General features: G+C 67.0%; 53 protein-coding genes and 1 tRNA gene (2 of these 54 only partly in view). 25 read left to right on the top strand and 29 right to left on the bottom strand.

From position 1 onward, the window contains the following. Window positions 1-738: the 3' portion of an NCS1 family nucleobase:cation symporter-1 gene (locus DRW48_RS02575; protein ID WP_114075040.1), read on the top strand. It extends 699 nt beyond the left edge of the window; 738 of the gene's 1,437 nt are visible here — the last part of the coding sequence; the start codon falls outside the window, past its left edge; it ends in the stop codon at window positions 736-738. An 80-nt stretch (window positions 739-818) separates the two neighbouring features. Here the strand turns inward: DRW48_RS02575 and DRW48_RS02570 are convergent, their stop codons facing one another. Then, window positions 819-2,318 (bottom strand): CoA-acylating methylmalonate-semialdehyde dehydrogenase, encoded by a 1,500-nt coding sequence (locus DRW48_RS02570; RefSeq protein ID WP_114075039.1) that lies wholly within the window; start codon window positions 2,316-2,318, stop codon window positions 819-821. 174 nt (window positions 2,319-2,492) lie between these two features. Here DRW48_RS02570 and DRW48_RS02565 point away from each other — a divergent pair, with 174 nt between their 5' ends. Further along, window positions 2,493-2,942, top strand: coding sequence for a CBS domain-containing protein (locus DRW48_RS02565; RefSeq protein ID WP_114075038.1), 450 nt, complete (start codon window positions 2,493-2,495; stop codon window positions 2,940-2,942). Window positions 2,943-3,038: 96 nt separating this feature from the next. Beyond that, window positions 3,039-3,545 (top strand): pantetheine-phosphate adenylyltransferase, encoded by a 507-nt coding sequence (gene coaD, locus DRW48_RS02560; protein WP_114075037.1) that lies wholly within the window; start codon window positions 3,039-3,041, stop codon window positions 3,543-3,545. A 352-nt stretch (window positions 3,546-3,897) separates the two neighbouring features. Here coaD and aroC read toward each other — a convergent pair whose 3' ends face one another. After that, a complete protein-coding gene (gene aroC / locus DRW48_RS02555; protein ID WP_114075036.1) occupies window positions 3,898-5,001 on the bottom strand; it encodes a chorismate synthase in 1,104 nt (367 codons plus the stop codon). Window positions 5,002-5,071: 70 nt separating this feature from the next. Continuing rightward, entirely contained in the window at window positions 5,072-5,893 is an 822-nt protein-coding gene (locus DRW48_RS02550) for an ABC transporter permease (protein WP_114075035.1), read from the bottom strand. A 177-nt stretch (window positions 5,894-6,070) separates the two neighbouring features. Between DRW48_RS02550 and cysQ the strand changes: the two genes are divergently transcribed. The 9 genes from cysQ (at window position 6,071) to DRW48_RS02505 (ending at window position 16,443) form a co-directional block, all read left to right on the top strand. Then, complete coding sequence (cysQ, locus tag DRW48_RS02545) at window positions 6,071-6,871, top strand: 3'(2'),5'-bisphosphate nucleotidase CysQ (protein ID WP_114075034.1); 801 nt, start codon at window positions 6,071-6,073, stop codon at window positions 6,869-6,871. A gap of 4 nt (window positions 6,872-6,875) precedes the next feature. Next, window positions 6,876-7,676 carry a 3-deoxy-manno-octulosonate cytidylyltransferase gene (locus tag DRW48_RS02540; RefSeq protein ID WP_114077314.1) on the top strand — a complete coding sequence of 267 codons (801 nt, stop codon included), beginning with the start codon at window positions 6,876-6,878 and terminating at the stop codon, window positions 7,674-7,676. A gap of 9 nt (window positions 7,677-7,685) precedes the next feature. Next, complete coding sequence (locus DRW48_RS02535) at window positions 7,686-8,978, top strand: glycosyltransferase family 2 protein (RefSeq protein ID WP_114075033.1); 1,293 nt, start codon at window positions 7,686-7,688, stop codon at window positions 8,976-8,978. Window positions 8,979-9,040: 62 nt separating this feature from the next. Further along, on the top strand, window positions 9,041-9,934 hold the full coding sequence (locus tag DRW48_RS02530) for a UTP--glucose-1-phosphate uridylyltransferase (RefSeq protein ID WP_114075032.1): 894 nt from the start codon (window positions 9,041-9,043) through the stop codon (window positions 9,932-9,934). 3 nt (window positions 9,935-9,937) lie between these two features. Beyond that, window positions 9,938-10,933: a UDP-glucose 4-epimerase GalE gene (galE, locus tag DRW48_RS02525; protein ID WP_114075031.1), complete on the top strand. Its 996-nt coding sequence runs from the start codon at window positions 9,938-9,940 to the stop codon at window positions 10,931-10,933. A 19-nt stretch (window positions 10,934-10,952) separates the two neighbouring features. Continuing rightward, window positions 10,953-12,191 (top strand): glycosyltransferase family 4 protein, encoded by a 1,239-nt coding sequence (locus DRW48_RS02520; RefSeq protein WP_241963349.1) that lies wholly within the window; start codon window positions 10,953-10,955, stop codon window positions 12,189-12,191. A gap of 109 nt (window positions 12,192-12,300) precedes the next feature. Then, window positions 12,301-13,233, top strand: a complete 933-nt coding sequence (locus DRW48_RS02515) for a glycosyltransferase family 2 protein (RefSeq protein WP_114075029.1) — start codon at window positions 12,301-12,303, stop codon at window positions 13,231-13,233. A 149-nt stretch (window positions 13,234-13,382) separates the two neighbouring features. Beyond that, window positions 13,383-15,059 (top strand): DUF5927 domain-containing protein, encoded by a 1,677-nt coding sequence (locus tag DRW48_RS02510; RefSeq protein ID WP_114077313.1) that lies wholly within the window; start codon window positions 13,383-13,385, stop codon window positions 15,057-15,059. Beyond that, window positions 15,052-16,443 carry a hypothetical protein gene (locus tag DRW48_RS02505; RefSeq protein WP_114075028.1) on the top strand — a complete coding sequence of 464 codons (1,392 nt, stop codon included), beginning with the start codon at window positions 15,052-15,054 and terminating at the stop codon, window positions 16,441-16,443. The genes DRW48_RS02510 and DRW48_RS02505 overlap by 8 nt, the downstream gene beginning before the upstream one ends. Before the next feature lie 5 nt (window positions 16,444-16,448). Here the strand turns inward: DRW48_RS02505 and DRW48_RS02500 are convergent, their stop codons facing one another. The 5 genes from DRW48_RS02500 to DRW48_RS02480 form a co-directional block, all read right to left on the bottom strand. Then, a complete protein-coding gene (locus DRW48_RS02500; RefSeq protein ID WP_114075027.1) occupies window positions 16,449-17,396 on the bottom strand; it encodes a DMT family transporter in 948 nt (315 codons plus the stop codon). A gap of 3 nt (window positions 17,397-17,399) precedes the next feature. Next, window positions 17,400-18,434: a tRNA epoxyqueuosine(34) reductase QueG gene (gene queG / locus DRW48_RS02495; protein ID WP_277870809.1), complete on the bottom strand. Its 1,035-nt coding sequence runs from the start codon at window positions 18,432-18,434 to the stop codon at window positions 17,400-17,402. A gap of 61 nt (window positions 18,435-18,495) precedes the next feature. Then, window positions 18,496-19,173, bottom strand: coding sequence for an FtsZ-binding protein FzlA (gene fzlA / locus DRW48_RS02490; RefSeq protein ID WP_114075025.1), 678 nt, complete (start codon window positions 19,171-19,173; stop codon window positions 18,496-18,498). A 74-nt stretch (window positions 19,174-19,247) separates the two neighbouring features. After that, window positions 19,248-19,967: a biosynthetic peptidoglycan transglycosylase gene (locus DRW48_RS02485; RefSeq protein WP_114077312.1), complete on the bottom strand. Its 720-nt coding sequence runs from the start codon at window positions 19,965-19,967 to the stop codon at window positions 19,248-19,250. Between the two features lie 173 nt (window positions 19,968-20,140). Continuing rightward, window positions 20,141-20,217, bottom strand: a tRNA-Lys gene (locus DRW48_RS02480). A gap of 87 nt (window positions 20,218-20,304) precedes the next feature. Here DRW48_RS02480 and dapF point away from each other — a divergent pair. Then, a complete protein-coding gene (gene dapF, locus DRW48_RS02475) occupies window positions 20,305-21,144 on the top strand; it encodes a diaminopimelate epimerase (protein WP_114075024.1) in 840 nt (279 codons plus the stop codon). Beyond that, window positions 21,144-22,403: a tRNA (N(6)-L-threonylcarbamoyladenosine(37)-C(2))-methylthiotransferase MtaB gene (gene mtaB / locus DRW48_RS02470; protein WP_114075023.1), complete on the top strand. Its 1,260-nt coding sequence runs from the start codon at window positions 21,144-21,146 to the stop codon at window positions 22,401-22,403. The genes dapF and mtaB overlap by 1 nt, the downstream gene beginning before the upstream one ends. Here the strand turns inward: mtaB and DRW48_RS02465 are convergent. The 5 genes from DRW48_RS02465 to leuC form a co-directional block, all read right to left on the bottom strand. Then, window positions 22,400-23,377 (bottom strand): endonuclease/exonuclease/phosphatase family protein, encoded by a 978-nt coding sequence (locus tag DRW48_RS02465; protein ID WP_114075022.1) that lies wholly within the window; start codon window positions 23,375-23,377, stop codon window positions 22,400-22,402. The genes mtaB and DRW48_RS02465 overlap by 4 nt on opposite strands. Window positions 23,378-23,448: 71 nt before the next feature. Next, window positions 23,449-23,973, bottom strand: a complete 525-nt coding sequence (locus DRW48_RS02460; protein WP_114075021.1) for an HdeD family acid-resistance protein — start codon at window positions 23,971-23,973, stop codon at window positions 23,449-23,451. 129 nt (window positions 23,974-24,102) lie between these two features. Beyond that, window positions 24,103-24,708, bottom strand: a complete 606-nt coding sequence (gene leuD / locus DRW48_RS02455; RefSeq protein ID WP_114075020.1) for a 3-isopropylmalate dehydratase small subunit — start codon at window positions 24,706-24,708, stop codon at window positions 24,103-24,105. Continuing rightward, window positions 24,701-25,210: a barstar family protein gene (locus tag DRW48_RS02450; protein ID WP_114075019.1), complete on the bottom strand. Its 510-nt coding sequence runs from the start codon at window positions 25,208-25,210 to the stop codon at window positions 24,701-24,703. The genes leuD and DRW48_RS02450 overlap by 8 nt, the downstream gene beginning before the upstream one ends. Window positions 25,211-25,215: 5 nt before the next feature. Beyond that, a complete protein-coding gene (leuC, locus tag DRW48_RS02445) occupies window positions 25,216-26,664 on the bottom strand; it encodes a 3-isopropylmalate dehydratase large subunit (RefSeq protein ID WP_114075018.1) in 1,449 nt (482 codons plus the stop codon). Window positions 26,665-26,961: 297 nt separating this feature from the next. On the opposite strand from leuC, the gene DRW48_RS02440 reads away from it, so the two are divergent. The 3 genes from DRW48_RS02440 (at window position 26,962) to rlmH (ending at window position 29,386) form a co-directional block, all read left to right on the top strand. Continuing rightward, the gene (locus tag DRW48_RS02440; RefSeq protein WP_114075017.1) at window positions 26,962-28,353 is read left to right on the top strand and encodes a mechanosensitive ion channel family protein; all 1,392 of its coding nucleotides are present in this window, start codon (window positions 26,962-26,964) and stop codon (window positions 28,351-28,353) included. A 135-nt stretch (window positions 28,354-28,488) separates the two neighbouring features. Next, on the top strand, window positions 28,489-28,908 hold the full coding sequence (rsfS, locus tag DRW48_RS02435) for a ribosome silencing factor (protein ID WP_114075016.1): 420 nt from the start codon (window positions 28,489-28,491) through the stop codon (window positions 28,906-28,908). Between the two features lie 13 nt (window positions 28,909-28,921). Then, a complete protein-coding gene (gene rlmH, locus DRW48_RS02430; protein ID WP_114075015.1) occupies window positions 28,922-29,386 on the top strand; it encodes a 23S rRNA (pseudouridine(1915)-N(3))-methyltransferase RlmH in 465 nt (154 codons plus the stop codon). Between the two features lie 6 nt (window positions 29,387-29,392). On the opposite strand, the gene kynU is transcribed toward rlmH, so the two are convergent. After that, entirely contained in the window at window positions 29,393-30,580 is a 1,188-nt protein-coding gene (gene kynU, locus DRW48_RS02425) for a kynureninase (RefSeq protein WP_114075014.1), read from the bottom strand. Between the two features lie 40 nt (window positions 30,581-30,620). Between kynU and DRW48_RS02420 the strand changes: the two genes are divergently transcribed. The 5 genes from DRW48_RS02420 (at window position 30,621) to DRW48_RS02400 (ending at window position 40,650) form a co-directional block, all read left to right on the top strand. Then, entirely contained in the window at window positions 30,621-31,409 is a 789-nt protein-coding gene (locus DRW48_RS02420) for an alpha/beta hydrolase (protein WP_114075013.1), read from the top strand. Window positions 31,410-31,463: 54 nt separating this feature from the next. Further along, complete coding sequence (gene truB, locus DRW48_RS02415; protein WP_114075012.1) at window positions 31,464-32,372, top strand: tRNA pseudouridine(55) synthase TruB; 909 nt, start codon at window positions 31,464-31,466, stop codon at window positions 32,370-32,372. 99 nt (window positions 32,373-32,471) lie between these two features. Continuing rightward, complete coding sequence (gene wecB / locus DRW48_RS02410) at window positions 32,472-33,605, top strand: non-hydrolyzing UDP-N-acetylglucosamine 2-epimerase (RefSeq protein ID WP_199286142.1); 1,134 nt, start codon at window positions 32,472-32,474, stop codon at window positions 33,603-33,605. Beyond that, complete coding sequence (wecC, locus tag DRW48_RS02405) at window positions 33,602-34,882, top strand: UDP-N-acetyl-D-mannosamine dehydrogenase (RefSeq protein WP_114075011.1); 1,281 nt, start codon at window positions 33,602-33,604, stop codon at window positions 34,880-34,882. Before wecB ends, wecC begins: the two co-directional genes overlap by 4 nt. Next, window positions 34,879-40,650 (top strand): FkbM family methyltransferase, encoded by a 5,772-nt coding sequence (locus DRW48_RS02400; RefSeq protein WP_162784660.1) that lies wholly within the window; start codon window positions 34,879-34,881, stop codon window positions 40,648-40,650. The genes wecC and DRW48_RS02400 overlap by 4 nt, the downstream gene beginning before the upstream one ends. 11 nt (window positions 40,651-40,661) lie before the next feature. Here DRW48_RS02400 and DRW48_RS02395 read toward each other — a convergent pair whose 3' ends face one another. The 3 genes from DRW48_RS02395 to DRW48_RS02385 all read right to left on the bottom strand — a co-directional run bounded on the left by DRW48_RS02395 (window position 40,662) and on the right by DRW48_RS02385 (window position 43,487). Beyond that, window positions 40,662-41,483: a C40 family peptidase gene (locus tag DRW48_RS02395; RefSeq protein ID WP_114075009.1), complete on the bottom strand. Its 822-nt coding sequence runs from the start codon at window positions 41,481-41,483 to the stop codon at window positions 40,662-40,664. Next, window positions 41,480-42,919, bottom strand: coding sequence for a leucyl aminopeptidase family protein (locus DRW48_RS02390; protein ID WP_114075008.1), 1,440 nt, complete (start codon window positions 42,917-42,919; stop codon window positions 41,480-41,482). Before DRW48_RS02390 ends, DRW48_RS02395 begins: the two co-directional genes overlap by 4 nt. Before the next feature lie 91 nt (window positions 42,920-43,010). Continuing rightward, complete coding sequence (locus tag DRW48_RS02385) at window positions 43,011-43,487, bottom strand: hypothetical protein (RefSeq protein ID WP_162784659.1); 477 nt, start codon at window positions 43,485-43,487, stop codon at window positions 43,011-43,013. 100 nt (window positions 43,488-43,587) lie between these two features. Here DRW48_RS02385 and DRW48_RS02380 point away from each other — a divergent pair, with 100 nt between their 5' ends. Beyond that, the gene (locus tag DRW48_RS02380) at window positions 43,588-44,229 is read left to right on the top strand and encodes a carbonic anhydrase (RefSeq protein WP_114075006.1); all 642 of its coding nucleotides are present in this window, start codon (window positions 43,588-43,590) and stop codon (window positions 44,227-44,229) included. 22 nt (window positions 44,230-44,251) lie between these two features. Here the strand turns inward: DRW48_RS02380 and DRW48_RS02375 are convergent, their stop codons facing one another. The 3 genes from DRW48_RS02375 to DRW48_RS02365 all read right to left on the bottom strand — a co-directional run bounded on the left by DRW48_RS02375 (window position 44,252) and on the right by DRW48_RS02365 (window position 47,721). After that, entirely contained in the window at window positions 44,252-45,193 is a 942-nt protein-coding gene (locus DRW48_RS02375) for a calcium-binding protein (protein WP_114075005.1), read from the bottom strand. 243 nt (window positions 45,194-45,436) lie between these two features. Continuing rightward, complete coding sequence (locus tag DRW48_RS02370) at window positions 45,437-46,459, bottom strand: aspartate-semialdehyde dehydrogenase (RefSeq protein WP_114075004.1); 1,023 nt, start codon at window positions 46,457-46,459, stop codon at window positions 45,437-45,439. Window positions 46,460-46,572: 113 nt separating this feature from the next. Beyond that, complete coding sequence (locus DRW48_RS02365; protein WP_114077310.1) at window positions 46,573-47,721, bottom strand: alpha-D-ribose 1-methylphosphonate 5-triphosphate diphosphatase; 1,149 nt, start codon at window positions 47,719-47,721, stop codon at window positions 46,573-46,575. An 80-nt stretch (window positions 47,722-47,801) separates the two neighbouring features. On the opposite strand from DRW48_RS02365, the gene DRW48_RS02360 reads away from it, so the two are divergent. Continuing rightward, entirely contained in the window at window positions 47,802-48,482 is a 681-nt protein-coding gene (locus DRW48_RS02360; RefSeq protein WP_114075003.1) for a DUF1045 domain-containing protein, read from the top strand. 2 nt (window positions 48,483-48,484) lie between these two features. Here DRW48_RS02360 and phnN read toward each other — a convergent pair whose 3' ends face one another. The 9 genes from phnN to phnG form a co-directional block, all read right to left on the bottom strand. Then, a complete protein-coding gene (phnN, locus tag DRW48_RS02355; protein ID WP_114075002.1) occupies window positions 48,485-49,033 on the bottom strand; it encodes a phosphonate metabolism protein/1,5-bisphosphokinase (PRPP-forming) PhnN in 549 nt (182 codons plus the stop codon). An 8-nt stretch (window positions 49,034-49,041) separates the two neighbouring features. Then, window positions 49,042-49,728, bottom strand: coding sequence for a phosphonate C-P lyase system protein PhnL (phnL, locus tag DRW48_RS02350; RefSeq protein ID WP_114075001.1), 687 nt, complete (start codon window positions 49,726-49,728; stop codon window positions 49,042-49,044). Beyond that, window positions 49,725-50,684 (bottom strand): magnesium transporter CorA family protein, encoded by a 960-nt coding sequence (locus DRW48_RS02345; RefSeq protein ID WP_114075000.1) that lies wholly within the window; start codon window positions 50,682-50,684, stop codon window positions 49,725-49,727. Before DRW48_RS02345 ends, phnL begins: the two co-directional genes overlap by 4 nt. 3 nt (window positions 50,685-50,687) lie before the next feature. Further along, the gene (phnK, locus tag DRW48_RS02340) at window positions 50,688-51,509 is read right to left on the bottom strand and encodes a phosphonate C-P lyase system protein PhnK (protein ID WP_114074999.1); all 822 of its coding nucleotides are present in this window, start codon (window positions 51,507-51,509) and stop codon (window positions 50,688-50,690) included. Further along, a complete protein-coding gene (locus DRW48_RS02335) occupies window positions 51,506-52,345 on the bottom strand; it encodes an alpha-D-ribose 1-methylphosphonate 5-phosphate C-P-lyase PhnJ (RefSeq protein WP_114074998.1) in 840 nt (279 codons plus the stop codon). Before DRW48_RS02335 ends, phnK begins: the two co-directional genes overlap by 4 nt. Window positions 52,346-52,406: 61 nt before the next feature. Then, on the bottom strand, window positions 52,407-53,003 hold the full coding sequence (locus tag DRW48_RS02330; RefSeq protein WP_114074997.1) for an HAD-IA family hydrolase: 597 nt from the start codon (window positions 53,001-53,003) through the stop codon (window positions 52,407-52,409). Further along, window positions 53,000-54,088 carry a carbon-phosphorus lyase complex subunit gene (locus DRW48_RS02325; RefSeq protein ID WP_114074996.1) on the bottom strand — a complete coding sequence of 363 codons (1,089 nt, stop codon included), beginning with the start codon at window positions 54,086-54,088 and terminating at the stop codon, window positions 53,000-53,002. Before DRW48_RS02325 ends, DRW48_RS02330 begins: the two co-directional genes overlap by 4 nt. Beyond that, window positions 54,088-54,642 carry a phosphonate C-P lyase system protein PhnH gene (gene phnH / locus DRW48_RS02320; protein WP_114074995.1) on the bottom strand — a complete coding sequence of 185 codons (555 nt, stop codon included), beginning with the start codon at window positions 54,640-54,642 and terminating at the stop codon, window positions 54,088-54,090. Before phnH ends, DRW48_RS02325 begins: the two co-directional genes overlap by 1 nt. Then, window positions 54,639-55,070 carry a phosphonate C-P lyase system protein PhnG gene (gene phnG / locus DRW48_RS02315; protein ID WP_114074994.1) on the bottom strand — a complete coding sequence of 144 codons (432 nt, stop codon included), beginning with the start codon at window positions 55,068-55,070 and terminating at the stop codon, window positions 54,639-54,641. The genes phnH and phnG overlap by 4 nt, the downstream gene beginning before the upstream one ends. Window positions 55,071-55,167: 97 nt before the next feature. On the opposite strand from phnG, the gene phnF reads away from it, so the two are divergent. Then, on the top strand, window positions 55,168-55,196 hold the 5' end (the start) of the coding sequence (phnF, locus tag DRW48_RS02310; protein ID WP_241963347.1) for a phosphonate metabolism transcriptional regulator PhnF. 736 nt of this gene lie beyond the right edge of the window; 29 of the gene's 765 nt are visible here — the first part of the coding sequence; its start codon is at window positions 55,168-55,170; the stop codon falls past the right edge of the window.

The following is a 55,196-nucleotide window of genomic DNA, read 5'->3' as shown; positions in this document are numbered from 1 at the left end:
CTTATGGCCGTGGCCGCGACCTGGATCACCTATTTCGCTGCGCTCTACCTGAACTTCTGCGACTTCTCGCGTTATGCCACGTCGGAGCGCGCGGTCCGGGTCGGCAACATGTGGGGTCTGCCGGTGAACCTGCTGGCCTTCTGCCTGGTCGCGGGCGTCACCACGACCGCCGCCTATTCGGTCTATGGCGAGGTGCTGCTGCACCCTGACCAGATCAGCGCCAAGTTCGATTCGTGGTTCCTCGCGGCGCTGGCCGCGCTGACCTTTGTCGTCGCGACCCTGGGCATCAACGTGGTTGCGAACTTCGTGTCGGCCTCGTTCGACTTCTCGAACGCGGCGCCGCGTCTAATCGACTTCAAGCGGGGCGGGCTGATCGCCGCGGCCATCGCCCTGATCCTCTACCCCTGGGCGCCATGGGAGACAGGGGCGACGCATTTCGTGAACTTCATCGGCTCGACGATGGGGCCGATCTTCGGGATCATGATGGTCGATTATTACCTGCTGCGGCAGGGCCGGCTGAATGTCGCCGACCTCTATCGCGAGAATGGCGAGTTCCGGTTCAACAATGGCTGGCACGGCAAGGCGTTTATCGCGCTGTTCATCGGCATGGTCTTCAGCTCCATCCTGCCGACCTTCACATCGATCCTGCCGTCCTGGTGGGGGATGTACGGCTGGTTCTTCGGCGTCGCCATCGGCGGCGGCACCTACTGGCTGCTGCGCAGCGGGGACATGCGCTGAGATGCAAAAGGGGCGCCGCCGGGCGCCCCTTTTTTTGATGGATATCCAACGCGCGCTTCAGCCAGAGGCCTTGGCCCTCGTCAGTCGATCGCGCGGAAGTGGAATTCGCCGCCTTCCTTGATGCCGCTGGGCCAGCGAGAGGTGACGGTCTTGGTCCGGGTATAAAACCGGAAGGCGTCGGGGCCGTGCTGGTTCAGATCGCCAAAGCCCGAGCGCTTCCAGCCGCCGAAGGTGTGATAGGCCAGGGGCACCGGGATCGGCACGTTGACGCCGACCATGCCGATATTGCAACGGCTGGCAAAGTCGCGGGCGGTGTCGCCGTCGCGGGTAAAGATTGCCGTGCCGTTGCCGTATTCGTGGTCCAGCGTCATCTGCAGCGCATCCTCATAGGTCTGCGCACGGACCATGGTCAGGACCGGGCCGAAGATCTCGGTCTTGTAGATGTCCATGTCGGTGGTCACGCGGTCGAACAGATGCGGGCCGACGAAGAACCCGTCCTCATAGCCCTGCAGTGCAAAGTCGCGGCCGTCGACGACCAGCTCGGCGCCTTGCTCGATACCGCTGTTGACCAGCCGCAGGATGTTTTCCTTGGCGGCCTTGGTCACGACCGGGCCGTAATCCACGTCCTTGCCGGCGGTGTAGGGGCCGACCTTCAGCTTTTCAATCCGCGGCACCAGCCGCTCGACCAGCGCATCGGCGGTCTTGTCGCCGACCGGCACGGCGACCGAGATGGCCATGCAACGCTCGCCCGCGGCGCCGTAGCCGGCCCCGACCAGCGCGTCGGCCGCCTGGTCCAGGTCGGCGTCCGGCATGATGATCATGTGGTTCTTGGCGCCGCCAAAGCACTGCGCGCGCTTGCCGGTCCGGGCGGCATTCTCATAGATGTACTGGGCAATCGGCGTCGAGCCGACAAAGCCGACTGCCTGGATCACCGGGCTTTCCAGCAGCGCGTCCACCGCCTCCTTGTCGCCATTGACGACCTGCAGCACGCCGTCGGGCAGGCCGGCCTCCTTGAAGAGTGCGGCCAGCATCATCGGCACGGTGGGATCACGTTCGGAGGGCTTCAGGATCACTGCGTTGCCGCTGGCCAGTGCCGGACCCAGCTTCCACAGCGGGATCATGGCCGGAAAGTTGAACGGGGTAATGGCCGCGACCACGCCCAGCGGCTGGCGCATGGAATACATGTCGATGCCGGGGCCGGCGTTGTCGGTGAACTCGCCCTTCAGCAGATGCGGTGCGCCGATGGCGAACTCGATCACCTCCAGCCCGCGCTGCACGTCGCCCTTGGCGTCGGGGATGGTCTTGCCATGCTCGGCGGACAGCGCCTCGGCCAGCTTGTCCATGTCGCGGTTGATCAAGCGGACCATCTCCATCATCACGCGACCGCGCTTTTGCGGGTTGGTTGCGCCCCAGGCGCGCTGCGCGACGCTGGCCGCCTCGATGGCGGCGTCGATCTCGGCGCGGCTGGCCAGGGCGACCTCGGCCTGAACCTCGCCCGTGGCCGGGTTATAGACGTCCGCCTTCCGGCCAGACGCGCCCTGCACCTCGGTGCCGCCGACCCAGTGTCCGATCTGTCGCATTGCAGTGCCCCCTGTGCTTGATGATGGCGGCACGATAGGGGCGCGGACGCTCATGGCAAGACCCCGCCATGGGGCAGGCGGCCGGGTGCCTCGGGCCTGAGGCGGATTGACGCAGCGCCGGGGGCAGTTCACCCTTTGATTGCGCGACGTCAATCCAAGGGGGAGGGGACGCTTATGCTGGTCAACCAGATACTTGTGATGAAGACAGCCCCGCAGGGCGGCAACCCGGTCGTCACGATTGCCCCCGATGCCAGGGTCGAGGACGCGGCCCGCACCATGGCCGAGCTGCGGATCGGCGCGCTGGTCGTCTCCGAGGATGGCCAGCGGCCGGTCGGCATCCTGTCCGAGCGGGATATCGTGCGCGAGATCGGGCGCCGCGGCGGCGGCATCCTGAACGAGCCGGTGCAGGCGATCATGACCGGACGCATCATGACCTGCCATTCCGGCGATGACGCACTGGCAGTGCTGGAGCGCATGACCGAGGGGCGTTTCCGCCATCTGCCGGTGGTGGACGAGGATGGGATCATGCTGGGGCTGGTGTCGATCGGCGACGCCGTCAGCGGCCGCCTGAAAGAACTTGCGGCCGAAAAGGATGCCCTGACCGGCATGATCATGGGCGTTTGAGGGAGGGCCCGTCGGGGGTCGTTTCCGCGGGGGCAGCTTGCAATGGCGCGCCGCTTGCCGTCCTGTGCGCCGAGGGCGCATAGCAGCGAGGGCAGGATGCGGATCGGCTTTTACCCCGGAACGTTCGACCCGATCACGCTGGGCCATGTCGATATCATCGAGCGGGCCATGGCCCTCGTCGACCGGCTGGTGATCGGCGTCGCCATCAACCGGGACAAGGGGCCGCTGTTCTCGCTGGACGAGCGCGTGGCCATGGTTGATGCGGAATGCGCCAACATCACCCGCCGGACGGGTGGCGAAATCCTGGTGCGGCCGTTCGAGAACCTGCTGATCGACATCGCCCGCGATGTGGGCGCAACGGTCATCGTGCGCGGGTTGCGGGCCGTCGCGGACTTTGAATATGAGTTCCAGATGGTCGGCATGAACCGCGCACTCGACAGCTCGATCGAGACGGTATTTCTGATGGCGGACGCCCGCCGGCAGGCGATCGCCAGCAAGCTGGTCAAGGAAATTGCCCGCCTCGGCGGCGATGTCAGCAAGTTCGTGACGCCCGCCGTGAACGAGGCGCTGCGCGCGCGGTTCGACCATGGAGGCGGCAAATGAGCGATCCGCGACCCACCGATCCCACCGACCCGTTTCCCGATCCTATCCCGGACCCGATTCCCGCGCCCCATCCCCTGCCTGGCCCGTCACCGGATAGGCGCTCGGACTAGGCGGGGAATTCCTAGAGTGTTACGCCGACTGCACCCGCTGCCGTCCCTCGCTTAGGACCAGCCCGGCGGTCCTTGAAAATCGGGCTGTGCTCCCCTCTCGCTGCCCGAAACCTCGATCGGCAGCCCATGGCTATTAGGCCGATACCTAATTGCCTGTTTCGCGCCGCTACCGCTTCCCCAGACTGCTAACGAGCAGTCGTCTTCATTAGGCGGGCGTCTCCAGGGCTTTCGAAGCTGGCGCCTCAGTTCCCGATCTTGCCCCGCACGCCGCCTGTCTGGCCGCGGTCCATCAACAGGTGGTCCAGTACCACGCAGGCGGCCATCGCCTCGCCCACCGGCACCGCGCGAATCCCCACGCAGGGATCGTGGCGGCCCTTGGTCACCAGATCCACCTCGCCACCCGACTTGGTCACACTGCGCCTCGGTGTCAGGATCGAACTGGTCGGCTTGACTGCAAAGCGCACGACGATGTCCTGGCCACTGGAAATCCCGCCTAGGATGCCGCCGGCGTGGTTCGACAGGTACGCGGGGACGCCATCCACCATGCGCATCTCGTCCGCGTTCTGGGTGCCCCGCAGGGCGGCGGCGGCCATGCCCTCGCCGATCTCGACGCCCTTGACGGCGTTGATCGACATCATCGCCGCGGCCAGGTCGGTGTCGAGTTTGGCATAGATCGGCGCGCCCAGGCCGGGCGGGCAATTCTGGATGAGCACCTCGACCATGGCGCCGACCGAATCATGGTCCATCCGGATAGCATCGAGGTAGGCGGCCCAGTCATCGGCGACGCTGGCGTCGGGACAGAACAGCGGGTTGCGCGTCACCTCGGCCAGATCGATACGGGCGCGGTCGATATGACGCTCTCCGATCTGGACCATGTAGCCGGTGATCGCGACCTCCGGTGCCAGTTGGCCCAGCACGGCGCGGGCCACACCGCCGGCCGCGACCCGCGCCGCGGTCTCGCGCGCCGACGAGCGGCCGCCGCCGCGATAATCGCGCAGCCCGTACTTGAGGTGATAGGTCAGGTCCGCATGGCCCGGCCGAAAGGCCTGCGCGATCTCGCCATAGTCCTTCGATCGCTGGTCGGTATTCTCGATCATCAACTGGATCGGCGTGCCGGTCGTCAGACCCTCGAAGGTGCCCGACAGGATGCAGACCGCATCCGCCTCCTTGCGCTGGGTTGTCAGGCGCGACTGGCCGGGACGGCGTCGGTCCAGCCAGGGCTGGATGTCGGCCTCGGTCAGGGGAATGCCCGGGGGCGTGCCGTCGACCGTGCAGCCGAGGGCCGGGCCGTGGCTCTCGCCCCAGGTGGTCACGCGGAACAGGTGGCCGAAAGTGTTGTAGCTCATGCATGCGCCCCTGATGGATCGTGACCGACCGCTTAAGCCAGCCCCGCCGGGCGGTCCACCGCCGCGGCGGTCAGCGCGCCGCCGCCCAGCTGACCGATTCCGCGCGCCGGGTCACGAACTCGGCCATCAGACCGATCATCAGCACTGCAAGGCTGAAATACACCGGATAGGTGACCGAGCTGTGGTGCGGCGTGTAGTTGATGAAGGCATAACCGCGGGCCTGGTCGATGACGTGGAACAGCGGGTTCCAGTCGAAATAATGGATCATGAAGCCCGGCAACGCATTGGCCAGGAACATCTTGCCCGAGGCGACCATCTGCACACGCGAATAGACGTTCGTACCGATGCTGGCGATCTGAGGTGCCCAAGGCTTGATCGCCAGGAAGATCATGCCGATCGCCGCCCCGGAGAACCAGGCGAGCAGCATCATCCACACGGCGCCAACCGGGTCTTCCAGCGTGAAGGGTTTCACGAGGTAATAGATCCCGAGGATCGCGAGAGCCGCGAAGGTCGTCCGATAGAGCGAGGACAGCGCCCCCGCCGAGATGACCACGGCGGTTGTCATCGGCCCGTGTTTCATGATCGCCTGGCTGCTTCCCCCCGCCCCGGCCACCGCCTGCACCGCCATCGTATGGGCTTGGTAGAGAAAAACCCCACTCATCACGTAAACCAGAAAATCGCCCCGCACGGGCGACGTGCGCACGCCGAGCAGGTAATACATGGACATGAAACCGGCGATCATCACGACCGAGCGCACTGCCGTCATCAGCAGCCCGATGATCGGGTTGCGGTCGGTCGCGCGAAGGTTGTGCACCGTGACCGTATAGATCAGCGACAAGGTCGACGTCGCTGCGTCGAGCATTGTGCGATTGCGAGTGGTCGGCACGAACATCGGGGCGATCCTCGGGGGACAGGGCGGGCTTCTGGGCGGACGGGCAGGTCAGGAACACCGGCAACAAGGCTGCGCGGAGCGTGCCTTGCTCATCATTCTGGCCCGGACCATAAGGACTGGGCGTGTGCGTATCAATCCGTGCCGCTGCCGTTCCCCTGTCCGCCCGAGGTTATTTCAATGGATTTTGAACGACTGACTACCGAGATGCGGCGCCTCGCGCTCGAAGCCGGGGCGCGGATCATGGAAATCTACGAGGGGCCGGACTTTGATGTCCGCGCCAAATCCGACGCCTCGCCCGTCACCGCCGCGGACGAGGCGGCCGACGCCCTGATCTCAGCCGGGCTGCGCGCGGCGTTTCCGGATGTCGCGTTGGTGACCGAGGAGCAGGCCGCGACCCATGCGCTGACGGGCGCGACCTTCCTGATCGTCGATCCTCTCGACGGCACCAAGGAGTTTGTCCAGCGCCGCGGCGATTTCACCGTCAACATCGCATATGTCGAGAACGGCGTGCCCGTGCGCGGCGTAGTCTATGCACCGGCCAAAGGGCGGCTCTTCTACACCACTGCCGGCGGCCGCTCTGTCGAGGAGACCGGGCCCTTTGGGGCGGCGGCGGGTGCGACCCGCCCGATTGGCGTCAATCCGACGCCCGACAACCGTGCGCTGATGGTGGTTGCCTCGAAGTCGCATCGGGATCAGGCGACCGACGATTACATTGGGGGCTACGGGGTGCGTGACATGACCTCGGCCGGCTCCAGCCTCAAGTTCTGCCTGGTCGCGACCGGCGAGGCGGACCTTTACCCGCGCCTCGGACGGACCATGGAATGGGACACCGCGGCGGGCGATGCCGTGCTGCGCGGGGCGGGCGGCAATGTCGTGCGTTTTGACGATCACACCCCGCTGGCCTACGGCAAGCCGGGATTCGAGAACCCGTTCTTCATCGCCTATGCGCCCGGCGTGCTGCTGCAACCGGCGGGCTGAGGCGATGCGCAAGCTGATCGTCATTCCCGCGCGCCATGCCTCGACTCGCTACCCAGGCAAGCCGCTGGTCCATCTGCGCGGCGCCAGTGGCGCGGCGCAGACCCTGATCCGGCGCAGTTGGGACGCGGCGATGGCGGTCAATGGCGTTGACCGGGTGGTGGTTGCCACCGATGACGAGCGCATCCGCGATCACGCCGAAGGCTTTGGCGCAGAGGTGGTGATGACCTCGACCACTTGCCGCAATGGCACCGAGCGTTGCGCCGAGGCGGTTGCCGCGCTGCGCGTCACGCCCGAGATTGTCGTCAACCTGCAGGGCGATGCGCCGCTGACCCCGCCGTGGTTCGTCGAGGAGTTGATTTCCGCGCTCGCCGCGGCGCCCGCGGTCGATGTCGCGACCCCGGTGCTGAACTGCACCGGCGCGATGCGCGCCGATCTGTTGGCCGACCGTGCTGCAGGCCGGGTCGGCGGCACCACGGCAGTTTTTGGTGCCGGCCGCGAGGCGCTCTATTTCAGCAAGGAAGTCATTCCCTTCGTGCCCGGCAACCCGGCGCCTGACGCGCCCTCGCCGGTGTTTCACCATGTGGGCGCCTACGCCTATCGTCCAGCCGCCCTGGAAGCCTATGCCGGCTGGCCGGAAGGTCGCCTCGAACTGCTCGAGGGGCTCGAGCAGTTGCGGTTCCTCGAACACGGTCGGCGCGTGCTCTGCGTCGAGGTCGAGTCCCGCGGCCGCCAGTTCTGGGAATTGAACAACCCCGAGGACGTTCCCCGGCTGGAGGCGATGATGGCGGCAATGGGCCTCGACTGAGGCAGCGTCGTGGGCCTGCCGCCGACCAGCGTTATCATCGTCTCGCGCCACCGGCCCGATTCGCTCGCGCTGTGCCTTCTTGCGATGACAATGCAGGACCACCCGCTGCTGGAGGTCGTGCTCGTCGCCGATCCCGCATCGCTGGCGGTGCGCCCGGACCTGCGTCTCAAGCGGGTCGCCTGTGATGTCGCCAATATCTCGGTTGCGCGCAACCGGGGGATCGCGGCGGCGTCGGGGGAGGTGCTGGCCTTCATCGACGATGACGCGGTGGCCGAGCCGACCTGGGCCGCACGCCTCGCCGCCGCCTTTGCCGACCCGAAGGTAATTGCCGCGGGGGGTTATACCCGCGGCCCGCATGGCCGCAGCTGGCAGGTCCGGGCCGAGGCGATCACGCCAAACGGTCCGCAGGCGCTGCCCACCCCGCCCCCGCAGGTGCGGGGCGCGGTGCATCTGTTTAGTCCCGCTGACGGCATCACTCTGGGATTGCTTGGCACAAATTGTGCGTTTCGCGCGGGTCCCCTGCGCGAGGTCGGTGGGTTCGATTCGGCCTTTCCCTACCACCTCGACGAAAGCGATCTGGTCATGCGTCTCGCGGCCCGCTTTCCGCGGGCGGCGACCGCTCTTGTGCCGGCGGCCGAGGTGATTCACGGCACCGCCCCCAGCGACCGGCGAGATGCCGCCCGGGTGCCGCGCGATCTGACGTGCATCGGTCGGTCCGAGGCGATCTTCACCCTGCGCCACGGTGGCGATTCGGCCCTGATCGAGCCGCGCCAGCGCCGCCGGCTGGTGCGGCACATGCTGGCCGGGCGCCTTGATCCGCTGGGGGTCGGGCCACGCCTCGCCAGCTTGCGGATTGGTATGGCGGATGGATTCGCCCTCCGCCGGCCGCCCCCCGAGGCACTCTCGACACCGGAGGCCAGCGAGTTGCAGCCGATGAGCCGCCGCGCAGCCAGCGGGACTCTGCCGGCGATGGTACTGTCAGGACCTTGGCGTCGTCGCCGCGCGTTGCGACGAAAGGCCGCGCGAGTGCTTGCCGAGGCTGGCGCTGACAAACCCGCGGTCACCGTGCTGCTGCTGATGCCGGGTATCCTGCCACACCGTATTTGTCTGACTCCGGGCGGTTGGTGGGAGCAGTCGGGCGGCACGCAGGGCCCCTCGTTGCCGGATGATCCGGTGGCCCTGTGGCTGGCGTATTCGGCCCGAATCCGCCGGGAGGCGGGCCTTATTGTCATGAGACGCAACCAGAACCATCATATGACCGTTGCTTGCCCAACGGATGAATTGCAGGCATATCTGCCGTGAGGATCAGGCCCCAAACGGCACGTGTGCCGGGTGCCTGCATTGATATTCGAGGAGCCGCCTTAATGCGTCACAAGGTTACGAAGGCTATTTTTCCGGTAGCAGGGCTCGGAACTCGCTTTCTCCCAGCTACCAAAAGTATTCCCAAAGAAATCATGACTCTGGTCGATCGACCCTTGATCCAATACGCGATCGACGAGGCACGTGCGGCTGGCATCAAGGAATTCATTTTCGTTACCTCGCGCGGCAAGGGCGCGCTTGAAGATTATTTCGACCATGCGCACGAACTTGAAGCGACGCTGAAAAAATCCGGCAAGACGCAACTGCTGGAAATATTGCGTCAGACGAACATGGAGTCGGGCGCAATCGCCTATCTGCGCCAGCACAAGGCACTCGGCCTCGGCCATGCCGTCTGGTGCGCCCGCCGCCTGATTGCCGACGAGCCTTTTGCCGTCCTCCTGACCGACGACGTCATCCAGGGTGAGCCGCCCTGCCTGCAGCAGATGATCGAGGCCCATGCCGAGACAGGTGGCAGCATGGTCGCAACCATGGAAGTCGCTCCGGAAAAGACCTCGTCCTACGGGGTGCTGGAGCTTGAGGAGGACATGGGCGCCATCGTCCGCGCCAAGGGCATGGTCGAGAAGCCTCCGGCGGGTACCGCGCCATCGAACCTGGCTGTCATTGGCCGCTATATTCTGGCGCCAAGCGTCATGACCAACCTCAACAAGCTGCGCCAAGGCTCGGGCGGCGAGATCCAATTGACCGATGCCATCGCCGACGAGATCGAGGCCGGCCGCGGCGTCTATGGCCTTCGCTTTCGCGGCCAACGTTATGATTGCGGCAGCAAGGCGGGCTTTTTGCAGGCGACTGTTGCGTTTGGCCTCGCGCGGGACGAGTTGCGCGCCGAGTTCATGGACTTTCTCTCAGACTACCTAGCCATCAGCAAGGCGGCCGAATAATCCATGGCAGACAAGGTTCTGGTCACCGGCGGTGCCGGCTACATCGGCTCGCATGCCTGCAAGGCCCTGGCCGCTGCGGGCTATATTCCGCTCACCTATGACAACCTCTGGACCGGCTGGCGCGAGGCGGTAAAGTTCGGCCCTTTCGAGGAGGGCGATCTGCATGATCGCGCCCGCCTTGATGCGGTCTTTGCCGAGCACAAGCCGGTGGCAGTGATGCATTTCGCCGCCCTCAGCCAGGTTGGTGAGGCGATGCGCGAGCCGGGGAAATACTGGCGCGGCAATGTCTGCGCCTCGCTGACGCTGATCGAGGCGGCGGTCGCGGCCGGCTGCCTCGACTTTGTCTTCAGTTCGACCTGCGCTACCTATGGCGATCATGATGGCGTGGTGCTCGACGAGAACACGCCACAGACGCCGCTGAACAGCTATGGCGCCAGCAAGCGCGCGATCGAGGACATGCTGCGCGATTTCGGCGCGGCCCACGGCCTGCGCAGCGTGGTGTTCCGTTATTTTAACGTCGCCGGCGCTGATCCAGAGGCCGAGGTGGGTGAGTTTCACCAGCCCGAGACCCATCTGATTCCGCTGATCCTCGACGCGATCGATGGCAAAAGGCCGGCACTGACGGTCTTTGGCACCGACTACCCGACCGCTGACGGCACGTGCATCCGCGATTATGTCCATGTGATGGATCTGGTTGATGCGCATGTCCTTGGCCTCAACTGGCTGCGCAAGACCCGACCCGCGCCGGGAATCGAGGTGTTCTGCCTGGGGACCGGCAGTGGATTTTCGGTCCGTGAAGTGATCGAGCATGCCCGGCGCACCACCAACCGCGAGGTGCCGGTCAACGACGGCCCGCGCCGCGAGGGCGATGCGGTGCAGTTGGTGTCCGGTAGCCGGCGGGCCGGCGAGGTGCTGGGTTGGCAAGCGGAACGCTCGACCCTGCCGCAGATGATTGGCGATGCCTGGCGCTGGCATCAGTCGGGCGGTTATGGCGGCTGAGCCGCCGAATTCCACCAAGGTGTCGTCGCAGGAACCCGCCCCGCAGCCGCCGGCGATTCTGCTGGACGTCTCGCGGCTGATCTCGCGCGTGGGTCTGGGCCCGCTGACCGGGATCGACCGGGTCGAGGCAGCGTGGCTAGAACATTTGCAGGGCCGCCCGCATTCTCTGATTGCCCGCATTGCCCGGCGGCAATTGCTGCTGGATCCCCCCGCCGGCGCCGAACTGCTGCGCTGGCTGGCCGAGCCGCAGTCGGTTCCGCCCCCCACCAGCCTCATTGCCCGCCTGCGTCGCGCTCGCTCGGCGCGCGCCCGTGCCGAGGAGGCGCTGGCCGCCCGCGCGGTCGCCACGGGCACGGGTCGCGGCCTGGGCCTTCGCCGGACGCTGGCTCGCGCCATGCCGCAGGGAGGCACCTGGCTCGCGCTGGGCCATGCCAACCTTGCCCCCGGGCCTTGGGCGGCCTTGGGCGGTCTGCGGCGCGTGGTCATGATCCACGACACGATCCCGCTGGATCACCCCCAATTCACCCGGCCCGACCAGGTGGAGGCGTTCGAGCGCCGCCTGATCGCCGCGCTGGGCGGGGCTGACCTGGTGCTGACAGTCTCGCAGGCGACACGCGCCGACGTGCTGCGATGGGCCGATGCGCTGGGCCTGCGCCGACCGCAGGTTGTCGCCGCGCCCATCGGCACCACGCTGGCCGCGCCGACTGAAGTGCCAGCGGACATCCCGCTGGACCGACCCCTGTTCCTCGCCCTCGGCACCATCGAGCCGCGCAAGAACCATGCCGTCCTGCTGGAGGCCTGGGCCCGGCTGGCGCAACGCATGCCAGCGGGTCAGGTGCCTCGGCTCGTCATCGCCGGGCGTCGCGGCTGGCTGAACGCGGATGTCTTCGCCCGCCTCGACGCGCTGCCACCCGGCGGCCCGGTAATAGAGCGGGCCGACCTGACCGATGGCGAGATCGCAGCCTTGATGGAGCGGGCGCATGCCCTGCTGATGCCCTCGCGCGCCGAAGGGTTTGGCCTGCCCCTGACCGAGGCGGCCGGTCGGGGCGTTCCCGTCCTAGCTGCGCCCGGCCCGGCCGCGCGCGAGGTCTTGGGCGGCGCCGCGCAATGGCTGGGGCCCGATGACGCAGCCGCCTGGGCAGCGGCGATCGGCGATATTGCGCGCGCTCCGCTGGCGCGCCGCAAGCCGCTTGCGATCCGTGGTTGGAGCGATCATTTTTCGACGGTAGAGGCGTTGCTCGCCACTACCGGGACGTAAGGAGCCTCGTCGAGTGCCCCGCTGGATCAGACAGTTGCGTGCAGCCCTGCGCCTGCGCGTACGACGTCAGTATTATCTCGCCCGTGCTATCCGACGAAATCGCCGGCACATGTCCGCGGTGCGCGACCGCACCGCCAACATTGCGCGCGGCAGCATCCTCGTATTCGTCACGCTTCGCAACGAGCGGGTGCGGCTGCCATATTTCCTCGATTACTATCGTCGCATGGGGGTCGCGCATTTCCTCTGCGTGGACAACGCCTCGAACGACGGCAGCGCCGAATACCTCGCCCAGCAGCGGGATGTGTCACTGTGGACCACCAAGGCCAGCTACAAGGCGGCCCGGTTCGGCATGGACTGGATCAATGGCCTGCTGCTCCGCCACGGCATCGGTCACTGGTGCCTGACGGTCGACCCGGATGAGTTCCTGATCTACCCGCATTGCGATACCCGGCCGCTGCGGGCGCTGACTGACTGGCTCGACGCCTCGGGTATCCGCTCGTTCTCGGCCATGCTGATCGACGCGTACCCGCGCGGCTTCATCGGCGAGCAGACTTACCGCGAAGGCGATGATCCTTTTGAAATCGCGCGCTGGTTCGATCCAGCGAATTACACCATCCAGAAAAACGCCGAATACGGCAACCTGTGGATTCAGGGCGGCCCGCGCGGTCGCGCCTTTTTCGCGCAAGAGCCGTGGAAGGGACCGGCGCTGAACAAGATCCCGCTGGTGAAATGGTCGCGCCAGTATGTCTATGTCAGTTCGACCCACATGCTGCTGCCGCGCTCGCTGAACCTCGTCTATGACGAGGATGGCGGCGAAAAAGCCTCGGGTTGCCTGTTGCACGCCAAGTTCCTGTCAACCTTTGCCGACAAGGCGAAAGAGGAACTTGATCGCGGCCAACACTATTCCGACAGTCATGAGTACCGCGCCTATCATGCTGGCTTGCAGGACGATCCCAATCTGTGGACGCCGCATTCCAGGGAACTGGGCGACTGGCGCCAACTCGAGGAGTTGGGGCTGATATCGAAGGGCAACTGGGCATGAGCGCCGCGCCAGATTTGCACGCCGCCCCTGCGGCATTGAGGTCCGAGCGTCGACGTCCGGGACAGTCCGGCGCCGTGGCCCTGCCAATCCCTAGCCCGGTCCAGCCGCCGACCGCGGTGCCCGCGCCTGAAGTCCGGCTGGGCGTAGTCATGCTCTGCCATGAAAAGATGCCCGTCGCCGCGCGCATGGCCCGCCGCTGGCATCAGGGCGGCGCGGCCGTCGCGATCCACACCGACCGCAAGATCGGCCCGCAGATCATGGCCGAGTTTCGCGCCCATCTGGTCGACCTGCCGAACATCCACCATGTCGAGCATCGGCGCGATTGCGAGTGGGGAATGTTCAGCCTGGTCGAGGCGACGCTGGACGCCGCCGCGCAGTTGCTGGCGCTGCACCCGGACGTGACCCATGTGCTGCTGGCCTCAGGCTCGTGCCTGCCGCTGCGCCCGATTGCGGACCTGCGCGCCTACCTCGCCCTCGACCCGAGGCGTGACTATATCGAGAGTGTGACGGCCCATGACGTTGGCTGGACCGTCGGCGGTCTAAACGAGGAACGCTTTACGCTGCGGTTCCCGTTCTCGTGGCGCAAGCGGCGGTGGCTGTTTGACCGCTTTGTTGACCTGCAGCGCCGCTACAAGCTGCACCGGCACATTCCAGACGGGTTGGTGCCGCATCTTGGCTCGCAATGGTGGTGCCTGACGCGGCGCACCCTTGAGGCGATCCTGAACGATCCCCGCCGGGACGAGATCGACCACTATTTCCGCTATGTCTGGGTGCCGGACGAAAGCTATTTCCAGACGCTGGTGCGCCGCCATTCGACAACCATCGAAAGCCGCTCACTGACGCTGTCCAAGTTCGACAGCCAGGGCAAGCCCTACACCTTTTACGACGACCACCTGCAGATGCTGGAGGATTCGGGCTGCTTCGTCGCGCGCAAGATCTGGCCGCGGGCCCGGGCGCTGCTGTCGCATTTCCCGCGGCCTGTGGGCGAGGTTCCGTCGACTGCCGAGCCGCAGCCGGCGCATATCGACCGGCTGATCAACCGCGCCGTCGCCCGACGCGACCTCGGGCGGCCGGGCCTCTACATGCAAAGCCGCTTTCCGCGCAAGGATAAGGAAAACGGCAAGACGGCCGCGGCCTATGCTCTATTCCAAGGCTTCAACGACATCTTCCCGGATTTCGAGGACTGGTTGGCCGAGCGGGTGGATGCCGATGTCCATGGCCATCTGTTCGGCCGCGAGGCGGCAGAGTTTGCCGGCCGCACTGAGATCGGTCCCGGGGGTCTCTCGTGGCAGCCGGCACTGCGCGATCACGATCCGCAGGGCTTTCTCGCCTCGTTGATCCGCATGAGCCGGCGGCGGCAGGTGTTCATGCAATCGCCGCGCGATCACCAGACGCTCGATTGGTTCATGGCGACCGATCCCAACTGCAGCATGTACATCATCACGGGCGCCTGGATGATCCCGCTGATGGGCTCGGAGATGCCGTTCGACGATGTGCGCCGCATCGCCGCCCACCTGCAGCGGCGCGAGTCGCATCAGATCGAGGTGCTGCGATCCGTCTGGACCAAGGCGCGGGTGAGACGCTGGGACTTGGCAGACTTCCTCGCGCGCCCGGGCGCGATTCTGGACACCGTTGTGGCCGAACTCGGTAGGGGTCCCGTCGGCACAGACGACATTCCCGCCATGCGCCCGGTTGACGGCATGCCGCACTTCCTGCAGGCGCTGCGCAACGCCGGGCTGCAACCGCAGCTGACCGGCGATTTCCCGACACCCGCGCCCAAGCCGCGCATCCCAAAATCGCCCCCGGAGGCCCCCGCCGATGCCTGATCCGTTCCGCAGTTTCGTGATCTTTGCGGGGATGCGCACCGGCTCGAACCTGCTCGAGGCAACGCTCAACGCGATCAAATACGTCACCTGCTTTGGCGAGGCGTTCAATCCCTACATGCTAGGCTGGCCCGACAAGGCCGAACTGAAGGGCTTCACCGCCGAGCAGCGTGACGCCGACCCGCACGCGCTGCTGAACGCCATCCTGGGCGCGTCGAACCTGAACGGCTTTCGCTATTTCTTCGATCACGATCCGCGCGTTTTCGATGCGATCATGGATGATCCCAGCTGCGGCAAGATCATCCTGACGCGCAATCCGGTCGACAGCTATGTCTCGACCCAACTGGCGCGCGAGACGAACCAGTGGAAGCTGAACGAGACCGAGACCCCGATACCCGCCAGGATCACATTCGATCCGGCCGAGTTTCGTGAGACGCTGGATGCCAACATTGCCTTCCTGACCCGCATCCAACGACGCCTGCAGACCAGCGGCCAGGCGGGTTTCTGGCTGTCATACGACGATCTGCGCGACCCCGAGGTCATGACCGGCATGATGCACTGGCTCGGGCGCACGGACCTCGCCGAAGTGCGCCCGGCGTCCGATCAGGTTCCACAGAACCCGCGGCTGATGGCCCACAAGGTGGAGAACTTTGAGCAGATGCAGGCCGAGCTGGCGCGGATCGACCCGTTCCAGCTGCACAAGCTGCCCAATTTCGAAGTACCGCGCAGCGCTGACGTTTCGACCTTCAGCGTCGTCGATGGCGGCCGGGGGCTGCTGTTCCAGCCGATCTTCGGTGGCCCGACCCGGCGTGTCGAGCGCTGGCTGGGCAGTCTTGGCCCCGTGCGCAACGGCCTGTCACAGGCCGAGCTGGCGGCCTGGAAGCGTGATCACCCCGGCCATCGCAGTTTTACCTCGCTCGCCCATCCGACCCGCCGGGCGTGGACGGCGCTGTGCGTGTTCATCGACGGTCCCAAACAGCGCTGGGTCCGCGATCTGCTGCGCGAGCGCCAGCGTGTTCCTGTCCCGCCCGAGGGCACCAAGATGGCGGATCTGGATGCGGGCACCCAGCGCGCGTTGTTTCTGGCCTTCCTCGATTTCGTTGGTCGCAATCTGAACGGCCAGACCACGATGCCGACCCATCGCCTGTGGGCCAGCCAGTCCGAGATCGTCGCCGGCTTTGTCGACGCCGCAGTCCCGCACGTCATGCTTCGCGACGATGCCCTGCCCGAAGGGCTGGCGTGGCTCTGCGACGCCGTCGGCGTGGATGATCCGCCCGAGCTATCGCCGCCGGCCGGGATGCCGGATTTCCTGACCGCGCCAGAGGTTCGGGCCGCAGCGCATGAGGCCTACCTGCGCGATTACGTGGCCTTCGGCTTCGATCCCTGAGACCGTCAGCCGTGCGGCGTCATCGCCTTGCGTTGACGCGCCCGCGCAAGGCCCAATTGCCGCTCGCGCCAGATGATCAGAACGCCGGCCGCAATGATGATCGCAGCGCCGGTCAGCATGACCAGCGTCGGTGCCTCGCCAAAGACGAAATAGCCGATCAGCAGCGCGAACAGCATCGAGGCGTATTCGAACGGCGCGACCAGCGAGGCATCCGCATGGCGGTAGGCCGAGGTCAGCAGGATCTGCGCCGCGCCGCCCAGCAGGCCGATCGCCACCAGCTGCACGGCGGTCAGCGGGTCGGGCCACACCCAGCCATAGGGCAGTGTCACCAGTGCCAGCACCGTCGAGGTGATCGAGAACCAGAATACGATGGTCGAGGCGGGCTCTTCCTGCACCAGCCGGCGCACAAATATCTGCGCCAATGCCGCGAACACCGCGCTCATCAGCACTAGCATCGCGCCGAGCGTCTCGCGCGCCGTCAACCCGCCGGCCGAGGCGACGCTAAGCCGGGGCGACAGGACGATCATCACCCCGACCAGCCCCAGCGCCACTGCCGTCATGCGAAAGGCCCGTACTTCCTCGCCCAGGAACATCGCCGCAAAGATGACGGTCAGCAGGGGCGCCGCATAGCCGATGGCGGTCACCTCCGGCAGGGGCAGCATGCCGGTCGCCGCAAAGCCGAGGCCCATCGCTGCCGTGCCCACCAGGCCGCGATAGAAATGCCCCATCGGCCGCGGGGTTCGCAGCACGCGCGCGCCTTCGCCGCGCAGCATCAGCCAGCCAAAGATCACCGGGATCGCGAAGAGCGAGCGAAAAAACACTTGCTCGCCGGCCGGGACAAGCGGCGCAGTCTCCTTGATGAGTGAGGTCATGATGATGAACACCATAACGCTGACAATCTTCAGCGTGATACCGCGGGTCGGGCTGACGGGTGAGGGTCGCAGGATCGCCATGTTCTATCCAAGCCGTGCTGCGGCCCAGCGCGCCGCATCGGCAACGCCAGGATCGGGGTCGTCCACCAGCCGCTGGGCGGCCGCGCGCAAATGCGGCATGCCGCTGTTGCCGATCGCATAAAGCACGTTGCGCACCATCCGGTCGCGGCCGATGCGCTTGATCGGGCTGCCGGCAAAGCGCGCGCGAAAGCCGGCATCGTCCAGCGCGGCCAGTTCCGCCAGCGGCGGTGCCTCGGCCTCGCGCGGGCGATAGCGCATCTCGGTCGCGGCCTGGGCAAACTTGTTCCAGGGGCAGACAGCGAGGCAATCGTCGCAGCCGTAGATGCGGTTGCCCATCAGGCCGCGCAATTCGGGATCGACCGGCCCGCGATGCTCGATCGTCAGGTAGCTGATGCAGCGCCGCGCATCCAGCTGGAAGGGCGCGGGAAAAGCCCGCGTCGGGCAAGCGTCGAGGCAGGCGGTGCAGCGGCCGCAGTGATCCGTCTCGGGCGCGTCCGGGGGCAGGGGCGCGGTGGTAAAGATCGCCCCCAGAAAGAACCACAGCCCCAACTCGCGCGACAGGACGTTGGTATGCTTGCCCTGCCAGCCGAGGCCGGCGGCCTGCGCCAGCGGCTTTTCCATCACTGGCGCGGTATCGACGAACACCTTGATCTGCTCGCCCCGGCCAGCGTCCTCCAGAAACCAGCGGCCCAGCCGCTTGAGGCGCTTTTTTACCAGATCATGATAATCCGCGCCCTGGGCATAGACGCTGATCGCGCCGCGCTCGGGCTGGGCCAGCACTGCGAGCGGATCATGCTCGGGCGTGTACATCTCGGCCAGCATGATGACCGACCGTGCTTCGGCCCACAGCGCTGCCGGATCGCCGCGCCAGTTGATGCGCTCGGCCATCCAGTCCATCTGTCCGTGCCGCCCCTTGGCCAGATAGGCCGCCAGGCGGCCCGCCGCTTCCGGGACCGCATCCGGGGTCGTGATGCGCATCTGCGCAAATCCTTCGGCCCGGGCCTGTGCGGCCAGCCGGCTCTTTGCGTTGATCCAAATATCCTGGGGGGAGGCCGGGCCAGGCCCGGTCGGGGGGCAAAGCCCCCCTGCGGCGCTCGCCTCAGAAATCGAGGACGGCATAATGCGGCGCCGGCGGGATGCCCGGCACCTGATCGGCCAGCACCGCGCGGAAACAGGGCCGCGACTTGATCGTCGCATACCAGTCGCGCAGCACACCCGAGCGGTCCCAGTCCACGTCCGAGATGTAGTCGAGGCACGACAGATGCGCTGCCGCCGTAAAGTCGGCCAGCGTCAGCTGGTTTCCGGCCAGCCACTTGCGCCCTTCCAGCAGCGAGGCGAGGTAGTCCATGTGGTCCTTGATCGCCTTCAGGCCCGACTTGATCTCGCGCGAGTCGGGATAGCCGGTCTTCATGACCTTCTTCCAGACCCGCTCCGTCATCACCGGGCGCGTGACCTCGGCGTTGAACTTGTCGTCGAACCAGGCGCAGAGGCGCCGCACCTCGTAACGCTCAAGCGCGGTCGTCGGCATCAGCGGAGGGTTCGGCACGGTCTCGTCCAGGTATTCGACGATGGCCTGGCTCTCGGCCATCAGCCGGCCCTCGTGGCGCAGGACGGGTACGCGACCTGCTGGGTTGCGGCGCGCGATCTCCGAGCCGGCCTCCCAGAAGCGTTCCTCGACCAGTTCGACCTCGATCTTCTTTTCGCCAAGCACCAGCCGGACCTTTCGGCAGTAGGGTGACAGGGCGAGGTGATAGAGGCGGGTCGCAGGGGTGTTCATGCAGAGTCTCGGCAAGGCGCGTTCGGTCGCGGATCAGGGGGACCTGTCCCTGTTACGCGCCGCGGGCCTGCGGTTCAACCGCCGGCAGCTGCCGGGACGGGGTCCTGAAAGCAGGCGGCGCGCCCGTCGCGCTGGATGGTGGCGGCGCCGTCGATGATCGCGGCCGCCCGGCGGGCCACCGCAGGCCCTGTGGGATCACGCTCTTTCGGGGCCGGCAGGATGGCGGCCAGGCGCGCGGCCTGCGCCGAGGTCAGCTTGTCGGGCGTGGTGGCGAAATGCCGCTCGGCCGCCTGGGCGATGCCAAAGATGCCGGGGCCGAACTCGGCGACGTTCAGGTAGACCTCGAGGATGCGGCGCTTGGACCACAGTGCCTCGACCAGCGGCGTCAACCCCGCCTCCATTGCCTTTCGCGGCCAGCTGCGCCCCTGCCACAGGAACACGTTCTTGGTCACCTGCTGGCTGATGGTTGACGCGCCCCGGTTCGAGCCGGAGGCGATGACGCGCCGGATCTCGGACATGTCAAAACCCCAGTGGCGGCAGAAATTGGCGTCCTCGGCCGCAACCACGCTGCGCGCCATGACCGGGGCGATCGCGCGCAGCGGCGTCCAGTGCCGCCCGGCGCTGCCCTCGGTCATGATGGTCCAGGTGGTCGGCGGGTTGATCATAGCGCAGGACCCGACGACCAGTGTCACCAACGCGAACGCGCGCAGCAGCAGGGTGCGCAGGCGGCGGCGCAGGGGCCGACGTGCGTGCGGGGCCGGCGAGGCGGCCTCGACCGGTTCCTGGGACGACATATCGGCAGTCGCGCGGCGGGCCATGGCGGGCTGTTGTCATGTCCCAAGGTGTTACGTCAAGCGCGGCGACGGCAGCCCTCGCAGGACGCCCTACCGGGCGTGTCGCACAATCCCCGCGCAAGGCAGGGCGGGGGCACCATTTCCCCGAAGGGTATTCCAGAAGAAGGGAAGAATGGTGAGCCGGGAGAGATTCGAACTCTCGACCTACTGATTAAAAGTCAGCCGCTCTAACCAACTGAGCTACCGGCCCGCCGACGCGCCGATTACGGGCACCTGCCGGGGGGGTCAAGTCGAAAAGCGTGGCGGCAGCCCGTTTGCGGCGTTATAGGCGCGGGCGATGGAACAGCATACGACACCCGGCCTGCCGTTCACCAAGATGCACGGCCTCGGCAATGATTTCGTCACCCTCGACCTGCGGGCGGGGGGTGATCTGCCTTCGGCGGCGCTGACCCGCGCCATTGCCGACCGGCACCGCGGCGTCGGCTTTGACCAGCTGGCAGCGGTGCTGCCGGGCGACGCCGGTTGCGACGCCCGGCTGGTGTTCCTCAACGCGGATGGCACGCGCAGCGCGGCCTGCGGCAATGCGACGCGCTGCATCGCCCGGTGGTTGATGGACCAGACCGGCGCCACCGGGCTGCAACTGGCGACCGACCACGCCGTCCTGCTGGCCGAGGACGCCGGCGGCGGTCTGACCCGCGTCAACATGGGCCCACCCGTGCTGGACTGGCGCGACATCCCGCTGGCCGAGGATGTCGACCTGTTGCACCTGCCGATCCCCGGCGATCCGGTCGCGACGGGCATGGGCAACCCGCATATCACCTTTTTCGTCCCCGACCTCGCCGCCGTGGACCTGCCGGCCTTCGGGGCCCCCCACGAGCATCACCCGCTTTATCCGCAGCGCACCAATGTCGAGGTGGTACAGGTCCTCGCCGCAGATCACATCCGCGTCGGCGTGTGGGAGCGTGGGACCGGCATCACCCTCGCCTCCGGCTCTTGCTCCTGCGCGGCGGCGGTGGCCGCGGCGCGGCGCGGGCTGACCGGACGGCGCGTCCGGGTCGAGTTGCCCGGCGGCACGCTGCTGATCGACTGGCGCGAGGACGGCGTCTGGATGGAGGGGCCGACCGCGGCCCCATTCACCGGCGTGCTGTCGCCCGACTGGCTGGCCGGGGTCGCGTGATGGACGCCCGCGCGCCGATCCTTTCGACCCATGGCTGTCGCCTGAACGCCTATGAGTCCGAGGCGATGCGCGAACTTGCCGGCGCCGCAGGCATGGGCGAGGCGGTGATCATCAACACATGCGCCGTGACCGCTGAGGCCGTGCGCAAGGCTCGCCAGGACATCCGTCGCCTCGCCCGCGACAATCCCGGCCGGCCGATCCTGGTGACCGGCTGCGCTGCCCAGACCGAGCCCGAGACCTTCGCCGCCATGCCCGAGGTCACGCGCGTCATCGGCAATGCCGAAAAGATGCTGCCGCAGACCTGGGCCGCCCTGGCCGCGCCAGATTTCGGGACCGAAAGGGTGCTGGTCGACGACATCATGGCAGTGCGCGAGACCGCCGGCCATCTGATCGACGGCTTTGGCCGGCACCGCGCCTATGTGCAGGTCCAGAACGGCTGCGATCACCGCTGCACCTTCTGCATCATCCCCTACGGGCGCGGCAATTCCCGCAGCGTGCCGGCCGGCGTCGTGGTCGACCAGATCAACCGGCTGGTCGAACGCGGCTTTGCCGAAGTGGTGCTGACCGGAGTGGACCTGACCAGCTGGGGCGCCGATCTGCCCGGCACGCCGCGCCTCGGCGATCTGGTGCGCCGCATCCTGCGGCTGACGGACGTCGCCCGGTTGCGCATCAGCAGCATCGACTCGATCGAGGCCGACCCGGCCTTGATGGAGGCGATCGCAACCGAGCCGCGGCTGATGCCGCATCTGCACCTGTCGCTGCAACATGGCGATGACCTGATCCTCAAGCGGATGAAGCGCCGCCATTTGCGCGACGACGCCATCCGCTTTTGCGACGAGGCGCGTCGCCTGCGGCCCGACATCGCCTTTGGCGCCGACCTGATCGCCGGCTTCCCGACCGAGACCGAGGCGCATTTCCAGCAGTCGCTGGCCCTGGTCGAGGACTGCGGACTCAGCTTCCTGCACGTCTTTCCCTACAGCCCGCGCAAGGGCACGCCTGCGGCCCGGATGCCGCAGGTGCGGGGCGAGGTGATCCGCGCCCGCGCCGCCCGGCTGCGGGCCGCAGGCGATGTCGCGCTGCGGCGGCATCTGGCCGCCCAAGTCGGCCAGACCACAGGTGTGCTGACCGAGGGCCCGCGCGTCGGGCGCACCCCGCAGTTCGCCGAGGTCGCGTTCGAGCGGGACATGCCCGAGGGGCAGGTGGTGCATGTGCGGCTCAAGGCTCATGACGGCGCGCGCCTGCTGGCCGGGGACGCCTAGGGCAGCGCCAGGTTGACCCAGACAAGGCGGTGACGCGAGGCAGTCATCACAGTCTCGGCCAGCGGCCCATCGGCTGGCCATAGCACGCCCGATCCCGTGACCTTCAAACCCTTGTCTGGCAGCACGTAATCAACCCGCAGGTTGCCGGGCCCGTCGGCATCCGGCCAATCGGCCGTGTCGAGGGCCGGATCGCCCTTTTGCCTGGCGTTGCTGCCGGTCTGCGGGGCTGCTGCGCCGCCCTCTGACCGGGGCTCAGGGTCCTGCAGGCGCGCGATCAGGGCGCGGATCGCCTCGCCCTCGCCATCGCCATCCACCGGGTCCAGGTTGGCGCTGCCCATGACCACCATCGGCCCGGCGGCTTGATAGGCCGTCCAGAAGGCCGTCTCGTCATGATTGCGGCGCAGATTGCGGGTGCCGGTGCCAAAGACCGGGGGGCTGGCGGCATAGACCAGCAGGTGCAGCGTGGTCGGCCCAGCGGGCAAGGCGACGTCCCAATGCCCCGTGGTGCTGAGGCGCTGGATGGCGGCGGCATCTGGCGGGGCCGGGGGCATTGTGTTGCCGGGCACGTCGCGCCACAGCGTGGCGCTAAGGTCGCGCACCTCGCCAAGCGGGCGGCGCGAGAGCAGAACCATCCCCGATTGCCCGGTGAACAGACCAAAGCCTTGCGCGTCGTCTCCGGTGCCGGTCCGGCCGTCCCCGTCCAGGTCGATCCCCGTCGCCATGCCGCTGTTCGGCCGCAGGGCGAGGCGGTGCGGATAACTCATCCCCGCCTTTGCGAGCAGGTCGGAAAAGGCCTGCAATGCGCGGCCCTCGTGGTCCCAGTCGAACGCGGTCAGCAGCAGCACGTCGGCATTCGCGGCGCGGATGACCCCCACCGCCGCCGCGATTTGCGGGTCCTTTCCGGACTGGATGTCGCGCAGCAGCAAGCCCGGCCCGTCGCGGGTCAGGTCCGGCGCCCAGGTGGCGAGGCGCACTGTATCCGCCGCCGCCCCGCCAGCCCATGCGGCGGCGAGCCAGATCGCCCCGACCGCGAGCGCCTGTCGGATCAGAGCGTGCGGGTCCGGCGCAGGGTGATGCCGGCCGAAGTCAGCGTCACGCCGACGACGATCAACTCGATCGCGACCAGGATGCCGAGGGTGACGATGCTGGAAACCGGCAGCGCGGCGATGATGTAAATTCCCAGCGCGACCGAGATGATGCCGGACAGCACCATCATCCACTGCATCTGCGTCCCCTTGTAGGGCCCGAAGCCACCGACAATCCGCGCGACGCCGGAGGCGAGCAGCATGGCCCCGACCACCACCGTCAGCGAAATCATCCCGGCCAGCGGATTGGCCAGCATCCAGACGCCGACCACCATGTTCAGAACGCCGATCGCCCCAACCCAGCCGCGATGCTGCAAGGTCTCGTTCGAGAAGGCGGCCCAAAGGCCGAGGACACCGCTGATCAGGAAGGCCCAGCCGGTCAGCACGGTGACCGCCAGCGACGCCGGCAAGGGGAAAACCAGCGCGACCAGTCCGGCCAGAAGTGAGAGGACGCCGGCGACGATCATCAGGGTGCTGCTACGCATGGTGCGGCCTTGCCAGTTGGGAATTGCCGCAACCCTAGCACGAGGCACCTGTTCTCACAATCATGTGACGGTTGCCGCCGGCCGAAAAAGCCGGGCGTGACGGGGATGCCGCCGCGCCCGGCAGTCGCTTTAGACCCAGGGCTGGGCCTGGGCCATGCGCGCCTCGTAGCTGTCGATCGCCGCGCCCTTTTCCATGGTCAGGCCGATGTCATCGAGCCCGTTCAGCAGGCAATGCTTCTTGTGCGCGTCAATCTCGAAGTCATACACCTCGCCGTCCGAGGCGGTGACCGTCTGCGCCTCCAGGTCCACGGTCAGGCGTGCGTTGGCGCCGCGATTGGCGTCCTCCATCAGCGCCTCGACCGCTTCGGCCGGCAGGGTGATCGGCAGGATGCCGTTCTTGAAGCAGTTGTTGTAGAAGATGTCGGCGAAGCTGGTCGAGATCACGCAGCGGATGCCGTAATCCAGCAGCGCCCAAGGCGCATGCTCGCGCGAGCTGCCGCAGCCGAAGTTGTCGCCCGCGACGATGATCTCGGCGCTGCGCCATGCGGGCTGGTTCAGCACGAAATCCTGGTTCTCGGTCCCGTCGGCCAGAAAGCGCATCTCGTCGAACAGGTTCTTGCCGAGGCCCGTGCGATGGATCGTCTTCAGGAACTGCTTGGGGATGATCATGTCGGTGTCGATGTTGACCAGCGGCATGGGCGCCGCGATACCGGTCAGGGTAGTGAACTTATCCATGGCGTAGCCACTCCTCTGCGGGGTCATGGTCGATCTGATCGCCATCCTCCGCGCTGTCTGAATCGTCGAAATCGTCGTCGTCGGGATCGGTGCAGATGAAGGCGAGCAGGCGGCGGTTCACCTCGAGATGGTCGGCGGCCGCGTCGCGGATCGCCTCGACAATGCCTTCGGCCGCGGCTGCGTCGCGCGCCTCGAAGCTGCGAAAACGCTCCAGCACCAGCAGCACGCGACTGTCCTCGTCCGAGGGGACGCCACGCAGGGCGTCGGCGAAGGCGTCGAGGTTCAGCCGCCGAAGCGGGCGTCCGAACTGCGCCTGCCAGTCGAGTGCGCGGGCGATGCCCCCTAGCATCACCGCATCATCCTCGCAGACGATGCGGCGGGTGCTGAACCCCTCGGCCTCGAGCGCGGCGATGGCCGCGTCCATGTCGTCGCGATCATCGAACTGGCTGACCGCGTCCTGCGGATCGAAGGGCAGGCCGGTGTACTCGCTCTCGTCGTCCATGGCCGTCAGGCCGTGGCGGGCGCGGGCGCGTCCATGACCTCGCGGACATCGACCAGATGGCCGGCGATGCCGGCAGCTGCGGCCATGACCGGCGACATCAGGTGGGTACGCCCGCCGCGGCCCATCCGCCCCTCGAAGTTGCGGTTCGAGGTCGCGGCGCAACGCTCGCCCGGGGCCAACTGGTCCGGGTTCATGCCAAGGCACATCGAGCAACCAGCGAGGCGCCATTCAAAGCCGGCGTCGCGGAAGATGACGTCGAGGCCTTCTTCCTCAGCCTGCAGGCGAACGAGCCCGCTGCCGGGCACGACCATGCCGCGCACCGTCGGCGCCAAGTGCTTGCCCTTCAGGATGCCGGCGGCAGCGCGCAGGTCCTCGATCCGGCCATTGGTGCAGCTGCCGATGAACACTGCGTCGATTGCGATCTCGGCCAGCGGGGTGCCGGGGGTAAGGCCCATGTAGTCGAGGCTGCGGCGCGCTGCCTCGACCTTGCCGCCCTCGAAATCCTCGGCCGCGGGGACCGAGGCGGTGATCGGCAGCACATCCTCGGGTGAGGTGCCCCAGGTCACGACCGGGGCGATGTCCTCGCCGCGGATTGTCACCACCTTGTCCCAATGCGCGTCGTCATCGGAATAGAGCGTGCGCCACCAGTCCATCGCCGCCTCCCACGCCGCGCCCTTGGGGGCGTGCGGGCGGCCCTCGACATAGTCGAAGGTGGTCTGGTCGGGGGCGATAAGGCCAGCGCGGGCACCGCCCTCGATGGCCATGTTGCAGACCGTCATACGGCCTTCCATCGATAGCGCGCGGATCGCCTCGCCGCAGTATTCAATGACATAGCCGGTGCCGCCGGCGGTGCCGGTCAGGCCGATCACCTGCAGGGTGATGTCCTTGGCCGTGACCCCGGGGCGCAGCTTCCCCGTGATCTCGACCTTCATGTTCTTGGATTTCTGCTGGATCAGCGTCTGGGTGGCCAGCACATGCTCGACCTCCGAGGTGCCGATGCCATGCGCCAGCGCGCCAAAGGCACCATGGGTCGCGGTATGGCTGTCACCGCAGACGACGGTCATGCCGGGCAGGGTCCACCCCTGCTCGGGGCCCACGATATGCACGATTCCCTGACGCACATCGTTCATGGGGTAATAGTTCAGGCCAAAATCGCGGGCATTCTTGTCCAGTTCGGCGACCTGGATGCGGCCTTCGGGGTTTTCGATCCCGTTCACTCGGTCAGGCGTGGTCGGCACGTTGTGGTCGGGTACGGCAATGGTCTGGTCCGGACGGCGCACCTTGCGGCCCGACAGACGCAGCCCCTCGAAGGCCTGCGGGCTGGTCACTTCGTGGACCAGGTGCCGGTCGATATAGAGCAGGCAGGTGCCGTCCGGCTGGCGGTCGACGACATGCGCGTCCCAGATCTTGTCATACAGGGTGCGGGCGGTGCCCGTTGTAGGTGTGGTCGTCATGGCTGTCAGGCCTCGGGTCTGATGGCGGAAAATGGGTGGGGTCGGCGCAGCCGTCCTCAGCCAAGCCCGAGAATCGCCATGGCCTCGCCATAAAAGCGTCCCGGCAGGCGGGCGCGGTCCGTGATGTCAAAATAACGCATCATAACGGCGCAGATTAACGGCTGGCGGACGCTGCGGCAAGGGCGCAGATGGCGGGGACGCGCAGGCGTCACACCGGACTGCGAGAAGTGCCCGGCGCCCCTTGCCGGGCGCGGGGCGGGGTGCTGTGATTGGCCCGCACAGGCGGATGCGGGGCGGATGGAACACGTCAATCCAGACATGGTCGACGCGGCGCAGGGGCTGTGGGCGCAGATCAAGCCGATCGTCCAGAACATGCTGCTGCCCTGGCGCCTGTGGCAGCTGCTGGCGATCCTGTGCGTCGGCGCCGTGGCCCAGCTGTCGCGTAACCTTCTCGCCCCGCGCCTGAATCGCTGGCTCCGCGGCCGCCATGGCTGGCCCAAGTGGCGGCTGCGGATCGGCATCCTGATCCAGCGCAAGCTGCGGGTGATCCTGTTCGCGCTGCTGGCCTGGGCGCTGGTCATCATCATGCGCAACGTGACCTGGCCGTCGCGCAGCCACCTGATCGCGCTGGCCGCCGCGATCTCGTCCGCATGGGTCGCGATCGAGTTTCTGGTCCGGCTGATCGCCAACAAGTTCCTGCGGCGCATCATCCGTTGGGGCGCCTGGGTCTGGGTCACGCTGTATTTCCTGAACCTCAGCAACCCGACCGCCAAATTCCTCGATTCGCTTGCCATCGGGCTGGGCGATTTCCGTTTGTCGGCCTTGACCGTCATCAAGGCGGTGGTCATCACCGGCTTGCTGATCGCCGCGGCGCGGGTGCTCTCGCGCCTGACGTCGGCCAGCTTGGCCAAGAACACCGACGTCTCGCCCACCATGCGGGTGCTGATCGCCAAGATCATGCAGGCGGTGCTTCTGTTTCTGGCCATCGTCGTCGGGCTGGCCGCGACCGGGATCGACCTGACCGGCCTGACGATCTTTTCCGGCGCGCTGGGCGTCGGCCTCGGCTTCGGCCTGCAAAAGATTGTCTCGAACCTGATGTCGGGGGTTATCATCCTGCTCGACAAGTCGATCAAGCCCGGCGACGTCATCAGCATCGGCGACACCTTCGGCTGGATCGACGCGCTGGGCGCGCGCTATGTCAGCGTCGTCACCCGTGACGGCAAGGAATACCTGATCCCGAACGAGGAACTGGTTACCGGGCAGGTGGTCAACTGGTCCCATACCAATGATTTCGTTCGTCTCGACATCGAATTTCGCGCCTCGTATCGCGACGATCCGCACGAGGTCAGCCGGATCGCCATCAACGCCTCGATGACCGTCAAGCGGGTTCTGGCGCAGCGCACGCCGGTGTGCTGGGTCACGGCCTTTGGCGAGAGCGGCGTGCACTACATGCTGCGTTTCTGGATCAGCGATCCCCAGGCGGGACTGACCAACGTGCGCGGGCAGGTCTATCTGGCGCTGTGGGATGCGTTCCGCAAGCGTGGCATCACCCTGCCGCTGGCCCAGACCGAAATCAGGCTGCTCGGCGGCGCGGCCGCCGGAGCCGCGATGCCAGGTGAGCCCCTGGCCACCCCGCCCGGCGAGGCCGGGCCGTCGGCGGCGGGCAGCCAACCGTTGAAGGACGCGTGAGCAGGCATTGAGAAAACCGCTGCAACTGCTATCTTTGACATATGCCCCGCGCCGGGGGCTTTGATGCCGGCGCGATGATCGGAGGATCGACCCCTGAACGGACTTGTCACGCCGGCCCCGCAATCCACCGGGACCATGCCGGCCGCGACCGCCGCCCCCAGCGGCACCCCCTCACCCCTGACCAGCGAGCAGGTTCTGGCCCTCGTGCTGGCCTCGCTCGATGACGACAAGGCCGAGGATGTTGTCACCATCGACCTGCGCGGCCGTTCGGCCATGGCGGACAACATGGTGATCTGTCAGGGCCGCAGTGCCCGCCAGGTCGGAGCCATCGCCGAAAAACTTTCCGAGCGGCTGAAGATCGCGACCGGGCGCCCCGCCCGGGTGGAAGGCAAGGAGACCGGCGACTGGGTGCTGGTCGATGCGGACGACGTGATCGTTCACATCTTCCGTCCCGAGGTGCGCGAGTTCTACCAGCTGGAAAAGATGTGGCTGCCCACCGACGCGCTGAGCGCGCTGCGTCGGCCGCAGATGTCGGCCTCGCCGGCCGACGTCTGATCCAAGGACCGCCATGCGGCTGACCATTGCAGCCGTCGGCCGCCTGCGGCCCGGCCCCGAGGCCACGCTGCTGGCGGACTACCTCGACCGCTTCGCCCGGACGGGCAGGGCGATCGGCCTGCCGCGCGTCAGCTTGGCCGAAGTCGAGGCTAAATCCGGCGGGATGGCGGCGGAGGCTGCGTTGCTGGCCCGCGCCGTGCCCGCTGGCAGCCTCCTGGTGACGCTGGACGAGCGCGGCGAGACCCTGACCTCACCCCAGTTCGCCGGCCGCCTTGGCGGCTGGCGAGACGCTGGTCGTGACGCGACCTTTGTGATCGGCGGCGCGGACGGGATCGCGCCCGACTTGCGCGCGCGCGCCGATCTGGCGATCAGCCTCGGGGCGATGGTCTGGCCGCATATGCTGGTGCGGGTGATGCTGGCCGAGCAGCTTTACCGCGCCGCGACAATCCTGTCCGGCGGCCCCTACCACCGGGCCTGAGGCTGCTCAGGTCACCGCCTGACGTTGCTTGAACTCCGGCCGGTCCCAGGCCCCGGTGTCCAGCACCTCGGAAATGATGGAGACCGCGCGGTCGACGTCGCCCTCGTTCAGGTAAAGGGGCGTGAAGCCAAAGCGCAGAACGTCGGGCGCGCGATAATCGCCCACCACACCGCGCGCGATCAGCGCCTGCATCACCGCATAGGCCTCGTCGTGGCAAAAGCTGACCTGGCTGCCGCGCGCCATCGGATCGCGCGGCGAGTTCAGGCGCAACCCGGGGCAGGCAGCCTCCACCCCGGCGATGAAGCGCTGCGACAACTCGATCGAGCGGGCGCGGATCTCCGCCATCGTGATCCCGTCAAAGGCGTCGAGCGCGGCGTCGAGGATGCTCATCGCGATCACCGGGGGCGTGCCGACGCGCATCCGCTCGATCCCGCCGGCGGGCCGGTAGTCGGTAACAAAATCGAACGGGGCATCATGGCCCATCCAGCCCTGCAGGATCGGCTGGGCTTCGGCCGCAATGCGCGGATTGGCCCAGATAAAGGCCGGCGCGCCCGGGCCGCCGTTGAGGTATTTGTAGCTGCACCCGACCGCGAAATCGGCATCGCCGCTGGTCACATCCACGTCGACCGCGCCGGCCGAGTGGGCCAAGTCCCAGACCGCAATCGCCCCTGCGGCATGCGCCTTGGCGGTCAGCGCCGGCATGTCGTGGCGCCGGCCCGTGCGATAATCCACCTCGGTCAGCATCAACACGGCGATGCTCTCGTCGATGGCCGCCTCCACCTCTTCGGGCGCGACCACGCGCAACTCGGCGCCCATCGCCGAAAGGCCCTGCACCGCGTAAAGGTCGGACGGAAAATTGCCACTGTCAGACAGCACCACATTGCGCCTGGCAGAAGCCAGCTTCAGCGCCGCGCTGACCGCCTGGAACACCTTGACGGTCAGGGTGTCGCCCATGACGACCTCCCCCGGCCCGGCGCCGATCAGCCTTGCGATGCGATCGCCCACCCGGCGCGGCTGGACATACCAACCGGCGCTGTTCCAGCCGCCGATCAGCTGGCCGCCCCATTCATCCCGGATCACCGCTGCCGCGCGATCCGCCGCCGCCAGCGGCATCGGCCCCAGCGAATTGCCGTCCAGGTAGCTGACCCCTTCGGGGATATGGAACAGTGCGCGCGTGCGGTTAAAGTCGGCCATGATGTCCTCCGTTGATGCGAGGGCTAGCAGCGCCGGGGGAATGATGGAAGCCGATGTGATCACGGACTGGGAGGACGCCTGGGCAAACGGCCCGCACATCCCGGGCGGGGCCGAGTACCCGGCGCGCTGGGCGCAGGCGGCCGCCGACTTCCGCAGTACCGCGATCATGCGCGACGGCATCTTCTGGCCGGAGGGCACGCCAAAGGGTCTGGCGGTCGTGATCCATGGCGGTTGGTGGGTCCGGTTCTCGCCCGACGACTGGTCGCATCTGGCGGCCGGCGCGCTCGCCCGCGGCTGGGCGGTCCTGATCCCGCGCTATACCCTCGCCCCGGGCGCGCGCATTGCCCAGATCGGCCAACAAGTGGCGGGGGCAATTGCCGCCGCCGCGGCCCAGATCGCGGGACCGGTCGTCCTGACCGGTCACTCGGCTGGCGGCCACCTGACAGCGCGGATGGTGTCCGCCCAGACACCCCTGCCGCCCGAGGTGCTGACCCGCGTTGCCCGCACCGTGCCGGTGTCGGGCCTGTTCGACTTGCGACCGCTGATGCGGCTGGCCGTGAACGCGCAGTTGCAGATCGATCCGGCCGAAGCGATGGCTGAGAGCCCACCGCTGCTCGGCCCCGCCAGCCTCGCGCCGATGATCGTCTGGGTGGGCGCGGCCGAGCGCACCCCCTTTCTGTGGCAGTCGCGCGCCATGGCCGCCACCTGGGCGCTGCTGGGCGCGCCGACGCGTCTGGTCGAGGAGCGCGGCCGCCATCACTTCGACATCGTCGAAGGCCTGACCGACCCAACCAGCCAGATGACCGAGGCGCTGGTCGGCGGGCTGTGATTGACGCCGGGTGCGGGGCGGGCTAGCTGCCCCGCCCTGCAACAAGGGACAATCATGGCACGCAAGAAGGGCCGCGACATTCATGGCTGGCTGGTGGTCGACAAACCCGCCGGCATGACCTCGACCTCCGTGGTCGGCCGCGTGCGCTGGTTGCTGGACGCGAAAAAGGCCGGCCATGCCGGCACGCTGGACCCGGATGCGACCGGCATCCTCGCGGTCGCCCTGGGCGAGGCGACCAAGACCGTCCCGTTTGTCGAGGCGGCGCTGAAGGCCTATGATTTCCGCGTCGCCTGGGGGGCGGAGACGGATACCGACGATGCCTCGGGCACGGTGCTGCAGACCAGCGATTTGCGACCGACGGCGTCCGAGATCGAGGCCGCCCTGCCGGCATTTCGCGGCGACATCATGCAAGTGCCGCCGGCTTTTTCCGCAGTCAAGGTCGCGGGCGAACGGGCCTATGATCTCGCGCGCGAGGGGTTGCGGCCCGACCTCGGCGCGCGGCCGCTGCACGTAGCGCAACTCGACTTGGCGGACACGGATACCGACGGCGCGTTGCTACACATGGTCTGCGGCAAGGGCGGCTATGTCCGCGCCATCGCCCGCGATCTGGGCCGCGCGCTGGGCTGCCTTGGCCATACCGCCTGGCTGCGCCGCGTCTGGTCCGGACCGTTCACCTTGGACCAAGCCGTGACCCCAGCCGAACTCGACGGCGGCGACCCCACCATCCTCGCCGCCCGCATCCTGCCCCTGCAAGCCGCGCTGGGCGATCTGCCCCTTCTTCAGGCGACCGAAACCGGCGCTCTGAGGATCGCAAATGGCAACCCCGGCCAGGTCCTGGGAACTGCCGCCTGGGGCGATCTGGTGCTCGTGGCACGGGGCGGCCGGCCGCTCTGCATCGGCCGATATCAGGGCGGCGAAGTCCAGCCGGAGCGGGTGTTCGTTCTGGGCGACGGGGCGGGGTAAGGCGGCCGGCGGCGGAGAGGCGCAGGCCGTGATTTGCCCGGCTGGCCATGCCTTCTGTCACCATATATAGACCCGGCGAGATTGAACCGGGATATTACGATGAAAGTCCTTTCCGTCTTCGGAACCCGGCCAGAGGCGATCAAGATGGCGCCGCTGGTCCTGGGCTTGGCCCGCGATCCGCGCTTTGAGAGCCGCGTCTGTGTCACTGCCCAGCACCGCGAGATGCTCGATCAGGTGACCGCCCTTTTCGGGATCGTCCCCGATCACGATCTGAACGTCATGCGTAGCGGGCAGGACCTGAACGGCGTGACCGCCGCCATCCTGATGGGCCTCAAGCCGGTGATCGAGGCCGAGGCGCCAGACATCGTTCTGGTTCATGGCGACACGGCGACCACCCTCGCAAGCACCCTCGCCGCCTATTACGGGCGCGTCCCGGTGGGTCATGTCGAGGCCGGCCTGCGGACCGGAAATATCTATTCACCTTGGCCCGAGGAGGGTAATCGCAAGATCGTCGGCGCTATGGGAACGCTGCACTTCGCCCCTTCGGCCAAGTCGCGCGACTGCCTGCTGGCCGAGGGAGTGGCCGCGGACCGCATCACTGTCACCGGCAACACCGTGATCGATGCGTTGCTGGAGGTCGTGGCGCGCATTGATGCCGACCCGACCCTCACGGCCGAACTGGCGGCGCAGTTCGACTTTCTGCCCCAGGGCAGCCCGGTGCTGCTGGTGACCGGCCACCGCCGGGAAAGCTTTGGTGGCGGTTTTGAATCGATCTGCCAGGCGCTGGCCGACCTCGCAGCGCGCTTTCCCACGCTGCAAATCGTCTATCCGATGCATCTTAACCCGAATGTGCGCGAGCCCGTGCAGCGCATCCTCAGTGGGCTGGGCAATGTCCACCTGATCGAGCCGCTGGATTATCTGCCCTTCGTCTGGCTGATGCGCCGGGCGCATATCATTCTGACCGACTCTGGCGGCATCCAGGAAGAGGCCCCCTCTCTGGGCAAGCCCGTGCTGGTGATGCGCGACAGGACCGAACGCCCCGAGGCAATCGATGCCGGCACGGTCGAGCTCGTCGGCACGGATCGCGGTGCGATCGTGGGCGCAGTCTCGCGGTTGATGACCGATCAGGCCGCTTACGATGCCATGAGCTTCGCCCATAACCCCTACGGCGACGGCAAGGCCGTCGACCGCATCCTGACCGCCCTCCTCGATTTCAAAGGCCTCTTAGCATGAGCGACAGCACCTCTTTCGGCACCGTCTGCATGGTCGGGCTGGGCTATATCGGGTTGCCGACGGCGGTCGTCTTTGCCCGGCGCGGGGTGCGCATGATCGGCTTTGACGTCAATGCCGCGGCGGTCGACAAGATCAATGCCGGGCAGACCCATATCGTCGAGCCGGGACTGGAGGAGGCGCTGCAGGAGGTCGTCGCTTCGGGTCATTTGCGCGCGACGACCACCCCTGAGGCGGCCGACGCATTCCTCATCGCCGTGCCAACCCCGTTCCGCGAGGGTGAGAGCGCACATGACCCCGATCTGCGCTATATCGAAAGCGCCGCGCGGGCCATTGCGCCGGTCCTGAAAGCGGGGGATCTGGTGATCCTCGAATCGACCAGCCCAGTCGGCGCGACCGAGCAGATGGCGGACTGGCTGGCGGCCGAGCGGCCCGACCTGACCTTTCCCGCCACCCATGGCGAGCAGTCGGACATCCGCATCGCCCATTGCCCGGAACGCATCCTGCCCGGCCGCGCGCTGGAGGAGTTGGTCAGCAACGACCGGATCATCGGCGGCATGACCGCGGCTTGCGCTACCCGGGCGCGCGCGCTCTACGAGCTGGCCGTCGAGGGTGAGTGCATCGAGACCGACTGCCGCACGGCAGAACTCGCCAAGCTGACCGAGAACAGCTTTCGCGATGTCAACATTGCCTTTGCCAACGAATTGTCGCTGATCTGCGACCGCCTCGGCATCGACGTCTGGGAACTTATCCGCCTCGCGAACCGTCATCCACGCGTCAACATCCTCCAACCCGGCCCGGGTGTCGGGGGACATTGCATCGCGGTCGACCCGTGGTTCATCGTAAGCCAGGTCCCTGCCGAGGCACGCCTGATCCGCACCGCGCGCGAGGTCAATGACAGCAAGCCCGGCTGGGTCATCGCGCGCGTCCACGCCGCGATCGCCGACTGGACCGACGCCAACCCCGGCCGCCAGCCGCAGGTCGCCTGCTTCGGCCTGGCTTTCAAGGCCGATATCGACGATCTGCGCGAAAGCCCCGCCCTCGCCATCGCCCGCACGCTGTCGGCCCAGCTCCCCGGCCTGATGGTGGTTGAACCCCACACGGACGCGCTGCCCGAGGGCCTGCAAGCCGCACGCCTGGCTGACACGGAAAGCGCCTTGGCCAAGGCTGACATCGCCGTCCTGCTGGTCGATCACAGCCAGTTCAAGTCCGCGGCGCCAAAGCTGCGTCCGGGAACCCGTGTCATCGACACCCGCGGTGCATGGACCAAAGCCGCATGAACGAAGGCCGCCAGACCCGAGTGCTGATCATCGGAAGTTGCGCCAGCCGCGACATCTTTGCGCTCAGCCCGAGTCCGGATTTCGTGATTAGCGACTATTATGCCCGCAGCAGTTTTGCGGTGCTTAACGCGCATCCGCTAGTGGACCATGCGCTCCTGGCCCGCATCGACAGCCCGTTTCAGCGCCGCATGGTATTGCGGGACATGGACAAGAGCCTGCTCGCCGCCTTGCGGGATGACGATTTCGATCTGATCTTACTGGATTTCATCGACGAGCGATTTGATATCTTGTTACGGGCGAGCGGTGACGCGGTCACAGTTTCCCCCGAATTCTTATCTGGGGCTGATTCCGCTGCTGGTTCTATGGCGGGTCGTCGCTTGGTGAATAGCGATCCAGAGCGTTACGATCGGTGGCGAGAAGGCCTGATCCACTTTGCTACCCTGATCAAGGCGCGAGGCTGGCAGGAACGGCTGGTGGTGAATCGCGTATTCTGGGCGCTGACAGATCAATCGGGCGCTCCAATCGACGAATATCCCGCGGCCGTGGCGAAACGTCAGAATCTTTTACTTGCAAAAATGTATGACGCCCTGGCTGAGGCGCTGCCGCAAACACGATGGTTGACATATCAAACAGACTCTCTGTTGGCCGATCATGGGCACAAATGGGGCCTCGAACCGTTTCACTATCAGCAAAGCATTTACGATACCGCGATTTCCCAGCTACGAGAGATCATTCAGGCGGGCGAGATCGCTGGTCAGAATGATCCTTCCTCCCGGCACCGCCCTTCGGCCGCCCTTCACATGCCAGCTGCGCCGGGAGATACCATTCAGCCGGGGGCTCAACCCATCGCCCTCAAGTCGCAAGGCTTGAAACAGACCCATACGGAAGATTTGATGGCCGAATCGCGCAGCCCTGTTGACGAAGTAAAGGCGCATCAGCCAACGCGCGCCGAGCCGGTCGTCACCTCTGACGAGGCCACGCCTGCCGCCCCCGACGGTCCGTTCGAGGTCATCGAAGGGGACCGCAGTTATCGGATGGTCCTGCCGGATTCTGCCACGGACTACATCCAGAAGGGCATTGCCCAGACGCGCGAACCTTACGAGCGCGAAATGCTGCGCGACATGGCGTCGCGCCTATCGCCAGGCGATCTGGTCCTCGATATCGGCGCGAATATCGGTAATCACGCGATGTATCTGGCCGTCGTCGCAGATTGCCGCGTCATTGCCTTCGAGCCCAACCCCCACCTTGTTGAGGCGATCGAACAGTCCATCGCCGAAAATGATCTCGGCGAGCGGCTGTCGATCCGCAAATTCGGGGTCGGCGCCAGCGCTGGTCGGGCAAAGTTCGGCGTCGAGCGTCCAGAAAATCTGGGTGGCCAACACCTCGAGTTGGGCGCGGGTGAAATTGACGTTGTGACGCTTGACTCGCAGTCGTTTCCGGGACCAGTCCGCGCCATCAAGATCGACGTGGAGGGAATGGAAAGCGCGGTTCTCGCCGGAGCCGAGGATCTAATCAAGCGCGACCAGCCGATACTGTATGTCGAGTGTGAAAACGAGGCCAGCTTTCGTGCCGTCCTGCGTCTGCTGCACCCTTTGGGCTATAAGTACTGGGATACGTTCAACGCGACGCCGACCCATCTTTTCCTCCCGTCGGCGTTGGCAGACCAGAAAGACCGGTTGGAACAAGCGGGCTTGCGCCTCGCGGTTGAATCGTATCGCAGCGGATTGGAACTTGCGCGCCTCAAAAAGGCCCTGAGCGAAGCGAACACCAAATACCGCAACGTGAGTGAACAGTTGCAGGCCGCGCGCAAGGACACGGCGGCGATTCGCAGCGCGGTCGAGAGCAAGACGGCCGCGCTGTCAGGCGCACTCGCCGATATCAAATCGCTGACTGCGGACTACGACCGCATCCAGGCCGACTTGCGTGACGCCAAGGCCAAAGCCCAGATCCATGCGATGGATATGGCTGCCGCCAAAACCCGGCGCGAGGCTGATCAGCGGGAGATCGCCGAACTCCAGAGCCAGCTGGTTGGTGTCCGCAGCGAGAGCCAAAAACGGCAGATTGAGGCCGAGACCGCGCGCCAGAAACTTGACGCCGCAAATACCAAGTACCGCGAACTGACAGGTCGTTACGACCAGACCGTCCCGCAACTGCGGGCGGCGCTGACCATGACCGAGCGGCGGCTGCGTGAAGCTCAGGGGCAGAACTCGCTGCTGCGCGGTCGACTGGTCAGCATGGCCAACAGCCGCACCTATCGCGCCGGCGAGGTGCTGCGCGATGGCGCCGCCTCGGTGCGCGGCTTTGCCGCCATTCCGGTGCGGATGGCGCGGGTGTTCCGCACCCATCTCGACTCGCCGCCGCCGGGTCTTTTGCCCCCGCCCGTCGAAGCGGCACCTCCGGCGAGGCCCGGGCCGGTCGCCGCGCCCACGTCGGGGCCCCCACCCGGGGAGGCGCCGCAGGCCGCATCCTCGACCGAGGTGCAGGCCAAGGCCGCCGCCGCACCCGCCATCACGGCGCCGATCTTTCGTGATGGTTACGCCCCGCCGGAGCCCCTCGCCGCGCGCGAGGGCGCGGCGAGAGTTGCCGACATTCTGCTTGCTCCGCGCAAGGACCTGCGTGTCGCCGCAATCATGGACGATTTCACCTACACCTGCTTTGCGCCCGAGGCCGATCTGCTCGGCCTGACCGCCGGCAACTGGCAGTCCGAGATCGAGGGCTTCAAGCCGGACCTTCTGTTCGTTGAATCTGCTTGGCGCGGCAAGAACGACAGCTGGGACCGCAAGATTGGCCACCGCAGCCAGGAACTGCATGACCTGGTGGGATGGTGCCGCAAGAATGGCGTGCCGACGGTCTTCTGGAACAAGGAAGATCCGGTCCACTACACCTCTTTTCTGAGCACCGCCAAGCTGTTCGACCACGTCTTTACGACCGATATCGACTGCATCCACCTCTACCGGCAGGCGCTGCGCCACGACCGGGTCTGGCTGCTGCCCTTCGCCTGCCAGCCGCGCGTGCACAATCCGATCGAACTGTTCGCCCGCCGCGATGCGATCAACTTCGCCGGCGCGTATTATACCCGCTACCCCGAGCGGACCCGCGATCTGGAAAACTTCACCGCCGGCCTGCCGCTGCTGCGACCGCTCGACATCTTTGACCGCAACTGGGGCAGGGACGACCCGAACTACGCCTTTCCGGAGTCCTTCAGGACGTTCATCGTCGGCACGCTGCCGGCGAGCCGGATCGACGTCGCTTACAAGGGCTATCGCTACGCGATCAACCTGAATTCGGTGAAGCAATCGCAGAGCATGTTTGCCCGGCGCGTCTATGAACTGCTCGCCTCGGGTACCGTGACGATCAGCAATTTCTCGCGCGGGCTGCGCATGATGTTCGGGGATCTGGTGATCTCGTCGGACGATCACGGCGAGGTTACGCGCCGATTTGAAAAGGTCGCGGACCAGCCCGGCCATGCCGACCGGCTGCGCCTTGCAGGTTTGCGCAAGATCATGTCGCAGCATACCTCGGCCGACCGGTTGGCCTATGTCGTCTCAAAGGCGCTGCCGGATCGCGCGCCGCAGGCGGACCTGCCAGCCGTGACGGTCATCGCCCACGCGCCGGACGAGGAATCTGCACGCCACCTGCTCGCCGCGTTCACCGCCCAGACCCACCGCGACGCCAGGCTGCTGCTGATTGCCCCGGAAGGGTTCAGGGCGGCGGACCACGATCCGCGCGTGCGCCTGCTATCCGAGGGGGAAGCCCCGCCCGACCTGACTGAAGAACTGGCGGCTGGCTGGCTGGCTTGCTTCAGCGCCAAGGACTATTACGGGCCGAACTACCTGCGCGATCTGGTGCTCGCGACTCGCTACAGCGGGGCGGATGTGATCGGCAAGGCTGCCTACCCCACGGGGGATGGCACGTTGATGGACCCGGCCGCGGCCTATATCCCGGTCGCGGGCATTTCCCGCCGGCGGGGGATCATCCGTGGCGCATTGCTGAACGAACAGGACCGCGCGGGGCTGCTTGACGGAATCGATACCGGTGACTGGCGAGCCGATCGCGTCCTGTCGGTCGATCCGTTCAACTACTGCCATGAGGTCGCGGACCGCACCACCATCGCCAGCGTGGTCGACGACCTGCGCGGCATCGACCCCGGCCTGCCCCTGCCCGAGATCCTCTCGAGGGCCGAGTCCATCAAGCCGGCAGACATGCCGGCGACGGCACGCCGTCTCGACAACCGTGATTTGGCCCGGCTGTTCCGCGGCCAAAGCGCACCGGGTGTTCAGATCGTCGTCTCACCGATCTCGTTCGAGGTCGCCTCCGAATTGGCCGACGGCAAGCATGCCTACATCTACAGCACGACATCGCTCCGCCCGTCCGAGGTTCTCGAGAATGGAGTGTTGCGTTGTCATGTCGACGTGAGCCCGGGCCTCTCGATTTCGTTCGTAATGATTTGGCTCGACGCCAAGGGCAGCCGCCTTGGCCACGCGATGATCCATCCGCTGCGCAACGAGACCGCCGAGCCCCCCGCCGGCACCGCCTCGGTTCGACTCGGCCTGCGCGTCCTCGGCAGCGGTATGTGCGAGATCAAGTCGCTCGACCTGACCCATCGGCAGTTGACGCCGAGCACCCTGTTGGACCGGGGGCGGGTGTTGATCGTCACAAACCAATACCCGGCCTATTCGGACCTCTATCGTAACGCCTTCCTGCACAGTCGGGTGCGCCGCTATGCCGCCCTCGGGCTCCGCCCCTCCGTATTGCGCTTCCGAGAGAGCGTCGCGCCGACCTTCACCGAGTTCGAAAACACCGACGTGATGACGGCTGACCGTGTGACGCTCGACAAGATGCTCGCCGAGGGCGGTTATGACACCGTGGCAGTTCATTTCCTGACGCCGGAAGTGTGGGACATCCTGCGACCGCATCTAGATCGGGTGAGGGTGGTCGTCTGGTGCCACGGCGTAGACATTCAGCCTTGGACGCGGCGCGCATTCCTTTACACCACGCCAGCAGAGCGTGAGGCGGCACAGCGCGCCAGTGATGCGCGTATGGCCTTCTGGCACGGCGTTCTGAGGCCGCAACATCCGAACCTGAAGCTGGTGTTCGTCTCGCAGCAGCTTGCGGATACGGCGGCTGAGGATCTGGGGATCAGCTTTGTGCCTGGCCAAATCGAGGTCATTCACAATCCGATCGACACCGGGATATTTGCCTACCAGCCCAAAAAAACCGAAGACAGGCTAAAAGTACTGCTGCTTCGGCCGTTTGCATCCAGCGTATACGCCAATGATCTGGCGGTCGCCGCGATTCGGATCCTGTCAGCCAAGCCTTGGTTCGACCAGATGCACTTCCGCATCGCAGGTGACGGCCCGCTGTTGGAGGAGACGGTGGCCCCGCTGCGCGGCATGGATAATGTCGAAATCCAGAAAGGCTTTCTGTCGCATACCGAGATCGCGGGCCTTCACCGTGAGGCCGGCATATTTCTGGTCCCCACGCGCACCGATACTCATGGCGTGTCGCGCGACGAGGCGATGGCGTCAGGCCTGGTGCCGGTCACTACCGCTGTCGCCGCAGTTCCAGAGTTCGTGGACGAAACCTGCGGAATTCTCGTCCCGCCTGATGATGCTCAGGCGCTCGCCGACGCTATTGAGCGCTTGTATCACGAACCGGATTTGTTCCTCCGCCTGTCGGAGGCCGCGGCCCGGCGAGTGCGGGCGCAATCTGACGCCGATCTGATGATCGAGCGCGAAATCTCTGTCCTTACCAGCGTGGGCACCTGAAAACGTGCCCCTCAGGGACGGCGCACGCCCAGGAACGCGCCGTCCCCTGCGCTTTCGATCCGGGTCAGCGCTGCGGTGATGCCTTCGTAGGCGACCGACATCGTGTGGCCGTTGGCATGGATCATCCGGTCAGGTCCCGTTGCCATGGCCACATGACCGCGCCAGAACAACAGATCGCCGCGCTGAATTTCGGCCAGCGGCACCTCGTGGCTCATGGCGGCGAATTGTTGGTCGCTGTCGCCGGGGCAGTTGCGTCCGCAAGCGCGCAGCGCAGTCTGCGCCAACCCCGAGCAATCGATGCCCGAGCGGCTGTTGCCGCCCCACAGATATGGCGTGCCGAGCAGCAGTTCCGCGACCTCAACCGGATCGCCGGCCGGTTGGTCCGACAGATGCACCAACGGGACGAACCCGCCGCCGGAGAGGCAGGCGAAGCGCCCCTCGGTCCCGGTCACGGCCAGACGCGCGCCAAGTGACAGCGACATTACCTCGCCATTCTTGATGTCGGGGTGGTGGTAAACATGCGTTGCGGGAACGGCCACGCGATGGGTTGCGGGCGGCAAGCCCTCGGCCAGTGTGCCCGAGTTCAGCCAGCCGCAATAGCCATCGTCCCGCGCCTCGACAAAGGTCCAGGCGCCCTCGGTATCAACTGCGGTCACGGGCGCGCCGAACAGCAGTTGCCGCTCGCGCGGGCCGTCGGGCGCGGCGCAAAGGTCGACAACGGGCGCTATGACCGTGGCCGGGCGCCCGGCTGTGTAGGCGGGGCGGTCCACCGCTCCGCGCAGGCGCTCCAGCGCAATTCGGTCGGTTGCGGGGGTGGTGCGCCGGTCGCTCATCCGCGCGATCCCGCAAGCAGCTCTGGCAATGCGGTCAGGATCGCCCGGGCGCCCTGCTGGACGCCCCCCTTCGGGCGGCCGGGGGCCGAGGCTGGCTGCCAGCCATAGATGTCGAAATGGGCGTAGCGGGCGGCACCCTCGGTAAAGCGGCGCAGGAACAGCGCGGCGGTGATCGCGCCGGCAAAGCCGCCCGAAGGGGCGTTGTCCAGATCGGCGATGCCGGGCTCGATCATGGCCTCGTAAGGCTCCCAGAAGGGCATGCGCCAGATCGGGTCGGCGGCGGCGCGTCCCGCGGCGAGCAGCACCGCCGCTGCATCGTCATCGTCACAGAACATCGGCGGCAGGTCGGGCCCCAGCGCCACCCGTGCCGCGCCGGTCAGCGTTGCCATCGAGATCAGCCAGTCCGGCGCCTCCTCTGCCGCGAGCGCGAGGGCATCGGCCAGCACAAGCCGCCCCTCGGCGTCGGTATTGTTCACCTCGACGGTCAGGCCCTTGCGACTGGTCAGGATATCGCCGGGCCGCATCGCATCGCCGGCAATGGCGTTCTCGACCGCAGGGATCAGCACGCGCAGTTGGATGTCCTTGGTCAGGCCCAGATCGGCCAGCATCTGCGCCAGACCGAGGACGGCCGCCGCGCCGCCCATGTCTTTTTTCATCAGGCCCATGGCCGAAGGCGGCTTGATATCAAGGCCGCCGGTGTCAAAGCAGACGCCCTTGCCAACCAGCGTCACGCGCGGGCCTGAGCCGGGAAAGCGCAGGTCGATCAGGCGCGGCGCCCGGTCGCTGGCAGCGGCGCGGCCCACGGCGTGGATCATGGGCAGGTTGGCGGCCAGCAGATCGCCGCCCGTGGTCACCTCGACCGTCGCGCCACAGCGCTCGGCCAGCGTGCGGGCGGCGGCCTCCAACTCCGCCGGGCCCAGGTCCGAAGCCGGAGTGTTGATCAGGTCGCGGCTCAGCGCCTCACCGGCGGCGAGCGCTTCGATCCGGGCGCGATCCACCCCCTCCGGACAGATGGGGGCGGCGCGCGCCGGGCCTTCGGCGGGTTTTGTGTAGCGGTCGAATCGGTAGAGTCCGAGCAACCAGCCAAGGCTGGCGATGCCCTGATCGACGCCCGTCGGGATCGCGGCCAGCCGCCAGGTAGTTCCCAGCGGCAAAGTGTCAACGGCGCGGGCGAGGGGGAACCGCTCGCGCGGGGCTGCGTCGGTGCGCGGGCCGGGCGCGCCCCAGCCAAACAGGGCCCCGGCCAAGCCTCCCTCGACCCCGCCGGGCAGAAGGCAGGTCTGGCCAGCCTTGCCCGTAAAACCGCAGGCCTCGGCATGGGTGCGCGCGCCGGCGGGCAGGTCCGCCGGCCATTCCCCCGGCGCGACCACCCACAGCGGCAGCCCGGTGGAGGACGGGTCAGCAAAGCGAAGGCGGTCGGGGTCGGAACGGTGCATGTGTAGCCTCGGGCGTATGGATCGCCGCGCAGCCTAGCCGCGAGGGGGCGGACCGCAAGGGCCGCTCTCTTCCGCCCGTTCACGGGCACGCTTAGCCGAAGGTAGCCTCGTCCCATGCCGGGCCGAGCGAGCGCCGCCCAACGCGTTGCAGGCGCGCCCCGACTGCGCCCAGGGCCGTGTGGTCGCTGCGCTCGGCGCAGAGCGCCAGATCAATGGAGACCCCCGACAAGGTGGTCAGCCCGAACTCCCACGCCGTGCGCGACAGGCGGTCCGTTGCGGCGAGCAGATCGGCCAACAGGCGCGCGGGCGAGTCCTCGGGGTTGCCGTGATCCTCGGCGCAGGTCTTGCCGGCACTCGCCACTGCCGCGACTAGGGCCGCGACCTCGGCCAATTCTACCTGCATCCCGGCCAAGGCATCCTCGATCAGCCGCTCGGCCGTCTCGGGGCCCAGTTGCCTCATCACCTCGCTCAGCAGGGCGCCGTCGACATCGACCCTTTCGTCGACCGGCAAAAAGCTGACATTGCCCATAGGATCCTCGGATTGCGGCGTACCTGTCTCAGGCGTCATCCCATGGCATGCCCATCACGATCTGGCGAATGCCTTTTCCCTCGAATGATCGTCAAATCCGGCGTAATAACCGAGGGTTCATCATGATGCGAAGTTGTCCATGTCCATGATCCAACCCCTGCCGCCCTATCTCGTGCAACGCTTTCACGGCTGGCATGCCACCGGTTATCAGGCAAATCGCAGCTGGTACCGACGCCTGGCAGAGGACGGCCAGCGGCCGCGCGCGATGGTCATCTCGTGCTGCGACTCGCGCGTGCACGTGACCTCGATTTTTGGTGCGGATTCCGGCGAATTTTTCATACATCGCAACATCGCGAACCTGGTGCCGCCCTTCACCCCCGATGGTGAGCAGCACGGCACCTCGGCCGCAATCGAATATGCGGTGACCACGCTGCATGTCGCGCAGTTGATCGTCATGGGTCACACTAATTGCGGCGGGGTCGATGCCTGCCACGAAATGTGCTCGGGCCACGCACCGGACCTGGAGGCCTCGACCAGCTTCGTCGGCCGCTGGATGGACATCCTGCGACCGGGCTATGAGCGCGTGAAGGATCTGCCGGCCGAGCGCCAGATCCCGGCCTTGGAGGAGCAGGCAGTGGCGATCTCGCTGGAGAACCTAATGACCTTCCCCTTTGTGAGCGCCGCGGTCGAGAGCGACCAGATGACGCTGCACGGCCTGCTGCACGACATTGGCACGGGCGGTCTGCGTCAGTACGACGGCGAGCGCTTTACCGCAGTCTAGCGCCCGCCGCCGGTCGGTTTTTCTACAGGATGAAGTCGTTGGCGGCGTATTGGCTCGCTGTGTATGCGCCGTCGCGGATCTGGATCACGAGTTCGGGTTCGCTATCCGCGTCGGTCGAGGCCATGAGCACAGTGTCGCCGCGTGTGTTCTCGGTAAGGTAGGCCGTCCCAGTTGTCAGGGTCGAGCTGAACTGGAACGCTTGGTTACCGGCCACATAAGGGTTGGCGTCGATCGCCGAAAGGTCGATGACATCGCCTGCCGCCGCGCCGATTCCGTCGAATGCAAGGCCTCCATCGCCAGCCATAATGGCATCGTAATCATAGCGACCAGAATCTCCTGCGTAGAAGATGAAGCGGTCAGCGCCTGATCCACCTACCAACTGGTCCGCTCCGGCTCCGCCGACCAAGCGATCTGACCCCGTCCCGCCGCGAAGTGAATCGTTGCCCGTTGCGCCGCTGAGGTAGTCGTGGTCATTCAAGCCCATCAGGTAATCGTTGCCGTTCTGGCCATACAGGTAGTCATTCCCGTTGCCGCCCGCCAACTGGTCGTTACCGTCCATACCGGCAATGGCATCGCCGTAGGCACTCCCAACCACGCGGTCCGCGTAGTTAGATGCATATCCGGCAGAGACGGTCAGCTTGTATGTGCCACTCGCATTATCCCCATTCTCCGCGACGTTGACAAAATAATCGAGAGAAGAACCACCTGCGGGCGCTGTCCACACAATTTGCGCATCGTAATTGCTGCTCGATATGTCGTCATCATAAGCAAGCTGACGCCCGCTAAGGGTGGTCAGCGCCATATGAGGATCGACCAGCGTACCGTTGCCGCTTGAGGAACCTTGGGCAGTAATGGAATAAGTCAGCCCGGGAACCAAGGTCACCCGATAACTGTCGGTCTCGCCAACGGGCGAAATGCTACCGCCAATGCTGTAGCCCGTCGGAAGGCGTCCATAATAGCTCATATCGAGCTCCTCTGTTTATCTCGCGCCCCAGTCTGCCATGGTTGCGGCATCCGCTGGGGTCACTGTTCAGCGCGCGGGGCGTGATCGTCCCGGCATCCTGCAGACAACGTCTGCCTCCATGCGGTGTTCCGGTCTCGGCGGCAGGTGTCGCGCCAGTGGCAAAGAGCTGCCAAGAGGGGCCACAGACAGCAAAACGCCCGCGGCTCGCGCGGGCGTTTCCAGCATTTCAGGTGGTGAAGACCCTCAGCCCTTCTTCAGCATCTTGCTGCCAAGCAGTTCCGCAATTTGCACAGCGTTCAGGGCCGCGCCCTTGCGCAGGTTGTCGCTGACGACCCACAGGTTCAGACCGTTCTCCACCGTCGCGTCCTGGCGGATGCGGCTGACGAAGGTTGCGTAATCGCCGACGCATTCGACCGGGGTCGTGTAGCCGCCCGGCTCGCGCTTGTCGATCACCAGGATCCCCGGCGCCTCGCGCAGGATGTCGCGCGCCTCATCCTCGTCGAGGAAGTCCTCGAACTCGACGTTCACCGCCTCGGAGTGGCCGACGAACACCGGCACGCGCACGCAGGTCGCGGTGACCTTGATCTCCGAACCCATGATCTTCTTGGTCTCGGCCGACATCTTCCATTCCTCCTTGGTGTCGCCACCTTCGAGGAACACGTCGATCTGCGGGATCACGTTGAACGCGATCTGCTTGGGAAACTTGCGCGGCGGCACTTCCGAGGTCGGGTTGTAGACCGCCTTGGTCTGCTCCCACAGCTCGTCCATGCCGTCCTTGCCGGCGCCGCTGACAGATTGATAGGTGCTGACGACCACGCGCTTGACCCGTGCCCGGTCGTGCAGCGGCTTCAGCGCCACCACCATCTGCGCGGTCGAGCAGTTGGGGTTGGCGATGATGTTGCGCTTGGCATAGCCGGCGATGGCGTCGGCGTTCACCTCGGGCACGATCAGCGGCACGTCCGGGTCGTAGCGGTAGAGCGACGAGTTATCGATCACCACGCAGCCGGCCTTGGCCGCGATCGGGGCATATTGCTTCGTCGCCTCCGAGCCGATGGCGAAGAGCGCCATGTCCCAGCCGGTGAAATCGAAGCTGTCAATGTCCTTGACCTTCAAGGTTCGCTCGCCAAAGCTGACCTCGGTGCCCAGCGAACGGCGCGATGCGAGCACCGCGATCTCGTCCACCGGGAACTGGCGCTCGGCCAGGATGTTCAGCATTTCGCGGCCCACGTTGCCCGTGGCGCCGGCGACAACGACCTTGTAGCCCATCGGCATTGACCCTTTGCATCTGGCCCCCGGCGGTCCGGGGGACGGCCGGAACTAGCCCCTGCGCGCGCGCCGCGCAAGCACCGTGGCGCCGCCCGCCTTGACGGCGCCCGGCGTCAGGCGACGCGGCGGCCCTGCACCCAGGTTTCACGCAGCACGGCATTGCCGCCCATGCGGCGGAAACGGATCAGGTCGGCACGCATGCCCGGGGCGATGTGTCCGCGATCCGCCAGCCCGGCGGCGGCGGCCGGAGTCGCGGTAACGGTCGCGATCGCGCGCGGCAGATCGTCCCACAGATCGGCCAGCACATTGGCCGAGGTCAGCAGCGCCGAGGGGACGTAATCGCTGCTGATGATGTCCAGCAGGTCGGCCTCGGCCAACTCGCGCGCGGCGACGTTACCGCTGTGGCTGGCACCGCGGATCAGGTTGGGCGCGCCCATGATGGTCTTGATGCCATGCTCGTGGCAGGCGGCGGCAGCCTCGATGGTGGTCGGGAACTCGGCCAGGCGGATGCCGTAGCGGGCCGAGGTCTCGACCTGCTCGGCAGTGGTGTCGTCATGGCTGGCCAGCACTGCCCCAAGGCGCCCGGCCACCGCCACTGCCGCCGCCTCGTGATCGTCGCCAAAGCGGGCCCGCAACTCGTGCAGCCGGGCGATATGGGCGGCGAAGCCGGCGTCATCGACGTTGAACTTGCCCTTCACATATTTTTCCAGTTGCGAGACGTCGCGAAACTGTCGCTGCCCGGGCGTATGGTCCATCAGGCTGATGAGGCCGACGCGGTCACCTTCGTCGAATTCGTCTAGTTCCTCGATCAGGGTCTCGCTGCAGACCTCGGCGCGCAGGTGCAGGAAATGGCTGATCCGCAGCGCCCCGGTGGCCCGCATTGCCAGCAGTTCCGTCGCCAGCGGGCGCGCGTAGCGGGCGTAATCGGTGGTCCGGTCGCCGCTGTTGATAGACCCCACGCGCATCGCGTCGAACACGGTGGTGATGCCGACGCCCGCCAACTCGGCATCATGGGCGATGATTGCCGCCGCATGAGGCCAGTTCACGCCGGGACGCGGCTGCAGATGCTGCTCCAGGTTGTCGGTGTGCAACTCGACGAGGCCGGGTGCGAGGTAGTCGCCGTCCAGATCGAGCGCGCCGGCCGGTACTTCTGCGCCGTCCAGGATCTCGGCGATCGCGCCGTCCTTCAGGCGCAGGCCGCCGCGGCGCGTCTCGCCCGGCAGGATCAGGATGGCATTGGCAAGGATCGCGTCTTGGGTCATCGGGATACTCGGGTTCTGGCTGGTCATCGGTGGGCGTCTGGCGCAGGGACATGTCGTTGATGCAACCCCAGGGGAGGACCATGCAGGGTCTGGCACGATTTGCGGTCTATTACACGGCGCCCGGCGCGCTGGGCGATTTTGGGGCCGCATGGCTGGGTTGGGACGTGGCTGCCGGCCGCGCGGTGCCGCAGCCACGGATTGACGGGCTCGACATGGCAGCGCTGACCGATACCCCGCGCCGCTATGGCTTTCACGCGACGATGAAAGCCCCGTTCCGGCTGGCGGGCGAGCGTGCCGCCCTGGAGGCTGCCTTTGCCAATTTCTGCGCGACCGAGGCAGCCTTCGGCCTTGCCGGCGGCCTGCGACTGGCACGGCTGGGCGGCGGATTCCTGGCGCTGATCCCGACCGCCCGCAGCGCGGCGCTGGCGGGGCTGGAGGCGCGGCTGGTCGCAGCCCTTGACCGCTTTCGCGCGCCCCTGACCCCGGCCGAAATTGCGCGGCGCAATCCCGACCGCCTCAGCCCACGGCAGCGCGATCACCTGCAACGCTGGGGCTATCCCCATGTGATGGAGGATTTCCAGTTCCACATGACGCTGACCGGCAATCTGGACGCGGACACTGCCGCACGCGCCAGCGCCGCGCTCGAGCCTCGCCTCGCACCGCTGCTGGCTGACCCGCAGCCGATCGAGGCGCTGAGCCTGATGGGCGAGGACGCCGAGGGCCGCTTCCACCTGATCCGCCGCTTGCCGCTGTCCGCCTAGGCTCATCGGCCGCGGTCCAGAACGGCCAGCAGCGCCGCCACCGCCGCGCCCAGGTCGCCGGAATTGTCGATCCTGTGAACCGGAACGCCCGGCAATTCGGGCAGGGACAGGTCGGCCCGCGCCAGCCGGGCGCGGATATCGGCGGCGTCCTCGCGTCCGCGCGCAGCCAGCCGGGCGGCCAGCACCTCGGGCGCGGCTTCCAGCGCGATCACTGACAGCGGGGCAAAGGCGCGCGCCGCCTCGGCCAGCATCCCGCGCGAGCCGTTGAAGATGACGGTGCGGCCCGCGCATTGGGCCGCGCGCAGGCTGGCGGGGATGGCATAGCGCAGTCCATGGGCGGCCCAGGTCAGGGCGAACTCGGGCCTCCGGGCGTCGAACTCGGCGTTGCTGACGCCCTCGAAATCCTCGCCGCCCGCCTCGCTCGGGCGGGTAATGACGCGCCGGGCCAGCAGCAGGTCCGGCCGCGCTGCCTTTGCCACCGCGAGCAGCGTATCCTTACCCGCGCCCGACGGCCCGACGAGCGCAAAGGCCCGGGCGGCTGCCTGATCCACGGGCGCTATCACGCCGCTGCGGCTTTGGGCGCGAACCCGGCCACGTCGATGCAACGGTCGCAGACCCGATCGCGGGCGGCCTCGTCGTGAAAGATCCCGAGGATAGCCGCGCCGCGCGCCTTGGCCTCCTCGATCAGCTGCAGCACCTGCTCGCGGTTGGCGGCGTCGAGGCTGGCGGTCGGCTCGTCCAGCAGCAGTGCAGGCGAGGGGTGGATAAAGCCACGGGCGATGTTGACCCGCTGCTGCTCGCCCCCCGAAAAGGTCGTCGGCGACAGCCCCCATAGGCGCTGCGGAATGTTCAGCCGCTGCAGCATAGCAGCGGCGCGGGCCTTTGCCTCGGGCTCGGGCGTGCCCAGGGTCAGGAGGGGCTCGGCCACGACGTCCAGCGTCGGCACGCGCGGCACGACCCGCAGGAACTGGCTGACATAGCCGAGCGTGCCGCGCCGCAGCCGGGTGATGGCGCGGGGGTCGGCCTGTGCGACATCGGTATCGCCGACCATGATGCGGCCGCTGGCGGCGCGGTAGTTGCCCCAGACCATGCGCATCAGCGTCGATTTTCCTGCGCCCGAGGCGCCGATCAGCCCGACGCATTCCCCCGGGGCGATGGTCAGGCTGGCATCCTCCATCACCCGCAGGACCGTGCCGCCCTGATTGTGTAGGGTGAAATCCTTGGCGACATTCTCGATCCGGATCATAACCATTTCTTCCATTTCGCCAGCAGGTAGATCAGCAGCGCCGACAGGGCCATCAGCCCCAGCGCGAAGGGATAGCCAAAGGCCCAATGCAACTCGGGCATGTGGTCGAAGTTCATGCCGTAGATCGAGGCGATCACCGTCGGCGGCAGGAACAGCGCCGCGACCACCGACAGCACGCGAACGGTGTTGTTCTGTTGCAGGTTGATCAGGCCCAACGTCGCATCGACCGTCATGCCGATCCGGTTGCCGAGGAAATCGGCATGAACCTCCAGCGCCTGCACGTCGCGGTTCAGCGTGCGCGACAGGGCGCGCAGCTTTTCGACATCGTCGCGCGCATCGGCGGTGGCGGTGTAAAAGCTCAGCACCCGCTCGATCGAGAGCAACCCCAGGCGCACCCGGGCCATGACCTCGGCCTGCTGGCCGATCTTCATCAGCGCGACGCGCAGGACCGCGTCCTTGGCGCTGCCGCCGCCGTCGAAGACATGCCCGCCGACCAGGTCCAACACCCGTCCGACACCCTCGATCAGGTCGGCGAGGCGCGAGACAGTCTCCTCCATCAGGCCCAGAAAGATGCGATCGGCATTGACCACCCCGGCCGTACCGCGATCGGCCCGGGTCGGGAAGGTGACGAAGGGACGCGGCTCGTGGTGGCGCACTGTGACCAAGCGGTCGAGTGACAGGATGAATGTCACGGGCATCGCCACGATGCGGCCGTCCGGTCCCGCGCCGGGCAGGACCGCGGTCATGTAATCGGTCTCGCCCTCGCGAAAGAGGCGGTTCGAGATCTCGATTTCCTCCATGTCCTCGAGGGTCGGGACGGAAAAGCCCAGGCTGTCGACTGCCGCCACCTCGGCCGGCTGCGGATCGAACATGTCAATCCAGCGCGCGCTGGCCAGCGGCGCGTCCTCGGGCAGGGGCACAAGGCAGTGGTCGCTTGTGGCGTAGGCGTGGATCATGGCTCAGACCTGCAGCACGGATGAGACCAGCAGCTGGGTATAGGGATGCTGGGGATCGTCAAGCACCTGATCGGTCAGCCCGGCTTCGACCACCCGGCCATCCTTCATCACCATCAGCCGGTCGGCCAGCAGCCGCACCACGGCCAGATCATGCGTCACCAACACCGCCGACAGCCCCAGCCGGCGCACCAGCCCGCGCAACAGGTCCAGCAGGCGCGCCTGCACCGACACGTCGAGGCCGCCCGTCGGCTCGTCCATGAACACCAGCCGCGGGCCGGTCACCAGGTTGCGCGCGATCTGCAGCCGCTGCTGCATCCCGCCCGAGAACTGGCGCGGGCGGTCGTCGATCCGGCTGGCGTCGATCTCGACCCGGCCGAGCCAGTCCTCGGCCGTCTCGCGGATATTGCCATAGTGGCGCGCGCCGACGGCCATCAGCCGCTCGCCGACATTGCCGCCGGCGCTGACCGCCATGCGCAGCCCGTCACGGGGGTTCTGGTGGACAAAGGCCCAGTCGGTGCGGCCGAGGCGCCGGCGCTCGACCTCCGGCATCGTGACGGTGTCGCGGCCGTCGAACATCACGCGGCCGGCATCGGGCGCCATGTGCCCGGCAAGACAGGATAGCAGCGTCGACTTGCCCGAGCCGCTTTCGCCGACAATGCCCATGACCTCGCCCGGCCACAGATCGAACGAGACATCCGCGCAGCCGATGCGGCTGCCGTAGGATTTGCCGAGGCCCTCGACCCGCAACAGGGGCGGATCGGCCTCCGCAACGGCGATGACGGAGGCATCGGCGCCGGCAAGGGCAGCGGTCGTGGCATAGCTCATGCGGCATCCTCCTGCCGGGAGGTGCAGAAATCGGTATCCGAGCAGACGAACATCCGCGTGCCGCTGTCGTCGGTGATGACTTCGTCCAGATAGCTGCTGTCCGCGCCGCACAGCGCGCAGCAGCCGCCCGCCTTGGATGCGGTAAAGGGGTGGTCGTCGAAATCGAGGCTGACGACCTCGGTCCACGGCGGCAAGGCGTAGATGCGCTGCTCGCGCCCGGCGCCGAACAGCTGGATCGCCGGCGACATGTGCATCCGGGGGTTGTCGAACCGCGGGATGGGCGAGGGGTCCATCACATGCCGGCCGTTGACCATCACCGGATAGGCGTAGGCGGTCGCAATCTCACCGTGGCGGGCGATATCCTCGTAAAGGCGCACCTGCATCAGCCCGTATTCCGACAGCGCATGCATGCGCCGCGTCTCGACCTCGCGCGGCTCGAGGAAGCGCAGCGGTTCGGGGATCGGCACCTGATAGACCAGCACCTGCCCCTCGCGCAGCGGGGTTTCGGGGATACGGTGGCGGGTCTGGATGACGCTCGCCTCGCCGGTGCGCTCGGTCGTGGCGACGTCGGCGGTGCGCTGGAAGAACTTGCGGATGCTGACCGCATTGGTGGTGTCGTCGGCACCCTGGTCGATGACCTTCAGCACATCCTCGGGTACCAGGCAGGCGGCTGTGACCTGGACCCCGCCGGTGCCCCAGCCATAGGGCATCGGCATCTCGCGGCTGGCAAAGGGTACCTGATAACCCGGCACCGCGAGGCCCTTCAGGATCGCCCGGCGGATCATCCGCTTGGTGTCCTCGTCCAGATAGGCAAAGTTGAAGGCCTGATCGGTCACGACAGGAGCTCCGGCGATTGGGGGCAGGGGGGCTGAATGGTCGGCGCGTGTCTGGCAGGGGTCATAGCAGGCCCCGCGCGGTCAGATCGCGCTCCAGCGCCTCGGGGTCGGTGAACCGCACCGCGTCCATGCCCACCTCGCGTGCCGCCGCGACATTGGCCGCATTGTCGTCGATGAACAGGCAATCGCCCGCCGCCAACCCGTTGCGGTCCAGAAACAGCCGAAAGATCGCCGGGTCGGGCTTGGCCAGTTTCTCACGTCCCGAGATCACGATGTCGCGGAATACCTGGCCCAGCCGGGGATGCAGGCGCAGCGCGTCGGCCCAGGTCTCGGCCGACCAGTTGGTGATCGCGAACAGCGAATGGCGCGGCGCCAGTCGGTCGAGCAGCGCCCATGTGCCAGTAATGGGCGTCTGGATGGTCAGCGCGTGGCGGGCCGCATAGCGCGTCGCGGGCTCGGCCCTCGCGCCGTGCCGGGCGCGCAGATCGTCATGCGCTTCGGCCCAGCTGCGGCCACGATCCTGCTGCAGGTTCCAGTCGTGAAAGCCGATCTCGTCCAGATAGGCCGTCATCTCGGCTGGCGTTGCGAATTCGTCCTCGAATGCAGGCCAGAGGTCCCAGCGGAGCAGCACGTTGCCGATGTCAAAGACGATGTTCATGCCGCGTCCTCCTCGGTGTCCGGGACGCCCGCGCGCAGGCGGCGCACCAGTTCAAGTTCGGCCTGGAAATCGACGTAGTGGGGCAGCTTGATATGCTCCAGAAAGCCGGTCGCCTGGATGTTGTCGCAATGGCTCAGCACGAATTCCTCGTCCTGCGCCGGAGCGCCGACAAAATCCTCGCCAAGTTCGTCCCAGCGCAGGGCGCGGTCTACCAGCGCCATGGCCAGTGCCTTGCGTTCGGTCTGGCCAAAGCTCAGGCCATAGCCGCGGGTGAATTGCGCGGGTTCGGTCCGGCTGCCCTTGAACTGGTTGATGGTCTCGCATTCCGTCATCTCGACCTCGCCGATGCCGACGACCTCGCCGATCTCGGGGACGAACATCTCGATCTCGACCGTGCCGATGCGCAGTTCGCCGACAAAGGCGTGGTTGCGGGCGTAGCCGCGCTGGGTCGAGTAGGCGAGGCCCAACAGGAACCCCTCGTCGCCGCGGGCGAGGGCCTGCAGGCGCAGCGCACGATTGGCCGGCAGCTCCAGCGGGGCGCGGGTCAGGTCGGCGGGCTCGGTGCCCGTGTCGGCGGCGGGTTCGATCATGCCGTCGCGGTCGAGATAACCCAGTACATGCGGTACCGGCTGGGGGTCCGCGTCTGCTGGCTGACCGGGCGCGGGTGGCAGCGCGCCATCGGCCAGCAGGCGGAAATCCAGCAGTCGGTGGGTGTAATCAAAGGTCGGCCCCAGCAGCTGCCCGCCCGGCACGTCCTTGAACGTGGCCGAGACGCGGCGCGCGGCCTGCATGGCGGCAGTGTCGACCGGCTCGGTCGCGCCAAAGCGGGGCAGGGTGGTGCGATAGGCACGGATCAGGAAGACCGCCTCGATCAGATCCCCGCGCGCCTGCTTGATGGCCAGCGCCGCGAGTTGCGGGTCGTAAAGACTGCCCTCGGCCATGACTCGCGCGACGCCCAGCGACAGCTGGTCCGCGATGGCATCCGTGTCGATGGCCGGCCGGTCGGTAGGCCCGCGGCGCGCGTCGGCCAGCCAGTCATGGGCGGCCTCGATCGCGCGCTCACCGCCTTTGGCTGCGACATACATCAGCGCACCTCGGTCGAGCGGGGCAGCCCGCAGATGCGGGTGCCGGTGGTCAGGACCGCGTCCCAGCCCAGCGGATAGCGGGCGTGGTTGGCGGCAAAGGCGGCCGGGTCGGGCAGCCCAATGGTCAGCGCCTCGCGGATGCCGGGGCCGGTCAGGCGGGTGCTTCCGTCAAAGCCCGGCACTTCGATGATCAGCGTCGCGCTGCGGTCGGGATAGTCGGGCGTGCCGATGGCAAAGCGGTCGGAGGGTTGGAGGGTCGCCCAGGTGCCGAGGGCGAAATGCGCCTCCTCGGCCACGACCAGCGGCGCGCCGGTATGGAACGCCAACCAGGCGCGAAGGTCTGCATTATCATGCGACGGTGCGAGGTGGACCGGCGTGCCGCGGTCGGTCAGCGTCAGCAGCACGGCACTGGCCGCGGGCGACAGCGGCGCGGGGGCCGGGGGACCGGCGAGATCGTGGATCGTGCCGGGGCGGGCCAGCGCCTCCATGATCGCGCGAAAGGCGCGGGCGGCGTCATGGGCGGGGTGGGCGAAGCCGGGTGCCAGCGCGCTCATGCGTCTTCTCCGCGGACGAGGGTAAAGAACTCGACCTTGGTGGCCGCGGCGCGGGCGGCGCGGGCGGCCCGGCGCTGCTCCTCCTCGGCGGCGAGGGCGGCCAGGATCGGCTCGGCGCCAGTGCCGAGCGCGTCGAGGATCGCCGCGCGCAGCGCATGGCCGCGGTCGCGACCCTGGACATAGCCGTGGCCGACCGCGCCATCCGCCAGCCGGACCGAGGCGCGGGTCACGGTCACCTCGCCCAGGTTGAAGGCATCCCCCGTCCCTCCCATGCGGCCCCGCACCATGGCGGTCCCGATCTCGGGCGCGCGCAGGATTTCGTGGTCAGGCAACTGCGGCATCAGCGCCGCCAGCCGCGCGGCCGGGGCGCGGGCGGCGAGACCTGCGCGGGCGCCGCGGCTGGCAGGGGGGGTGCAGGAAGATTGCATGGAGGTGCAGATTCCTATAGAACCGGGTATCTATACAACTAGACAACTTTTATCCCCACACGAGGCCCACGTCCAGATGGCGAAAGGTGAAATTTCAGTGACGCCTGATGGCGGCGATTTCGTTGA

The organism is Paracoccus suum (assembly GCF_003324675.1).
GTDB lineage: Bacteria > Pseudomonadota > Alphaproteobacteria > Rhodobacterales > Rhodobacteraceae > Paracoccus > Paracoccus suum.
This window is presented reverse-complemented; position numbering and strand designations above follow the sequence as displayed.

What these genes read in the sequence shown, in the direction of transcription:
- DRW48_RS02570 (WP_114075039.1), bottom strand. Translation starts at nt 2,318, where the DNA reads ATGCGACAGATCGGACACTGGGTCGGCGGCACCGAGGTGCAGGGCGCG.
- DRW48_RS02565 (WP_114075038.1), top strand. Translation starts at nt 2,493, where the DNA reads ATGCTGGTCAACCAGATACTTGTGATGAAGACAGCCCCGCAGGGCGGC.
- coaD (WP_114075037.1), top strand. Translation starts at nt 3,039, where the DNA reads ATGCGGATCGGCTTTTACCCCGGAACGTTCGACCCGATCACGCTGGGC.
- aroC (WP_114075036.1), bottom strand. Translation starts at nt 5,001, where the DNA reads ATGAGCTACAACACTTTCGGCCACCTGTTCCGCGTGACCACCTGGGGC.
- DRW48_RS02550 (WP_114075035.1), bottom strand. Translation starts at nt 5,893, where the DNA reads ATGTTCGTGCCGACCACTCGCAATCGCACAATGCTCGACGCAGCGACG.
- cysQ (WP_114075034.1), top strand. Translation starts at nt 6,071, where the DNA reads ATGGATTTTGAACGACTGACTACCGAGATGCGGCGCCTCGCGCTCGAA.
- DRW48_RS02540 (WP_114077314.1), top strand. Translation starts at nt 6,876, where the DNA reads ATGCGCAAGCTGATCGTCATTCCCGCGCGCCATGCCTCGACTCGCTAC.
- DRW48_RS02530 (WP_114075032.1), top strand. Translation starts at nt 9,041, where the DNA reads ATGCGTCACAAGGTTACGAAGGCTATTTTTCCGGTAGCAGGGCTCGGA.
- galE (WP_114075031.1), top strand. Translation starts at nt 9,938, where the DNA reads ATGGCAGACAAGGTTCTGGTCACCGGCGGTGCCGGCTACATCGGCTCG.
- DRW48_RS02515 (WP_114075029.1), top strand. Translation starts at nt 12,301, where the DNA reads ATGTCCGCGGTGCGCGACCGCACCGCCAACATTGCGCGCGGCAGCATC.
- DRW48_RS02510 (WP_114077313.1), top strand. Translation starts at nt 13,383, where the DNA reads ATGCTCTGCCATGAAAAGATGCCCGTCGCCGCGCGCATGGCCCGCCGC.
- DRW48_RS02505 (WP_114075028.1), top strand. Translation starts at nt 15,052, where the DNA reads ATGCCTGATCCGTTCCGCAGTTTCGTGATCTTTGCGGGGATGCGCACC.
- DRW48_RS02500 (WP_114075027.1), bottom strand. Translation starts at nt 17,396, where the DNA reads ATGGCGATCCTGCGACCCTCACCCGTCAGCCCGACCCGCGGTATCACG.
- fzlA (WP_114075025.1), bottom strand. Translation starts at nt 19,173, where the DNA reads ATGAACACCCCTGCGACCCGCCTCTATCACCTCGCCCTGTCACCCTAC.
- DRW48_RS02485 (WP_114077312.1), bottom strand. Translation starts at nt 19,967, where the DNA reads ATGTCGTCCCAGGAACCGGTCGAGGCCGCCTCGCCGGCCCCGCACGCA.
- dapF (WP_114075024.1), top strand. Translation starts at nt 20,305, where the DNA reads ATGGAACAGCATACGACACCCGGCCTGCCGTTCACCAAGATGCACGGC.
- mtaB (WP_114075023.1), top strand. Translation starts at nt 21,144, where the DNA reads ATGGACGCCCGCGCGCCGATCCTTTCGACCCATGGCTGTCGCCTGAAC.
- DRW48_RS02460 (WP_114075021.1), bottom strand. Translation starts at nt 23,973, where the DNA reads ATGCGTAGCAGCACCCTGATGATCGTCGCCGGCGTCCTCTCACTTCTG.
- leuD (WP_114075020.1), bottom strand. Translation starts at nt 24,708, where the DNA reads ATGGATAAGTTCACTACCCTGACCGGTATCGCGGCGCCCATGCCGCTG.
- DRW48_RS02450 (WP_114075019.1), bottom strand. Translation starts at nt 25,210, where the DNA reads ATGGACGACGAGAGCGAGTACACCGGCCTGCCCTTCGATCCGCAGGAC.
- leuC (WP_114075018.1), bottom strand. Translation starts at nt 26,664, where the DNA reads ATGACGACCACACCTACAACGGGCACCGCCCGCACCCTGTATGACAAG.
- DRW48_RS02440 (WP_114075017.1), top strand. Translation starts at nt 26,962, where the DNA reads ATGGAACACGTCAATCCAGACATGGTCGACGCGGCGCAGGGGCTGTGG.
- rsfS (WP_114075016.1), top strand. Translation starts at nt 28,489, where the DNA reads ATGCCGGCCGCGACCGCCGCCCCCAGCGGCACCCCCTCACCCCTGACC.
- rlmH (WP_114075015.1), top strand. Translation starts at nt 28,922, where the DNA reads ATGCGGCTGACCATTGCAGCCGTCGGCCGCCTGCGGCCCGGCCCCGAG.
- kynU (WP_114075014.1), bottom strand. Translation starts at nt 30,580, where the DNA reads ATGGCCGACTTTAACCGCACGCGCGCACTGTTCCATATCCCCGAAGGG.
- DRW48_RS02420 (WP_114075013.1), top strand. Translation starts at nt 30,621, where the DNA reads ATGATGGAAGCCGATGTGATCACGGACTGGGAGGACGCCTGGGCAAAC.
- truB (WP_114075012.1), top strand. Translation starts at nt 31,464, where the DNA reads ATGGCACGCAAGAAGGGCCGCGACATTCATGGCTGGCTGGTGGTCGAC.
- wecB (WP_199286142.1), top strand. Translation starts at nt 32,472, where the DNA reads ATGAAAGTCCTTTCCGTCTTCGGAACCCGGCCAGAGGCGATCAAGATG.
- wecC (WP_114075011.1), top strand. Translation starts at nt 33,602, where the DNA reads ATGAGCGACAGCACCTCTTTCGGCACCGTCTGCATGGTCGGGCTGGGC.
- DRW48_RS02400 (WP_162784660.1), top strand. Translation starts at nt 34,879, where the DNA reads ATGAACGAAGGCCGCCAGACCCGAGTGCTGATCATCGGAAGTTGCGCC.
- DRW48_RS02395 (WP_114075009.1), bottom strand. Translation starts at nt 41,483, where the DNA reads ATGAGCGACCGGCGCACCACCCCCGCAACCGACCGAATTGCGCTGGAG.
- DRW48_RS02390 (WP_114075008.1), bottom strand. Translation starts at nt 42,919, where the DNA reads ATGCACCGTTCCGACCCCGACCGCCTTCGCTTTGCTGACCCGTCCTCC.
- DRW48_RS02385 (WP_162784659.1), bottom strand. Translation starts at nt 43,487, where the DNA reads ATGACGCCTGAGACAGGTACGCCGCAATCCGAGGATCCTATGGGCAAT.
- DRW48_RS02380 (WP_114075006.1), top strand. Translation starts at nt 43,588, where the DNA reads ATGTCCATGATCCAACCCCTGCCGCCCTATCTCGTGCAACGCTTTCAC.
- DRW48_RS02375 (WP_114075005.1), bottom strand. Translation starts at nt 45,193, where the DNA reads ATGAGCTATTATGGACGCCTTCCGACGGGCTACAGCATTGGCGGTAGC.
- DRW48_RS02370 (WP_114075004.1), bottom strand. Translation starts at nt 46,459, where the DNA reads ATGGGCTACAAGGTCGTTGTCGCCGGCGCCACGGGCAACGTGGGCCGC.
- DRW48_RS02365 (WP_114077310.1), bottom strand. Translation starts at nt 47,721, where the DNA reads ATGACCCAAGACGCGATCCTTGCCAATGCCATCCTGATCCTGCCGGGC.
- DRW48_RS02360 (WP_114075003.1), top strand. Translation starts at nt 47,802, where the DNA reads ATGCAGGGTCTGGCACGATTTGCGGTCTATTACACGGCGCCCGGCGCG.
- phnL (WP_114075001.1), bottom strand. Translation starts at nt 49,728, where the DNA reads ATGATCCGGATCGAGAATGTCGCCAAGGATTTCACCCTACACAATCAG.
- DRW48_RS02345 (WP_114075000.1), bottom strand. Translation starts at nt 50,684, where the DNA reads ATGATCCACGCCTACGCCACAAGCGACCACTGCCTTGTGCCCCTGCCC.
- phnK (WP_114074999.1), bottom strand. Translation starts at nt 51,509, where the DNA reads ATGAGCTATGCCACGACCGCTGCCCTTGCCGGCGCCGATGCCTCCGTC.
- DRW48_RS02330 (WP_114074997.1), bottom strand. Translation starts at nt 53,003, where the DNA reads ATGAACATCGTCTTTGACATCGGCAACGTGCTGCTCCGCTGGGACCTC.
- DRW48_RS02325 (WP_114074996.1), bottom strand. Translation starts at nt 54,088, where the DNA reads ATGTATGTCGCAGCCAAAGGCGGTGAGCGCGCGATCGAGGCCGCCCAT.
- phnH (WP_114074995.1), bottom strand. Translation starts at nt 54,642, where the DNA reads ATGAGCGCGCTGGCACCCGGCTTCGCCCACCCCGCCCATGACGCCGCC.
- phnG (WP_114074994.1), bottom strand. Translation starts at nt 55,070, where the DNA reads ATGCAATCTTCCTGCACCCCCCCTGCCAGCCGCGGCGCCCGCGCAGGT.